The organism is Cellulomonas sp. FA1, from assembly GCF_000986825.1.
Taxonomy (GTDB): Bacteria; Actinomycetota; Actinomycetes; order Actinomycetales; family Cellulomonadaceae; genus Cellulomonas; species Cellulomonas iranensis.
In genome coordinates, this window is sequence record NZ_LBMY01000001.1 from 862,270 (window position 1) to 919,940 (window position 57,671).

Below are 57,671 nucleotides of genomic sequence, written 5' to 3' on the forward strand. Positions count from 1 at the left end.
GCCGGCACGAGCTGCGGGTCCTGCCTGCCGCTGGTCAAGAAGCTCGTGACCACCGAGCTCGCCGCCCTCGGCGTGAGCGTCAGCACCGCGCTGTGCGAGCACTTCGCGCTGTCGCGGGCCCAGCTCTACGACGCCGTGCGGATCGCCGGCCTGCGGACCTTCACCGAGGTCGTCGAGCGGTTCGGCACGCACGGGCGCGGCTGCGACCTCTGCCGCCCCGCGGTCGCGTCGATCCTCGCGACCACGGCCCCCGCGCACGTCCTCGACGGCGAGCGCGCGGCCCTGCAGGACACCAACGACCACGTCATGGCGAACCTCCAGAAGGACGGGTCGTACTCGGTGGTGCCGCGCATGCCCGGCGGCGAGGTCACGCCCGAGGGGCTCATCGCGGTGGGCGAGGTCGCGCGCGACTTCGGGCTGTACACCAAGGTCACGGGCGGGCAGCGCATCGACATGTTCGGCGCGCGCATCGACCAGCTCCCGCTGATCTGGCGCCGCCTGGTCGACGCGGGCTTCGAGTCCGGGCACGCGTACGGCAAGTCGCTGCGCACCGTGAAGTCGTGCGTCGGGTCGACGTGGTGCCGGTTCGGCGTGCAGGACTCCGCGGCGCTCGCGGTCATGCTCGAGCTGCGCTACCGCGGCCTGCGCTCGCCGCACAAGATCAAGCTCGGCGTCTCGGGCTGCGCACGCGAGTGCGCCGAGGCCCGCGGCAAGGACGTCGGCGTGATCGCGACCGACAAGGGCTGGAACGTGTACGTCGGCGGCAACGGCGGCTTCACGCCCCGTCACGCGCGCCTGCTCGCCGAGGACCTCGACACCGAGACGCTCGTGCGGACCATCGACCGCTTCCTGCTCTACTACGTGCGCACGGCCGACCGCCTGCAGCGCACCGCGCCCTGGATCGAGGAGGTCGAGGGCGGCCTCGAGGGCGTGCGTGCCGTCGTCGTGGACGACGCGCTGGGCATCGGCGCCGACCTCGACGCGCAGATGGACGAGCACGTCGCGCAGTACGAGGACGAGTGGCGCGCGACGCTCGAGGACCCCGACAAGCTCCGGCGGTTCGCGTCGTTCGTCAACGCGCCCGACGTGGCCGACCCGTCCCTGGCGTACGTGCCCGAGCGCGGCCAGGTCCGTCCCGCCACCGCCGACGAGCGCGCCGTGCTCGTCGCCGGCACCACCCTGGAGGTCCGCTCGTGACCACGCTCGACGCGCCCACCACCACGTGGCTGACCGTGTGCCGGCTCGCGGACCTCGCGCCCGAGCGCGGCGCCGCGGCGCTCGTGCCCGACCGCGTGGCCGGCGCACCGACGCTCACGCAGGTCGCGGTGTTCCGGCTGCTCGACGACACGGTGCACGCCGTGCAGCAGCACGACCCGTTCAGCGACGCGCACGTCCTGGCCCGCGGGATCGTCGGGACGCGCCGCGTCGACGGCACCGACGTGCCGACCGTCGCGTCGCCCATGTACAAGCAGGTGTTCGACCTGCGCACGGGTGCGTGCCTCGACGTCGCGGGCAAGACGCCGGTCGCGGGGCACGGCGCGGACCTGCGGACGTGGGGCGTGCGCGTCGTCGACGGCGACGTGCAGCTCGCGGTGCTCGGCGGTGCGGGGTGACCGCGCTGCTGGGCGTCGAGCTCGCGGGCCGGGCGGTCCTCGTCGTCGGCGGGGGACCGGTCGCGGCACGACGCGCGCAGGCGCTCGCCGACGAGGGCGCGCTCGTGCGCGTCGTCGCGCCGCACGTGTGCGAGCCGCTCGCCGACCTCGTCGTCGCCGGCGGTGCGCGCTGGTCCGACCGCGAGGTCGCCGAGACCGACCTCGACGACGTGTGGCTCGTGCACACCGCCACGGGAGACCGCGCGACCGACGCCGCGGTCGTCGCGTGGGCCACCGCCCGGCGCGTGTTCTGCGTCGACGCCGGCGGCCCCCGCCGCCCGGCGGCGGGAACGGCGCGCACGCCCGCGACGACCCAGGCGGGCGACGTGCTCGTCGGCGTCGTGTCCGCCGCCGGCGCGGACCCGCGGCGCAGCGTCGAGGTGCGGGACCGGCTCGCGGCCCACCTGCGGGCCGGCGACGTCGACCTGCGTCGCCGCCGCGCGACGGCGGGGCAGGGCCGGGTCGTGCTCGTCGGCGGCGGCCCGGGCGACGTCGACCTGCTGACCGTCGCCGGGCGTCGCGCGCTCGCCGAGGCGGACGTCGTGGTCGCCGACCGCCTCGGCCCCGTCGACGTGCTCGACCAGCTGCCCGCCGACGTCGAGGTCGTCGACGTCGGCAAGTCGCCCGGCCACCACCCCGTGCCGCAGGACGAGATCAACCGGCTCCTCGTCGAGCAGGCGCAGCGCGGCCGCGTCGTCGTGCGGCTCAAGGGCGGCGACCCCTTCGTGTACGGCCGCGGCGGCGAGGAGGTGCTCGCGTGCCGCGCCGCGGGCGTGCCGGTGAGCGTCGTGCCGGGCGTCAGCAGCGCGTTCGCCGCCGCGGCGGCCGCCGGCGTGCCGCTCACGCACCGCGGCGTCGTCGGCGCGGTGCACGTCATGAACGGCACCGACGGCTGGTCGGCCGCTGCGCTCACGGGGCTGCGCGACCGCTCGTGCACGGTCGTCGTGCTCATGGGCGTCGCGGCGCTGCCCGGGCTCGTGCGCGACGCGCTGGCCGGCGGCGTGGACCCCGACGTGCCCGTGGCGGTGGTCGAGCGCGCGACGCTGCCCGACCAGCGCGTGACGCGCGCGCCGCTGCACGAGGTCGCGGCGGTCGCGGCCGCGCGTGGTGTGCGGGCGCCCGCGGTCGTGGTCGTGGGCGACGTCGCGGCACCGCGCCTGCTGGAGCCGGCGGCGTCCGGCGGGCCGGGGGAGCCCGTGGACGAGGTGGACGTCACGCCCCCGGCGCCGGTGACAATGGACGCGTGAGCACGCAGATGATCGACCAGACCCTGGCCGGTTGCGTCGTGCTCGTCACGGCCGACCGCCGTTCCTCCGAGCTGCGCGCCGCGCTCGAGCGGCGCGGCGCGAGCGTGCGGCACGCGGCCGCGCTCGGCATGGTGCCGCACACCGACGACGCGCTGCTGCTCGAGCGCACGCGCAGCGTGCTCGCCGAGCCGCCCGACACCGTGGTCGTCACGACGGGCATCGGCTTCCGCGGCTGGGTCGAGGCGGCGGACGCCGCCGGTCTCGCCGACCGGCTGCTCGAGGTGCTCGCGGGCACCCGGATCGTCGCGCGCGGCCCCAAGGCGCGCGGCGCGATCCAGGCCGCCGGGCTGAGCGCCGACTGGGTCGCGGAGTCCGAGACGAGCGCCGAGATCGCCGAGACGCTCCTCGACGAGGGCGTCGCAGGGCGCGACATCGTCATCCAGCACCACGGCGCCGGCGCCGACGGCCTCGACGAGGCGTTCGCGCTGGCCGGGGCGCGCGTGCGCAGCCTCGTCGTGTACCGGTGGGGGCCGCCGCCCGACCCCGCGCTCGTCCGGGACTCGACGCGCGCGGTCGCCGACGGCGACGTCGACGCCGTCGTGTTCACGTCGGCCCCGGGTGCCGCGGCGTGGCTCGACGCCGCGCGCGAGGCCGGCGCGCTCGACGGCCTGCTCGCGCGCCACCGCGCGGGTGCCGTCGTGTTCGCGGCCGTCGGTCCCGTCACCGCGAAGCCGCTGCTGGAGGTGGGCATCGAGCCGCTCGTGCCCGACCGCGGCCGTCTCGGCTCGCTCGTGCGCGCGGTCGTCACGCACTACGGCGGCATCGAGGCCCTCGACACGGTCGCCGGCCCGCTGCGCGTGCACCGCGCGGCCGCCGTGCTCGACGGGCGCGTCCTGCCGCTGTCGCGCACGGGCCTGGAGGTGCTGCGGCTGCTCGCGCACGCGCGCGGCTCGGTCGTCCCGCGCGAGCAGGTGCTCGCGGCGCTGCCGGGCGACTCGTCCGACCCGCACGCGGCCGAGGTCGCGATCGCGCGGCTGCGCGACGCGAGCGGCAGCCGCGCCCTCGTCCGCACCGTCGTCAAGCGCGGCTACCGACTCGAGCTCCAGGAGCAGTCATGACCACCACCCCCGCGCCCGTGCTCGTCGGCTGCTCGCACGGCACCGACAGCCACGCGGGCCGCGCCGCGATCGCCTCGATCCTCGTCGACCTGGCGGACCTGCGGCCGGACCTCGACGTGCGCGAGGCGTTCGTCGACGTGCAGCAGCCCGAGCTGCCGGACGTCGTCGCGGGGGCCGTCGTCGACGCCCCGACGGTCGTCGTGCCGCTGCTGCTGTCGACGGGCTTCCACGTGAAGACCGACGTCGCCGAGGCCGTCGACCGTCCCGGGGCCGCCGCGGGCCGACCGATGGGTCCGGACCCGCGGCTGGTCGAGATCCTCGCCGACCGGCTCGCGGACGCGGGCCTCCGCGACGACGACGCGGTCGTCGTCGCGGCGGCCGGGTCGAGCGACCCCGAGGCCGCGACCGCGGTGCGCGAGGTCGTCGCGGGCCTGGCCGAGCGGCTGGGCCGGCCCGTGACCGTCGGGTACGGCGCGGGCGCGCACCCGCGCGTACCCGTCGCGATCGCCGACGCGCGCACCACCCTGGCCCCGGGCGGGCGCGTCGTGGTCGCGTCCTACCTGCTGGCTCCCGGCTTCTTCCTCGACCGCGTGCACGAGGCCGGGGCCGACGTCGTGGCCGCACCCCTGGCACCGGACGTGCGGCTCGCGCAGATCGCGCTCGACCGGTTCGACGAGGTCAGCGCGCAGGCGTCGGCGACGTGGGCGCCGAGCGCGTCGCACGCGGGAGCGTGAGCAGCGCCGACGCGGCGAGGTCCTGCACCTCCTCGTCCGTGAGGCCCGCCGCACGAGCGGTCTCGACGAACGCGACGGCGGCGTCGGCGGCGCCCGCCCGTGCTCGCACGTCGTCGCGCGTCCCGCGGTTCGCGCCCGCCGGATCCGGGGAACCGGCGTGCACGCCGCACCGCCCGGTGTGACGGTGGACGGCATGAGCGAGCAGACCACGGGCTACGACCCGTCGCAGGACCCGGACGCCGACCCCGCCAACCTCAACCCGCGCACGGGTGCGCAGGCCGCCGGCGGCGACGAGCAGGACGTCGACACCGACGCCGAGCCCGCCAACCTCAACCCGCGCGGCACCGAGGACGACGGCTGAACGGTTCGGCGCCGCGTCCGACGCCTGTCGTCTCGGTCGTCGTCCCCGTGCGGGACGACGCCGCGCACCTGGACGCGTGCCTGCGCCTGCTCGCCGCGCAGACCCGCCCGCCCGACGAGGTGGTCGTGGTCGACAACGCGTCGAGCGACGCGAGCGCGCGGGTCGCGCGCGGGCACGGGGCGCGCGTGGTCGTCGAGCCGCGCGTCGGCATCCCTGCAGCCGCGGCCGCTGGGTACGACGCGGCGCGCGGCGACGTGCTGCTGCGGCTCGACGCCGACTCCCGGCCGGCACCCGACTGGGTGGAGCGCGCGCTCGCGACGCTCGCCGACCCCGGCGTCGACGCGGTGACCGGCCACGGGGTGTTCGACCTGCCGGGGCGGCGCGGCGTGCGTCTCGCGCGTGCCTACCTGGGTGCGTACTACGCGCTGGGCCACCTCGCGGCCGGCCACCCGGTGCTGTGGGGGTCGTCGATGGCGTTCCGCGCGTCGGTGTGGCGCGCGGCGCGCCCCCGCGTGACCCGCACGGGCGACGTGCACGACGACCTCGACCTCGCGCTCGCGATCGGCCCGGGTGCGCGCGTCGTCGTCGACCCGGGATGGTCGGTCGGCATGTCGGCGCGCGCCGTGCGCCCGGGGCGGCAGTGGGTGCCGCGCGTGCGGCGCGCGCTCACGACGCTCGCGCGGCACTGGCGGCACGCCCCGCCGTGGGAGCGCTGGCTGCGCCACCGGCGGCCGACGTCGGCCTGAGCTGCACCGAGTGGGCGTCCGGTGCGCAGCCGGTTCTCCCCGGGAACCACGAAGGCCCCAGGTCGATGACCTGGGGCCTTGCTGGTGGGCGATACTGGGATCGAACCAGTGACCTCTTCCGTGTCAGGGAAGCGCGCTACCGCTGCGCCAATCGCCCGCGTGGGGTGTGCTACGAGGTGGAGACGGGATTCGAACCCGTGTATACGGCTTTGCAGGCCGCTGCCTCGCCTCTCGGCCACTCCACCGCTGAGACCGCAGTCCACGACGGCGGTGACGCCGAAGGGGATAGCCTCCGAGCGGACGACGGGATTCGAACCCGCGACCCTCACCTTGGCAAGGTGATGCTCTACCACTGAGCCACGTCCGCACGCCTGGTCTCGCCGTTTCACCGGCGTTTCCTGGTGCGTCGAAGACTCTAGACGACAAACTCGGGGAGAGTCCAACCGGCTCGCTGAGCGCGTCGTCACACCGGCCCTCCGGCGTGTCCGCGTGACGGGCGCGGGAGAGTGTGCTGACGGTCCAGCCGCAGGTCACCGGGCGGTCGCGCCCCGTTCGTCCGGGCGTCGCGGGAGGGTGCCGCGACGTGGTCGTGCCGCGGGTCCGGTGGGTCGCGTCGGTAGGTTGGGGCCGTGCCCGCGCCCGCCATCCCGCCCGCCCCCGTGGCGCCCGGCGTCGCGTGGTTCGGCGGTCGTCGCGCGATCGGCGTCGTCGAGCACGCGGACCTGCGCGCCCGCCCCGACGCGCTCGCGACACCCGGCTGGTGGGCGCTCGTGGGGGAGTTCGAGGGCCGCGTCGACGCGTGGCGGTTCGCACGCGTCGGGCCCGACCGGGCCACCGCCGACCCGGCGACGTGGCGCGGCCCGGCCCCCGGTGCGTGGACCACGTCGCTCGACCGTGACGCCTACGTCGCCGCGGTCGACCGCGTGCGCGGTCACGTGCGCGACGGGCTCGTCTACCAGGCCAACCTCTGCCGCGTGCTGTCCGCGCCGCTGCCCGCCGCCGGCGGTGACGAGCCGGACGCACGCGCGCTCGGGGCGCGCCTCGCGGCCGGGAACCCCGCGCCGTACGCGGGCGGCGTGCACGTGCCGTCCGGCGGCGCCGTGCCCGGCGCGTGGGTCGTGACGGCGTCGCCCGAGCTGTTCCTGCGCGTGCGCGACGGCGTCGTGACGTCCGGGCCCATCAAGGGCACGGCGGCCACGCCCGACGGCCTCACGGCCAAGGACCGCGCCGAGAACGTCATGATCACCGACCTCGTGCGCAACGACCTGCAACGCGTGTGCCGCCCCGGCACGGTCGCGGTGACCGACCTGCTCGCGACCGAGGCCCACCCCGGGCTCGTGCACCTCGTCTCGACGGTCACCGGCGAGCTCGCGCCCGACGTCGCGCACGCACCCGACCTCGTCGCGCGGCTCCTGGACGCGACCTACCCGCCCGGCTCGGTGTCCGGTGCGCCCAAGAGCTCGGCGCTGCGCGTCATCGCCGAGCTCGAGCGCGCGCCGCGCGGACCGTACTGCGGCCTCGTCGGCTGGGTGTGCGTCGGCGACGACGGCACCGTCGAGGCCGAGCTCGCCGTCGGCATCCGCACGTTCTGGTGGCGCGACGGCACGCTGCGGTTCGGCACGGGCGCCGGGATCACGTGGGCGAGCGACGCCGCCGCGGAGTGGGACGAGACGGAGCTCAAGGCGGCGCGGCTCGTCGCGCTCGCGTCCGGCGCCTGACCCCGCCCGGCGCGGCCCCGGTGGCAGGATGGCCGGGTGGACCTCGCGATCTGGGCCGGCGGCCGGCTGCACACCCTCGACGAGCCCGTGCTGACGGCCGTCGACCACGGCCTGACGGTCGGCGACGGCGTCTTCGAGACGTGCGGCGTGCACCGCGGCACCGCGTTCGCCCTCACGCGGCACCTCGAGCGCCTGCAGCGCTCCGCCGACGGCCTGGGGCTGCCCCCGCTGCCGCTCGACGAGGTGCGCGAGGGCGTCCGCGCGGTCCTGGCAGCCGCGGGCGACCGTGCCGGCCGGCTGCGCATCACGGTGACGGGCGGCCCCGGCCCCATGGGGTCGCAGCGCCTCGCGCCCGCCGAGCAGCGGCCGACCGTGGTCGTCGTGGCGGCGCCCGGGGGAGCGGGCGACGTCGCGCGCGCCGTGCGCGTGCCCTGGGTGCGCAACGAGCGGTCGCCGATCGCCGGGCTGAAGACGACGTCGTACGCCGAGAACGTGGTCGCGCTCGCGCGGGCGCGCGAGGCCGGCGCGGACGAGGCGCTGCTCGCGGACACGCGGGGCCGCCTCAGCGAGGGTACGGGGTCCAACGTCTTCGTCGAGGTGGGCGGTGAGCTGCTGACACCCTCGCTCGAGACGGGCTGCCTCGCCGGCATCACGCGCGACCTGCTGCTGCTGTGGGGCCGTGAGGCGGGGCTCCCGGTCCGCGAGGCGGCACCCGACGAGCTGCCGTGGGGCGTGCTCGACGAGGTCGTCGCGGGTCGGGCCCACCTCGTGCTCACGGGGTCGGTGCGCAACGTCACCCCCGTGGTGCGGCTCGACGAGGTCGACGTCGCGGCGGGCCCGCTCGCGGCCGAGGCGCGGCGCGTGTTCCTCGCGCGGATGGCGGACGACCTCGACCCCTGACGCACGACGGCCGGCCCCGCACGAGGCGGGGCCGGCCGGGTGTCGTGGTGCGCCGCGTCGCGGCGCGTGGGGTCAGGCGGTCAGCAGCGCCGCGATGAGCGCCGTGATCTCGCCCTCCATCTTGTCGGACTCGTTGCCCACGGGCACGAGAGCCTGCGTCGCGGCGAGGAAGCGCAGCAGCGGCTCGGTCGGTGCCGCGAGCAGCGCGCTGCCCTCGACCCCGGACAGCGAGACGAGCGTGTAGTCGGGGTCGTCGTCGCGCCACACCTGCACGTCGCCGGTCCCCGCGGGGGCGTCGGCCACGGCGTGCACGCCCTGGACCAGCAGCTCGCGGCCGAGCAGCCACGTCGACATCGTGTGCGCGCCCGTGAACACGGCGCGGACGGTGTAGGGGTCGCTCGTGCGGAAGGACAGCTCGGCGGACACCGGGATCACCGTGGCGTCCGACCCGATCAGCTGCATGGCGACGACCTCGACGACGTCGTACGACGAATCCGCCATCGGGGTCCTCCTGTCGGGGGTGCGGCCCACCGCGGGCCGTGGGAACACATCATGGCAGGACGGATGTCCCATTGGACCGGTGCGTGCCCACAGTTCACCCGCCCGGACCCTTCCTGACCAGTAGGAAAGCGTTCGCCAGGCCGCTGCGGGTGAACGGTAAGCGCCTTCTGCGGTGCTTTGCACGACTTCTGGGGCTCGCGACGGCCCCGGTTCGGAGATCCGGCCGACGTCCGCTAGCATCGTCTCCCGTGCCGCCCACGGGTGGTGCACGTCGTTCGACACGACGGGCGATTGGCTCAGTGGTAGAGCGCCTCGTTCACACCGAGGAGGTCACTGGTTCGAACCCAGTATCGCCCACCCGCACAGCACGCCCCCGGCTCCGGCCGGGGGCGTGCTGCGTTCCCGGAGGTCCCCGGTGACGTCGCCCGGGTCGGGCTCGCGCACGCGTACGAACCGCGTCGCCGCAGGTGGCGCGACAGCCCGCGTGCCAGACTCGCGACGTGGACTTCCTCTCCGCCTACGCCCACGGGTTCGCCCGCGTCGCGGCCTGCACCGTGCCCGTCACGGTGGCCGACCCGGCGCGCAACGCCGCCGCCGTCGTCGCCGCGGCCCGCGCCGCGCACGACGACGCGGTCGCCGTGGCCGTGCTCCCCGAGCTCTGCCTGTCCGGCTACGCCATCGACGACCTCTTCCTGCAGGACGCGCTCCTGGACGCCGTGCGCGACGCGCTCGACGAGGTCGTGGCCGCGTCGAGGGACCTTCGGCCCGTGCTCGTCGTGGGCGCGCCCCTCGCGCACGGCACCCGTGTCCTCAACGCCGCCGTCGTGGTGCACCGCGGACGCGTGCTGGGCGTCGCGCCCAAGTCGTACCTGCCGACCTACCGCGAGTTCTACGAGCGGCGCTGGTTCGCGCCCGGCGACGACGTGCGCGGCACCACCACGGTCGCGGGGCAGGAGGTGCCGATCGGGCCCGACCTGCTGTTCGCCGCGTCCGACGTGCCCGGACTCGTGCTGCACGTCGAGGTGTGCGAGGACATGTGGGTGCCCGTGCCGCCGAGCGCGACGGCGGCGCTCGCCGGGGCCACCGTCCTGGTCAACCTCTCGAGCAGCCCCATCACGGTCGCGCGCGCCGAGGACCGCCGGCTCCTGGTCCGCTCGGCGTCCGCGCGCTGCCAGGCCGCCTACGTGTACGCCGCCGCGGGCCAGGGGGAGTCGACGACCGACCTGTCGTGGGACGGCCAGACCATGCTCTACGAGCTGGGCGAGCTGCTGGCCGAGGGCGAGCGCTTCGCCGACGGCGTCGTGCTGACGACCGCCGACGTCGACCTCGACCGCATCCGCCAGGAGCGGCTGCGCGCGGGCACGTTCGACGACAACCGCCGCGGTCTCGGCCTGCCGCCCGCCGGCGCCTCGCACCGCACGGTGACGTTCACGCTCGACCCGCCCGCCGGCGACGTCGGGCTGCGGCGGCCCGTCGACCGGTTCCCGTTCGTGCCCGACGACCCGGCACGCCTCGCGCTCGACTGCTACGAGGCCTACAACATCCAGGTCTCCGGCCTCGAGCAGCGTCTGCGCGCCGTCGGCGGCGCGAAGGTCGTCATCGGCGTCTCCGGCGGCCTGGACTCGACGCACGCGCTCATCGTCGCCGCCAACGCCATGGACCGGCTCGGCCGCCCCCGCAGCGACATCCTCGCGTTCACCATGCCCGGCTTCGCGACGAGCAGCACGACGCTCGCGTCCGCCCTCGCGCTCATGGAGGCGCTCGGCACGACCGCCGAGACGATCGACATCCGTCCCGCCGCCCGCCAGATGCTCGCCGACCTCGGCCACCCCGCCGGCGCGGGCGAGGAGGTCTACGACGTCACGTTCGAGAACGTGCAGGCCGGCCTGCGCACCGACTACCTGTTCCGCGCCGCCAACCAGCGCGGCGGGATCGTGCTCGGCACGGGCGACCTCTCGGAGCTCGCGCTGGGCTGGTGCACGTACGGCGTCGGCGACCAGATGTCGCACTACGCCGTGAACGCGGGCGTCCCCAAGACCCTCATCCAGCACCTGATCCGGTGGGTCGTGGGGGAGCGGCACTTCGACGACGCGACCAACGCGGTGCTGCTGCGCGTCCTGGACCAGGAGATCTCGCCCGAGCTCGTGCCCGTGCGCGACGGCGAGCCGCTGCAGTCCACCGAGGACACGATCGGCCCCTACGCGCTGCACGACTTCACCCTGTACCAGGTGCTGCGGCACGGCACGCGGCCCAGCAAGGTCGCGTTCCTCGCGTGGCACGCGTGGCACGACGCCGCGGCCGGCGCCTGGCCCGCCGGGTGGCCGCAGGACCGCCGCACGTCCTACGACCTGCCGACCGTGCGGCGCTGGCTCGAGGTCTTCCTGCGCCGGTTCTTCGCGTCGCAGTTCAAGCGCTCGGCGCTGCCCAACGGCCCCAAGGTCAGCGCGGGCGGCACGATGTCGCCGCGCGGCGACTGGCGCATGCCGTCCGACGCGTCGGCCGCCGCGTGGCTCGCCGAGCTCGACGCGCGCGTCCCGCACGACGTGCCGCACGCCTGACCACGGCCTGACCTTGTCGGTCGCGGCGCACCGCGTCGGTGGTCGGGCGCCGCGGTCGGTAGCATCGACCACGCCCTGGTCGGCGAGCGCCGACGTGCCGTGACGCGGCGGGCGTGCACCCGAGGAGCCCTGATCGTGCCCGAGCAGATCACCCTGACCGTCGACGGCGTCGAGACCCCGGTCGCGCAGGGCACGACGGGCACGGACCTGTTCGGCGACCGCCGCGACGTCGTCGTCGTGCGCGTCGACGGCGAGCTCAAGGACCTCGCGCTGCCGCTGCCCGCCGGCGCGGTCGTCGAGGCCGTCACCATCGACTCGCCCGACGGGCTGTCGGTGCTGCGGCACTCGGCGGCGCACGTGCTCGCGCAGGCGGTGCAGGAGGTCAACCCGCAGGCGCGCCTGGGCATCGGCCCGCCCATCACCGACGGGTTCTACTACGACTTCGACGTCGAGACCCCGTTCACGCCCGAGGACCTCAAGGCGATCGAGAAGGTCATGAACCGGATCGTCAAGGAGGGGCAGACCTTCCGACGGTGGGACGTGACCGAGGCCCAGGCGCGCGAGGAGCTCGCGGCCGAGCCGTACAAGCTCGAGCTCATCGGGCTCAAGGGCGAGGCCGGCGACGCTGCCGACGGCGCGTCGGTCGAGGTCGGCCTCGGCGGCCTGTCGATCTACCAGAACGTGCGGGGTGCGGGCCGCGAGTCCGAGACCGTCGTGTGGCAGGACCTGTGCCGCGGGCCGCACCTGCCCAGCACCCGCCTCATCGGCAACGGCTTCCAGCTCACCCGGTCCGCCGCGGCGTACTGGCGCGGGTCCGAGAAGAACCCGCAGCTGCAGCGCGTGTACGGCACCGCGTGGCCCACCAAGGACGAGCTCAAGGCCCACCTCGAGCGCCTCGCCGAGGCCGAGCGCCGCGACCACCGCCGCCTGGGCAACGAGCTCGACCTGTTCTCGTTCCCCGAGGAGATCGGCTCCGGCCTGTCGGTGTTCCACCCCAAGGGCGGCATCATCCGCATGGAGATGGAGCACTACTCCCGCAGGCGCCACGTGGAGTCCGGCTACTCGTTCGTCAACACGCCGCACATCACCAAGGAGCAGCTCTTCCAGATCTCGGGCCACCTCGACTGGTACGCCGACGGCATGTACCCGCCGATGCAGCTCGACGAGGAGCGCGACGCCGACGGCAACGTGCGGCGCGCGGGGCAGAACTACTACCTCAAGCCCATGAACTGCCCCATGCACAACCTCATCTTCAAGTCGCGCGGGCGGTCGTACCGCGAGCTGCCGCTGCGGCTGTTCGAGTTCGGCACCGTCTACCGGTACGAGAAGTCGGGCGTCGTGCACGGCATGACCCGTGGCCGCGGCTTCACGCAGGACGACGCGCACATCTACTGCACCCGCGAGCAGATGCGCGCCGAGCTCACGAGCCTGCTCACCTTCGTGCTCGAGCTGCTCAAGGACTACGGGCTCGACGACTTCTACCTCGAGCTGTCCACCCGCAACCCCGAGAAGTCGGTCGGCTCGGACGAGGTGTGGGAGGAGGCCACCGAGACGCTGCGCGCGGTGGCCGAGGCCTCGGGCCTCGACCTCGTGCCCGACCCGGGCGGCGCCGCGTTCTACGGCCCCAAGATCTCCGTCCAGGCCAAGGACGCGATCGGCCGCACGTGGCAGATGTCGACCATCCAGCTCGACTTCAACCTGCCCGAGCGGTTCGAGCTCGAGTACACCGCGCCCGACGGCAGCCGGCAGCGGCCCGTGATGATCCACCGCGCGCTGTTCGGCTCGATCGAGCGGTTCTTCGCGGTCCTCACCGAGCACTACGCAGGCGCCTTCCCGGCGTGGCTCGCGCCCGTGCAGGTGCTGGCCGTGCCCGTCGCCGAGCCGTTCGAGCCGTACCTCGACGAGGTCGTGTCGCGCCTGCGGGCGCAGGGGGTGCGCGCCGAGGTCGACCGCTCGGACGACCGGTTCGGCAAGAAGATCCGCAACGCCTCGACGCAGAAGATCCCGTTCGTGCTGATCGCCGGCGGCGAGGACGCCGAGGCCGGTGCGGTGTCGTTCCGCTACCGCGACGGCCGCCAGGACAACGGCGTGCCGGTCGACGAGGCGATCGAGCGGATCGTCACGGCCGTGCGCGACCGCGTGCAGGTCTGAGCCGTGACCTCCTCCGACGAGGTCGAGGTCGAGCCCGCCGGTGCCTTCGCGGGCGACCCCGACGGGCTCGACCGGCTCTGGACGCCGCACCGCATGGTGTACATCGGCGGGCAGGACAAGCCCGCCGACGACGCGCCCGGCGACGGCTGCCCGTTCTGCCGCATCCCGGCGCTGCCCGACGAGCAGGGGCTCGTCGTGCACCGCGGCGCGGTCGCGTACGTCGTCATGAACCTCTACCCGTACAACTCGGGGCACCTGCTGGTGTGCCCGTACCGGCACGTCGCCGACTACACGGACCTCACCGAGGCCGAGGTCGCCGAGGTCGCCGCGCTCACCCGCACCGCCATGCGGGTCGTGCGTGACGTCATGGCGCCCCAGGGGTTCAACCTCGGGATGAACCAGGGGCAGGTCGCCGGCGCCGGCATCCAGGCGCACCTGCACCAGCACGTCGTCCCCCGCTGGGGCGGCGACGCGAACTTCCTGCCCGTCGTCGCCCGCACGCGTGCGCTGCCCGCCCTGCTCGGCGACACGCGCGCCGCGCTCGCGGCCGCCTGGCCGGCCACCCCGGAGGTCTGACGCGTGCTCAGCCGCCTGCGCGGTCTCATGACGCGCCTGTGGACCCCGCTCGCCGACGTGCTCCTGCGCGCCGGCGTCTCGCCCGACGCCGTGACGATCACCGGCACGCTCGTCGTGGTCGCCACCGCGCTGTGGGCCTTCCCCACCGGGCACCTGCTGCTCGGCGCCCTGCTCATCGCGCTGTTCACGCTCACCGACTCGATCGACGGCGTCATGGCGCGCCGCGCGGGCCGCAGCGGCCCCTGGGGTGCGTTCCTCGACTCGACGCTCGACCGGTTCGGCGACGGCGCGATCTTCGCGGGCCTCGTGCTCTGGTACACCGGCGCGGGCGACCACCGGCCCACCGCCGTGCTGGCCCTCGCGTGCCTCGTGCTCGGCTCGATCGTGCCCTACGCGCGGGCCCGCGCCGAGGGTCTCGGCATGACCGCCTCGGGCGGCATCGCGGAGCGCGCCGACCGGCTCTTCGCCGTGCTGCTGGCCGCGTTCCTCGTCGGCCTCGGGCTGCCCGTCGTCGTCATGACCGTGGTGCTCGCGCTGCTCGCGCTCGCGTCCGCCGTCACCGTCGTCCAGCGCATGGCCGCCGTGCGCCGCCAGGTCCGGGAGGCGGCCTCGTGAGGTTCGACGTCGCGCGCGCCTACCACCTGGCCTGGCGCGTCGGTCACCGCGTCCCGGGGCCCGTCGTGCGCGCGCTGACCACGCTCGGGGCCGACGTCGCGTGGTGGCGCCGCGGGTCCGGCGTGCGCCGCCTCGAGGCGAACCTCGCGCGCGTGCGCCCCGAGCTCGATCCCGCGGCGCTGCGACGGCTGTCGCGCGCCGGCATGCGCTCGTACATGCGCTACTTCGGCGAGACGCTCACGCTGCGCGGCAGCAGCCCCGACCGCATCGCCGCGCGCGTGCGCGCGGTCGGTGACGCGCCCGTGCGCGCGCTGCTCGCCGACGGGCACGAGGTCGTCCTCGCGCTCGGCCACATGGGCAACTGGGACCTCGCCGGCGCGTGGGCGACCGCGCACCTCGGCCACGTGACGACCGTCGCCGAGCGGCTCGAGCCCGAGGAGCTCTTCCAGGAGTTCCTGGCCTTCCGCGAGTCCATCGGTCTGACGATCATCCCGCTCACCGGCGGTGGTGACGTGTTCCGCCAGCTCGTGCGCGTCGCCCGGGGCGGCCCGGGGGTCCTGCCGCTGCTGGCCGACCGCGACCTCACGGCCAGGGGCGTCGAGGTCGACCTGTTCGGGCGCCGCGCGCGCGTGGCCGCCGGCCCCGCCGCGCTGGCGGTCTCGACCGGCGCGCCCCTGGTGCCCGCCGCCATCACCTACGAGCGTCTGCACGGCGCCCGTCGCCGCGCGGCCGGCACGCCGTGGGGCATCGTCATCACGTTCCTGCCGCGCGTCGACGTCCCCGCGGACCTGCCGCGGGCGCAGCAGCTGCAGACCGTCACGCAGGGCTGGGTCGACGCCCTCGCGGGGGTGATCCACGCGCGGCCGCAGGACTGGCACATGCTGCAGCGCGTGTTCGTCGAGGACCTCGACCCGGCGCGCGACGCCGCCCGGCGCGCGGCCGCGCCGCCGGACCTCGGCGCCGGTGGCGAGGAGGGCGCGTCATGAGCGAACGACCGCTGCGCGTCGGGATCGTCTGCCCGTACTCGTTCGACGTGCCCGGGGGCGTGCAGTTCCACGTGCGCGACCTCGCGGAGTCGCTCCTGCAGCGCGGGCACGACGTGTCCGTGCTCGCGCCCGCGGCCGAGGACACGCCCGTCCCGTCGTACCTGGTCCCCGCGGGCCGTGCCGTGCCGGTCCACTACAACGGGTCGGTCGCACGCCTGACGTTCGGGCCCGTGACCGCCGGTCGCGTGCGCCGCTGGCTCGCCGCCGGCCGTTTCGACGTGCTGCACCTGCACGAGCCCGTGACGCCCAGCCTGGGCATGCTGGCGCTGTGGATCGCGGACGGCCCGGTCGTCGCCACGTTCCACACGTCCATCACGCGCTCGCGCTCGCTGCAGGTCGCGTACCCGCTCGTCCGGCAGTCGCTCGAGAAGATCTCGCTGCGCATCGCCGTCTCCGAGGACGCACGGCGCACGCTCGTCGAGCACCTCGGCGGCGACGCGGTCGTCATCCCGAACGGCGTCCAGGTCGACGCGTTCGAGGGCGTCGGCACCGACCCCCGCTGGACCGGCACGCCCGACGCCCCCACGCTCGCGTTCCTCGGCCGGCTCGACGAGCCCCGCAAGGGCCTCGCGGTGCTGCTGAAGGCCATGCCCGCCGTCCTCGACGCCTACCCGGGCGCACGGCTGCTGGTCGCGGGCCGCGGCGACACGGGAGCCGATCAGGCGCGCGACGCGCTCGGCGACCGGGCGGGCGCGGTCGAGCTGCTCGGCGGCGTGAGCGAGGAGGACAAGGCGCGCCTGCTCGCGTCGGTCGACGCGTACGTCGCGCCGCAGACCGGCGGCGAGAGCTTCGGGATCGTGCTGGTCGAGGCGATGAGCGCCGGCAGCGCGGTCGTCGCGAGCGACCTCGGCGCCTTCTCGCGCGTGCTCGACGGCGGCGAGGCGGGCGTGCTGTTCCGCACGGGCGACCCGGCCGACCTCGGCGCGACGCTGGTCCGCGTGCTCGGCGACCCCGAGCTGCGCGCCCGGGTGACCGCGCGCGCGTCGCAGGTCGTGCGCCGGTACGACTGGTCGGCCGTCACGGACCAGGTGCTCGCGGTGTACGAGATGGCCGTCGCCGGGCGTGACGCCCCCGTCGGCGAGGACCCCTCGTCGCTGCGCGGCGCGCGCCTGCTCGAGCTGCGCAGGGGCAGGTCGTCGTGACGGCCGAGATGTGGGCCGACGGCACGGTCGTGCTCGTCGTCGTGGGCGTCGTGCTGCTGCTCGCGTGGCTCGTGTGGGTGCAGGCCTCGCGGCTGGACCGGCTGCACCGCAAGGTCGGCGCGTCGCGTGCGGTCGTCGAGGCGCAGCTCGTGCGCCGCGCCGGCGTGGCGGCCGAGCTCGCGACGAGCGGGCAGCTCGACCCCGCCAGCTCGGTGCTCGTGGGCGAGGCCGCGTGGGCCGCGCTCACGGCCGGCGGGGCCGGCGGCGACGTGCCGTCCTCGGGTCTGCTCCCGCCGGACCTGCGCGCGTTCCTCGGCACGTCGGCGGCCGCGCGGGGCCTCGACCGCGGGCAGGTCGAGAGCGAGCTCAGCGCGACGCTCGACGAGGTGCTCGACGAGCCCGAGGAGGTCGCCGCGCTCACGGCCGACCCCGTGGGCGAGCGGCTGCTCGGCGAGCTCGCGGCGGCCTGGTACCGCGTGCAGCTCGCGCGCCGCTTCCACAACGAGGCCGTCGCGCAGACGCAGCGCGTGCGCCGCGGCGCGCTCGTGCGGCTGCTGCGGCTCGCGGGGCACGCGCCCGAGCCGCGCACGCTCGAGCTCGACGACGCGTGGCCGCGCGGCCTGCCGCTGCCCGGCGAGGCCGCGTCGGCGCGTCAGCCGCGCCCCGGGACCGCGGGCTGACGCACCGGACGACGCACCCGCCGGTCGGCCGGCGTCCGCGTGCCGGTCACCCGGCGGCCGCGCGCGGGCCGCGACCTAGGATGGGCGCGCCCCGACCACGGCGGCCGGTGTCACGCCCGTCCCCGGGGTCCGCCGGGGAGCCGCGCGTCCCGAACCCACGGATCGAAGAGGTCTGACGTGACCGAGAACTCCCAGCCCGCGGCCGCGGGCGAGGTCGGCACCGCCCGCGTCAAGCGCGGCATGGCCGAGATGCTCAAGGGCGGCGTCATCATGGACGTCGTCACGCCCGAGCAGGCGAAGATCGCCGAGGACGCCGGGGCCGTCGCGGTCATGGCGCTCGAGCGCGTGCCGGCCGACATCCGCGCGCAGGGCGGGGTCGCGCGCATGAGCGACCCCGACCTCATCGACGGGATCATCTCGACGGTGTCGATCCCCGTGATGGCCAAGGCCCGCATCGGGCACTTCGTCGAGGCGCAGGTGCTCCAGTCGCTCGGCGTCGACTACGTCGACGAGTCGGAGGTGCTCACGCCCGCCGACTACGCGCACCACATCGACAAGTGGGCGTTCACGGTGCCGTTCGTGTGCGGTGCGACCAACCTGGGCGAGGCGCTGCGCCGCATCACCGAGGGCGCGGCGATGATCCGCTCGAAGGGCGAGGCCGGCACGGGCGACGTGTCGAACGCGACGACGCACATGCGCACGCTGCGCGACGAGATCCGCCGCCTCACGTCGCTGCCCGAGGACGAGCTGTTCCTCGCCGCGAAGGAGCTGCAGGCGCCGTACGACCTCGTCAAGGAGGTCGCGACCACCGGCAAGCTGCCCGTCGTGCTGTTCACGGCGGGCGGGATCGCGACCCCGGCCGACGCCGCGATGATGATGCAGCTGGGCGCCGAGGGCGTGTTCGTCGGCTCGGGCATCTTCAAGTCCGGCAACCCGGCGCAGCGCGCGGCGGCCATCGTCAAGGCCACGACGTTCTACGACGACCCCGACGTGGTCGCGCAGACGTCGCGCGGCCTCGGCGAGGCGATGGTCGGCATCAACGTCGACGACGTGCCGGTGCCGCACCGCCTGGCCGAGCGGGGCTGGTGACCACGGACGAGCAGCGGCCCACCGGGACCGTCCCCGCCGCCGGTGCGGACGGGGGCGGTCCCGGGGGCGCCTTCGGGCCCGAGTGGGTCCCGGGGCCGGACGGCCTGCTGGAGCGCTCCGCCGCGCGCGTGATCCTGCTCGACGAGCACGACCGCGTGCTCCTCGTGCGCGGGCACGACGTCGACCTGCCCGACCGCTCGTGGTGGTTCACGGTCGGCGGCGGCATCGACGCGGGGGAGGACGAGCGCGCGGCCGCGGTGCGCGAGGTCCGCGAGGAGACCGGCATCGTGGTCGACGCCGACGACCTCGTCGGCCCGGTCTACACGCGCTCGGCCGTGTTCGACTTCGCCGCGCGCACGTGCCGGCAGCACGAGGTGCTGTTCCTCGCGCGGGTGAGCAGCGCGGACCTGGCGCTCAGCCGCGACGGCTGGACCGACGTCGAGCTCGACGTGATCGACGAGCTGCGCTGGTGGGACCTCGACGCGCTCGCGCAGGTCACGATCGAGGTGTTCCCGGCGGGCCTCGCCGACCTCGTGCGGGACGTCCTGGTGTGGGACGGCACGACGCGGCACCTGGGGCTCGCGCGCGAGTGAGCCGCGCCCGAGCCGCGCGGACCCCTGCGCGTACCGGTCGGTAACGTCGCCGTCACGCGACGGCGCTAGCGTCCCGCCATGCCCCGCCCCGCCGCCGCCTCGCCCGTCACCCGCATCCCCCGCTCGGGGATCCGCACGCTCATGGAGCTCGCGCTGCGCGACCCGGACGCGATCCACCTCGAGATCGGCGAGCCGGACGTCGCACCGCCCGCGCACGTCGTCGACGCCGTCGCCGCGGCGGCCCGCGACGGGCGGACCGGCTACACCTCGAGCCTCGGCCTCGACGCGCTGCGTGCGGCGGCCGCCGACCGCGTGACCCGCACGCACGCCCGGGTCACGACGGCCGACGAGGTCGTCGTCACGCACGGCGCGATGCACGGCCTCGCGATGGCGATGGCGACGCTCCTCGCACCGGGCGACGAGATCCTCTTCCCCGACCCCGGGTTCCCCAACTGGGAGATGGCGGCGGTCGCGGCGTCGGCGGTCGCGCGGCGGTACCCGACGCACGCCGCCGCGGGCTTCGTGCCCGACCCGGACGAGGTCGAGGCGTGCGTCACGCCGCGCACGCGTGCGATCGTCGTGTGCTCGCCCAACAACCCGACCGGCGCGGTCTACCCCGACGCCGTGGTCGCCGCGCTCGTGGACGTCGCGCGCCGCCACGACCTGTGGCTGCTCTCGGACGAGTGCTACGAGGCCATCACGTTCGACGCACCCCACGCGAGCCCGCTCGCGCACGACACCGACGGGCGCGTGCTGGGGTTCTTCTCGCTGTCGAAGACGTACGCGATGACCGGGTGGCGCGCCGGGTACGTCGTGGTGCCCGACCCGCACGTGGTCGACGCGCTCGGCCACCTCGCCGAGGCGACGGTCGCGTGCCCGTCGACCACGGGCCAGGTCGGCGCGCTCGCGGCCCTCACGGGCCCGCAGGACGCCGTCGCGGACGCCGTCGCGTCGTACCGCGAGCGACGCGACGCGGCCTGCGCGCTGCTGCGGCGCCGTGGCGTGCGGCACGTCGAGCCAGACGGCGCGTTCTACCTCATGGTCGACGTGGGCGAGGCCGACACCGACGCGTTCGCGCGCCGGCTGCTCGCCCGTCGCGGCGTCGCGGTCGCGCCCGGCTCGACGTTCGGCGAGCACGCCGCGGGGCTCGTGCGCGTCTCGCTCGCGGCGCCGCGCGACCTGCTGCTGACGGGCCTCGAGCGGCTCGCCGACGAGGTCGTGGGCGCGGGTGGCGCCGGGGTCGTGGGGCGCGCCGTCGCCGCCGCGCGGTGACGGCGTCGCCAGGCGCGACGTCGTCGTCCGCGTCGGCCTGGCCGGCCGGGTCCTGGCCCGCTCGCGGCCACGCAGGGCGCGGCGCCTAGGATCGGCTGCCGTGCCCCCCACGAGCCCCACGATCGGTGTCCTCGCCCTGCAGGGCGACGTCCGCGAGCACGTCGCCGCGCTGACCTCGCTCGGCGTGGCGGCGGTCGGCGTGCGTCGCCGGTCCGAGCTCGACGCGGTCGACGCGCTCGTCCTGCCGGGCGGCGAGTCCACGACGATCGACAAGCTGCTGCGCGCGTTCGAGCTCGACGGCCCCGTGCGCGAGCGGCTCGCGGCGGGCATGCCGGCGTACGGGTCGTGCGCGGGGATGATCCTGCTCGCGGACCGGATCATCGGCGGCATCGACGGGCAGCGCACGCTCGGCGGCGTCGACATCACGGTGCGCCGCAACGCGTTCGGGCGGCAGGTCGACTCGTTCGAGACCGACCTCGTGATCGACGGCGTCGCCGACAGCGCGACGGACCCCGTGCACGCGGTCTTCATCCGCGCGCCGTGGGTCGAGGAGGTCGGACCGGCCGCCACGGTCCTCGGTCGCGTGGAGGACGGCCCCGCCGCCGGTAGGATCGTCGCGGTGCGCCAGGGCCCGTTGCTGGTCACGTCCTTCCACCCGGAGGTGACGGGCGACACGCGGGTGCACCGACTGTTCGTGCAGATCGTCCGCGACAGCCTGTGACGTCGCGGCGTCCTGCGGCCCGTCCCTCACGGACGGCGCCGCCGGGGCGCGACGCGGGCGGAACCAGCGGAGACGAAGGGGTAACGAGGCATGTCGGGTCACTCCAAGTGGGCCACCACGAAGCACAAGAAGGCCGTCATCGACGCGAAGCGCGGCAAGCTCTTCGCCAAGCTCATCAAGAACATCGAGGTGGCCGCCCGCACGGGCGGCGGTGACCCCGCCGGCAACCCCACGCTCTTCGACGCCATCCAGAAGGCGAAGAAGTCCTCGGTGCCGAACGACAACATCGACCGCGCCGTCAAGCGCGGGTCGGGTGCCGAGGCCGGCGGCGCCGACTACCAGTCGATCACGTACGAGGGCTACGGCCCCGGCGGCATCGCGGTGCTCGTCGAGTGCCTCACCGACAACCGCAACCGCGCCGCGTCCGACGTGCGGGTCGCGTTCACGCGCAACGGTGGCCAGATGGCCGACCCGGGCTCGGTGGCGTACATCTTCAGCCGCAAGGGCGTCGTCATCGTCCCCAAGGAGGGCACCGACGAGGACGCCGTCATGGAGGCCGTGCTCGAGGCCGGCGGCGAGGAGGTCAACGACCTCGGCGAGCAGTTCGAGGTGCTGAGCGAGGCCACCGACCTGGTGCCCGTGCGGTCCTCGCTGCAGGCCGCGGGCATCGACTACGACTCGGCCGACGTCGTGTGGTGGCCGTCGACGCAGATCGAGGTCGACGCCGAGGGGGCGCGCAAGATCCTGCGGCTCATCGACGCGCTCGAGGACTCCGACGACGTGCAGAACGTCTACGCCAACTTCGACGCGTCCGACGAGGTCATGGCCGAGCTCGACGCCGAGTGAGTCGTCCGCCACGGGCCCCGTCACGGTGTGGCGGGGCCCGTGGTGTGCCCGGGCCTGCGACGATGGCGCCGTGCGCGTGCTCGGAGTGGACCCCGGCCTGACCCGCTGCGGCCTCGGCGTCGTCGACGCGCTGCCCGGGCGGCGCGCGCGGCTCGTGCACGTCGACGTCGCGCGGTCCGACCCGACGCTCGACGTCGACCAGCGGCTGCTCGTCATCGAGCGGTCCATCGAGGAGTGCCTCGAGGAGCACGCGCCCGACACGGTCGCCGTCGAGCGGGTCTTCGCCCAGCACAACGTCAGCACGGTCATGGGGACCGCGCAGGTCGCGGGCCTCGCGATGGTCGCGGCCGCGCGGCGTCGCATCCCCGTCGCGCTGCACACCCCGAGCGAGGTCAAGGCCGCCGTCACGGGGTCGGGGCGCGCCGACAAGGCCCAGGTCCAGACGATGGTCGCGCGCCTGCTCGGGCTCGCGGAGGTCCCGCGGCCGGCCGACGCGGCCGACGCGCTCGCGCTCGCGATCTGCCACCTGTGGCGGCCCGCGGGCACGCTCGGCGCGCCGCAGCGCGAGCCCGGTGCCCTCACGGCGGCGCAACGGCAGTGGGCGGCCGCCGAGCAGGCGGCGCGCCGGCGCGCCTGACGCGCGCGTGTCGTTCGTACACGTGTTCGCACGTGTGGCACAGTGGTGGCCGGTCCACGAGGGAGGAGCGCCAGGGTGATCGCATCGGTGCACGGCACGGTGCTGGCGGTGCGGCTCGACGCCGCGGTCGTCGAGGTGGGCGGCGTCGGCATGCTCGTCCAGGCGACGCCGGCGACGCTCGCGGGCCTGCGGCTCGGGCAGCCGGCGCGGCTGTTCACGTCGCTCGTCGTGCGCGAGGACTCCCTCACGCTGTTCGGCTTCGCGGACGACGACGAGCGGGACGTGTTCGAGACCGTGCAGACCGTCTCCGGGGTGGGCCCGCGCCTCGCGCTCGCGATGCTCGCCGTGCACACGCCCGACGGCCTGCGGCGCGCCGTCGCCGACGAGGACCTCGCGGCGCTCGTGCGCGTGCCCGGCATCGGGCGCAAGGGCGCGCAGCGCATCGTGCTCGAGCTCAAGGACCGTCTCGGGGCGCCGTCGCCGGCCGGGGGAGCGGGCGCCGTCCCGCTGCCGTCCGACCACCGCGAGCAGGTCGTCGAGGCGCTCGTGGGGCTCGGGTGGCCCGCGCGGGCGGCGCAGGACGCGGTCGCGGCCGTGCTCGACGGCACGAGCGACCCGGTGGGTGCGGACGAGGTCCCCGGCGTGCTGCGTGCCGCGCTGCGGTCGCTGGGCAGCGCCCGTGCGTGACGTGGGCGCGTTCGACGCGCTCCCCGAGGACCTCACGGACGCCGGCGGCGGGGCGGACTCGCTCGTGCGCGCGACCGCGGACGAGCCCGAGCGCGCGGCCGAGGCGGCGCTGCGCCCGCGGCGGCTCGACGAGTTCGTCGGCCAGCGCGTGGTGCGCGACCAGCTCTCGCTCGTGCTCGAGGCCGCACTCGGACGCGGACGCGCGCCCGACCACGTGCTGCTCTCGGGCCCGCCAGGGCTGGGCAAGACCACGCTCGCGATGATCATCGCGGCCGAGCTCGGCACGTCGCTGCGCGTCACGAGCGGCCCCGCGATCCAGCACGCGGGCGACCTCGCGGCCGTGCTGTCCTCGCTCGAGGAGGGCGAGGTGCTGTTCATCGACGAGATCCACCGCCTCGCGCGTCCGGCCGAGGAGCTGCTGTACGTGGCGATGGAGGACTTCCGCGTCGACGTCGTGGTGGGCAAGGGCGCGGGTGCGAGCGCGATCCCGCTGTCGCTGCCGCCGTTCACGGTCGTCGGCGCGACGACCCGCGCCGGTCTGCTGCCCGCGCCGCTGCGCGACCGCTTCGGGTTCACGGGGCACCTCGACTTCTACGCCGACGACGAGCTCGAACGCGTCCTGGTCCGGTCGGCGGGCCTGCTCGACGTGCCGCTCGACGCGGACGCCGCCGCGGAGATCGCGTCGCGCTCGCGCGGCACGCCGCGCATCGCCAACCGGCTGCTGCGGCGCGTGCGGGACTGGGCGCAGGTCCGTGGTGACGGGCACCTGCACCTGCCGGCGGCCCGTGCGGCGCTCGAGGTGTACGAGGTCGACCAGCGCGGGCTCGACCGTCTGGACCGTGCCGTGCTCGACGCGCTGTGCCGCCGGTTCGGCGGCGGGCCGGTCGGGCTGACGACGCTGGCCGTCGCGGTGGGCGAGGAGCCCGAGACGGTCGAGACGGTCGCCGAGCCGTTCCTCGTGCGCGAGGGCCTCGTGGGCCGTACGCCGCGCGGCCGCGTCGCGCTCGCGCCCGCGTGGGAGCACCTCGGGCTCGAGGTGCCCGTGCCCGGCGGCACGCTGTTCGACTGACGCGGGCCGTGTCGCGGCGACGCGGCGCAGCACGGGAGGCGGTCCGCGCACGTCGGGGAACCGACGAGCGCCCGCGCGCGTTGGAGCGGCGGGCCGCGGCGCCTAGACTGCGGCGGACGTCTGACACGAATGCGGGGACACGCGACCTCATGGACTACTCCTTCGTCATCCTTCTGGTGGTGGCCTTCGGCGGGCTGCTCTTCATGTCCAACCGCTCCCGCAAGCAGCAGCGCGAGGCGCAGGACTTCCGCGCCAACCTGGTCATCGGCGACGAGGTCATGACGGGCTCGGGGCTGTTCGGCACGGTCACCGCGATCGAGGACGACGTCATCACGCTCGAGTCGACCCCGGGCACGCGGACCCGCTGGCTGCGCGCCGCGATCGCCCGCAAGGTCGAGCCGCCCGTCGTGGCGGAGGACGTGGACGACGAGCCCGACGACGACGCAGTGGTCGTCGACGACGCCGTCGTCGACGTGCCGGACGACCTGTCCTCCCTGCCGCCCGAGCCGCCGTCGGCCCGCGAGGGCGACCGCGACAGCAAGTGACTCCGGCCCGGGTGACGACGCCCGGGCCCCAACCCGCCGGGTGCGACCGCGCCCGGTGCGCGCACGAGAGAAGAACTCCGTTGGCACCTCCTCCCCGCCGCCGTGAACGGCCGGTCCGCACGCTCGTCACCCTCGCGGTCGTGGTCGTCGCGCTCTTCGCGACGCTCCTCGCCGGCACGCGCTGGGGCGACGCCGCGCTGACGCCCAACCTCGCGCTCGACCTCGAGGGGGGCACGCAGGTCATCCTCGAGCCCGTGCCCGAGGTCGCGGGTCAGGTGACGTCCGACACGATCAACCAGGCCATCGCGGTCATCCGGCAGCGCGTCGACGCCTCGGGCGTGGCGGAGGCCGAGATCACGAGCCAGGGCGGCGACAAGATCGTGGTCGCGCTTCCGGGCCGTCCGAGCGAGGCCACGCTCGACCTCGTGCGCACGTCGGCGCAGATGGAGTTCCGTCCCGTGCTCGTCGAGGGCTCGCCGACGCCCGCGTCGGCGGGCACGGACCCGTCGGCCGAGCCGACACCCCCGGCCGACGACACGACCGCGGCGCCCGCCGACGGCGCGACGGGCGACCCGGCGGCGCCCGCGGACGACGCGACCGACGCGGCCGCCGACCCGGCCGCGACGCCCGAGCCCGCCGCGACCGACGGGGCCGCGGACGCGGCGCCGTCGGACGAGCCGGGCAAGGCCGCGCCCGACAGCCCGAGCGACGTCGCGTACTACGTGACGCCCGCCGTGCAGGCCGAGTTCGACGCGCTGGACTGCACGCTCCCGGAGAACCGGACGGGTGGTGCGCCCGGCGACCCCGACAAGGCGTTCGTGGCGTGCGAGCAGGAGGGCCTGGCCAAGTACATCCTGGGCCCGGTCGAGATCCCCGGGGCCGACATCAAGAGCGCGACGTCCGGCCTCGGTGTCAGCTCGTCCGGCGTCCAGACCGGCGAGTGGGTCGTGAACCTCGAGTTCACGTCGGCCGGCACGCCGAAGTTCACGGAGGTCACGACCCGGCTCTCGGGGCAGCAGCGCCCGCTCAACCAGTTCGCGGTCGTGCTCGACGCGCTCGTCATCTCGGCGCCGTCGGTCAACGCGGTGATCCCGAACGGCCAGGCCGAGATCTCGGGCACGTTCACGCGGCAGACCGCGGCGAACCTCGCCAACCAGCTGAACTTCGGGTCCCTGCCGGTCAGCTTCGAGGTGCAGAGCGAGCAGCAGATCTCCGCGACGCTCGGCTCCGAGCAGCTCCAGAAGGGCCTGCTGGCCGGCATCTTCGGCCTGCTGCTCGTCGTCGTGTACTCGCTCTTCCAGTACCGCACGCTCGGCCTCGTGACGGTGGCGTCGCTGCTCGTGGCGGCCGTCGTCACCTACGGCGTCATCGCGCTGCTGTCCTGGCTGCAGGGCTACCGGCTCTCGCTCCCCGGCGTGGCGGGCCTCATCGTCGCGATCGGCATCACCGCGGACTCGTTCATCGTGTACTTCGAACGCATCCGCGACGAGCTGCGCGACGGCAGGTCGCTGGGCGCCGCGGTCGACAAGGGCTGGGAGCGCGCGCGCCGCACGATCCTCGCGTCCGACGCGGTCAACTTCACGGCCGCGATCGTGCTCTACCTGCTGGCGGTCGGCGGCGTGCGCGGGTTCGCGTTCACGCTCGGGCTGACGACGATCGTCGACCTCGTGGTCGTGTTCCTGTTCACCCACCCGCTCATGACGCTCCTGGCCCGCACGCGGTTCTTCGCCGACGGGCACCCGGCCTCGGGCCTGGACCCGCGCCGGCTCGGCGTGGACACCGCGCGCTACGTGGGACGCGGCCGGGTCACGACGCCCGGTCAGCGGTCGAAGGTCACGTCCGACGCGCCCACGACCCGCGAGCCCGTCACGGTCGGGGCGGCCGGCATGACGATCGCCGAGCGTCGCGCCGCCGCGCGCGCCGCCGAGGCGAGCGCGACGCCGCCGCAGGACGACCCACCGACGACCGGAACGACCGACGCGCCCGCCGACGGCCGTCCCGAGGGGAGCGACCGCTGATGGCCTCCGGATTCGCCCAGTGGGGCAACGACCTGTACACCGGTCGCCGCTCGTACGACATCGTCGGACGGCGACGCACCTGGTACGTGATCTCCGCCGTCCTCGTGCTGATCTCCGCGGTGCTGCTCGTGCGGCCCGGCCTGAACCCCGGCATCGAGTTCCGCGGCGGGTCGGAATTCGTGGTGTCGGGCGTCGCGACGACCGACCAGCAGCTCGCGATCGACACGGTCCAGGCGGTCGCGCCGAGCGAGAGCCCGCGCGTCACGACCGTCGGCGGCTCGTCGTTGCGCATCCAGACCGCCGAGCTCACGAACGACGAGGTCGAGCAGGTCAAGAACGGCCTCATGGCCGCGTTCGACGTCACGCAGGACGAGGTGACGAGCGCGTTCGTCGGCCCCTCGTGGGGCAAGGACGTGTCGCAGAAGGCCATCACCGGCCTGGTCGCGTTCCTCGTGTTCGTCTCGCTCGTCATGACCGTGTACTTCCGCAACTGGCGGATGGCCGCGGCCGCGCTCATCGCGCTGTTCCACGACCTGCTCATCACGGTCGGGATCTACGCGGCGGTCGGCTGGGAGGTCACGCCCGCCACCGTGATCGGCTTCCTCACGATCCTGGGGTACTCGATCTACGACACGGTCGTCGTGTTCGACAAGGTGCGGGAGAACACCGCCGACACGCTCGACCAGACCCGCTTCACGTACGCCGAGAAGGCGAACCTCGCGGTCAACCAGACGCTCGTCCGCTCGATCAACACGTCGGTCGTGGCGCTGCTGCCGGTCGGCTCGATCCTCGTGGTCGGGGCGTTCATCCTCGGGGCGGGCACGCTGCGGGACATCGCGCTCGCGCTGTTCGTGGGCATGCTCGTCGGCGCCTACTCCTCGATCTTCCTGGCGACGCCGCTCGAGGTGACGCTGCGCGAGCGCGAGAAGCCCGTGCGCGACCACACGGCGAAGGTCCTCGCGGCCCGCGCGGGTGCGGTGCACGCCGAGGACGGCGACGGCGCTCCGGTCGCCGTCGGCGCCGCGACGCCGCGCGCGACGGCCGCGCTGCGCCCCGGGGGCCACCTCGGGCAGTCCTCGCAGCCCAAGCGGAAGAAGCGATGAGCGCCGTGGTCGAGGGGACGGACGCCCGGGCCGCGCTGGCACGACGCGTCGACGCGCTCATGCGCACGGTGCCGGACTTCCCGGAGCCGGGCATCCAGTTCCGCGACATCATGCCGCTGCTGGCGGACGCCGACGCGTTCGCCGCGGTCGTCGACGCGTTCGCGGCCGCGGTGCCGGGGCCGGTCGACCTCGTCGCCGGCATGGAGGCGCGCGGCTTCCTGCTCGCCGCGCCGGTCGCGACCGCGCTGGGCGCGGGCGTCGTGCCGGTGCGCAAGGCCGGCAAGCTGCCCGGACCCGTCGCGTCGCAGTCGTACGCGCTCGAGTACGGGACGGCGGCCGTCGAGGTGCAGCCGTTCACGATCCCGGACGGTGCGCGGGTGCTCGTCATCGACGACGTGCTCGCGACCGGGGGCACCGCGGCGGCGACCGTGCGCCTGCTGGAGGAGTGCGGCGCCGACGTCGTGGGCCTGAGCTTCCTCGTGGAGCTCGAGGCCCTCGCCGGGCGCGCGCTGCTCGAGGGGCACCGCGTCGACGCGCTCCTCGCGCTCTGACGTCGCCCGTCCGGCGCACGGGGCAGGGCGCCCCGGGTGCCGGACGGCCGTCCGACGGTGCGGGCGGTCGTAGACTCGTCGGACCAGGGGAGGGGTGCGAGATGGCGGACAGCACGGGCACGGGGACGGACGCGACGACCGCGTCCGTGGCCGGCGCGCCCGCGACGCCGCCGCGCGGTGCGCACGGCGCCCCGGCCACACCCTCCACGGGCACGGCGCGGCAGGGAGAGCCGGAGCCCGCGACGGGGTCGACGAGCCGCGTGCGGGCCCGTCTCGCGCGGCTGTCGGGCCGGTCCGGTCCGGCGTACCCCGCCCTCGAGCCGGTGCTGCAGGCCGTCCGCACCAACCACCCGAAGGCCGACCTCTCCGGCATCGAGCAGGCCTACGTCGTCGCCGAGCAGGCGCACCGTGGGCAGCTGCGCAAGAGCGGCGACCCGTACATCACGCACCCGGTCGCGGTCGCGACGATCCTGGCCGAGCTCGGCATGACTCCCTCGACGCTCGTCGCCGCGCTGCTGCACGACACCGTCGAGGACACCGACTACTCGCTCGACCAGCTGCGCCGCGAGTTCGGTCCCGAGGTCGCGATGCTGGTCGACGGCGTCACGAAGCTCGACAAGGTCGCGTACGGCGACGCGGCGCAGGCCGAGACGGTGCGCAAGATGGTCGTCGCGATGTCGCGTGACATCCGCGTGCTCGTCATCAAGCTCGCGGACCGCCTGCACAACGCGCGGACGTGGAAGTTCGTGTCGTCGGCGTCCGCCGAGAAGAAGGCCCGCGAGACCCTCGAGATCTACGCGCCGCTCGCGCACCGGCTCGGCATGAACACGATCAAGTGGGAGCTCGAGGACCTGTCGTTCGCGACGCTGTACCCCAAGGTCTACGACGAGATCGTGCACCTCGTCGCCGAGCGGGCCCCCGCGCGCGAGGAGTACCTCGCGACCGTGCGGGAGCAGGTCGGGACGGACCTGCGCGCCGCGAAGATCAAGGCGACGGTCACGGGCCGCCCGAAGCACTACTACTCGATCTACCAGAAGATGATCGTGCGCGGCCGCGACTTCGCGGACATCTACGACCTCGTGGGCGTGCGCGTCCTGGTCGACACGGTGCGCGACTGCTACGCGGCGCTCGGTGCGCTGCACGCGCGGTGGAACCCGGTCCCCGGCCGGTTCAAGGACTACATCGCGATGCCCAAGTTCAACCTCTACCAGTCGCTGCACACGACCGTGATCGGGCCGGGCGGCAAGCCCGTCGAGATCCAGATCCGCACGCACGACATGCACCGCCGGGCGGAGTACGGCGTCGCGGCGCACTGGAAGTACAAGGAGACGGCCAAGAGCGGCCAGCCGGACACGGCGGGCAACGACATGACGTGGCTGCGTCAGCTCGTCGACTGGCAGCGCGAGACCGCCGACCCCACCGAGTTCCTCGACCTGCTGCGCGACGAGATCGCCGGGGCCGAGGTCTACGTCTTCACGCCCAAGGGCGACGTGCAGGCGCTGCCGTCCGGCGCCACACCGGTCGACTTCGCGTACGCCGTCCACACCGACGTCGGTCACCGCACCATGGGTGCGCGCGTCAACGGTCGCCTCGTGCCGCTGGACTCGGTCCTCGAGAACGGCGACGTCGTCGAGGTCTTCACCTCGCGCTCCGAGACCGCCGGCCCCAGCCGCGACTGGCTCGCGTTCGTCAAGAGCCCCCGCGCGCGCAACAAGATCCGCCAGTGGTTCACCAAGGAGCGGCGCGAGGAGGCGATCGAGCACGGCAAGGACGCCATCGCCAAGGCGATGCGCAAGCAGAACCTGCCGATCCAGCGCCTCATGTCGCACGAGGCCCTCGTCGCGCTCGCGCACGAGATGCGGTACGCCGACGTCTCCGCGCTGTACGCGGCCGTGGGCGAGGGGCAGGCGTCGGCCGCGTCGGTCGTGCAGCGGCTCGTGCACTCGCTCGGCGGCGAGCCCGCCGCCGAGGAGGACATCGCCGAGACCGCGCGTCCGGGCGCGACCGCGCGGCGCGTGCGCACCGGCGACCCGGGCGTGGTCGTCAAGGGCGTCGGCGACGTGTGGGTCAAGCTCGCGAAGTGCTGCACGCCCGTGCCGGGCGACGACATCGTCGGCTTCGTGACGCGCGGTGCCGGCGTCTCGGTCCACCGGTCCGACTGCCTCAACGTCGAGGCGCTGCGGAACCAGCCCGAGCGCATCGTCGAGGTGTCCTGGTCGCACACGAGCTCGCAGCTGTTCCTCGTGCAGATCCAGGTCGAGGCGCTCGACCGCTCGCGGCTGCTGTCCGACGTGACGCGCGTGCTGTCCGACCACCACGTCAACATCCTGTCGGCGTCGGTGTCGACGTCCCGCGACCGCGTCGCGCTGTCCCGCTTCGTCTTCGAGATGGCCGAGCCGTCGCACCTCGCGTCGGTGCTGTCCGCCGTGCGTCGCATCGAGGGCGTGTTCGACGTCTACCGGATCACCGGGTCGCGCGGGGCCGAGGAGCCCGCGATCCGCGCCTGAGCGCCACCGGGCGCACGCCCGCCCCCGGCGGTGGTGCGCTCGTCGGCGACCTGCGCGAGGACGTGACGCGCGCGGCGGACGCCGCGGCCGCCGTGCAGGGACGCCGCGGCCCGCGCCGCGCGACCGGTGTCGAGCCCCACGTCGCGCAGCGCCCGCAGCAGCGGCAGCGACTGCGCCGGGGGCAGCCAGCGGGCGACGTCCAGCGCCGTGCGCAGCACCGTGGTCACGCGCACGCCGCCGATCGTCAGGACGTCCGCGTCCGACAGCTCCGCCTCGTGGGTGCGCCGGTCCGGGTGGGGGTCGGGACGTCGCGCACGCGTGCGCACCAGCACGTCCGCCCGCGCGGGGGACGGACCCCCGACGTGCACCCAGACGGCCGTCGCACGGCCGACCACGCCGCGCTCCGGCACGAGCGCGGCCAGCGCGGCGACCCGCACCGCGGGGTCCTCGGTGCACGCCGCCACGCGCGCCGCACCGCCCCACACCGGGGTGATCAGGCCGTCACGGAGCAGCCCGGCCCACTCGAGCGACGACACGTCGGCGCGGTGCACCACCGAGCGGCCGGGGCGCGGCCCCGGACGCAGCTGCCGCAGCGCGCGGGGGACGGCGGGGACGGGCGGGGCGGGTGTGCTCACGTACGCAGGATGCCCGCCCGCCTCCCCGGGCGGGGGAGCGGACGGGCATCCTGTGGACGGCGGATCAGCCGCGGGCGTCGTCCGCGGCGCGCTGCACCTGCTCGAGCCACGCGCGACGCGCGTCGAGCGCGGCCTGCGCGTCGGCGATCTTCCGCTGGTCGCCGGCGGCACGGGCCTTCTCGAGGTCGGCCTCGAGCCCGGCGATGGCCTGCTCGAGCTGTGCCGCCGCTCCCTCGGCGCGGGCACGCGTCTCGGGGTTGGTCCGGCGCCACTGCGCGGAGTCGGCGTCGCGGATCGCGTTCTCGACCGCGCGCATGCGGCCCTCGACGCGCTGCAGGTCGGCGCGCGGGACCTTGCCCGCCGCGTCCCAGCGGTCCTGGAGCGAGCGGAGCGCGGCCTTCGCGGCGGCGAGGTCGCGCACGGGCAGGAGCGCCTCGGCCTCGACCAGCAGCGCCTCCTTGACCTCGAGGTTGGCGCGGAACTCCTCGTCGACGGCCTGGTTCGCGGCGTCGCGGGCCGCGAAGAACGCGTCCTGCGCCGTGCGGAACCGGGCCCACAGCGCGTCGTCGACCTGGCGGCTGGCGCGGCCCGCGGCCTTCCAGCGCGTCATGAGGTCGCGGTACGCCGCCGACGTGGCACCCCACTCGGTGCTCGTGGACAGCGCCTCGGCCTCCGCGACGAGCTGCTCCTTGGCGGCCTTCGCGTCGGCGTTGCGCGACTCGAGCTCGGCGAAGAAGTGCCGCCGCTCGCGGTCGAACGTGGTGCGCGCGTGGCTGAACCGCTTCCAGAGGGACTCCTCGGTGGGGCGGTCGATGCGCGGGCCCGAGCGCTGCGCGTCCTTCCACTGGTCGAGGAGCGAGCGCAGCTGCTCGCCCGCCGGACGCCACTGGATGCGCGACGGGTCGGTCGCGGCGATCTTCTCGGCCTGCTCGACGATCTGCGTCCGGGCGGCGATCGCGGCCTCGCGGGCCGCGGCGCGCTCGGCCTCGGCCTGGGCGCGTCGCTCGCGCGCACGCTCGCGCAGGCCCTCGAGCCGCGTACGCAGCCCGTCGAGGTCGCCGACCGCAGCGGGCTCGGCGAGCTCCTCGGTGAGACGCGTGAGGGTCTGGTCGATCTCCTTGACCGAGAGGTCGGTCGCGGACAGCCGGGCCTCGAACAGCGCGACCTTGGCCTGCAGGTCGAGGAAGCGCCGCACGTACAGCGCGAGCGCCTCGGGCGCGCTCGCGCCCGGGAACTGGCCCACGACACGCTCGCCCGCGGCCTCGACGACGTGCACCGTGCCGTCCTCGTCGACGCGACCGAACGTGGCGGCTCGCGCCGCCTCGGCCTCCTCGTCGGGCGTGGGCACCGGCACCGCGGGCGTCGCGGGTGCCGCGGCGCCCGCCGCGCGCGGACCGGGTCGCAGCGAGGCCGGGGTGGGGCGCGGACCGCCCGGGCGGGGACGCGGGCGCGGGGCGCCCGCGGCGACGGGCGCGGGTGCCGCGGCCGCCTCCGGAGCGGCGGCGGTCGTCTCCGCCGCCTCCGGCTCGGCCGCGGGCTCCGCCTCGGTGGCCGGTGCCGCAGTCGCCGCCGTCTCCGGTGCCTGCGCGGCGTCCGGTGCGTCGGTGCCCGCAGGCGTCTCGGTGACGTCGGCCGGGGCCTGCGCGGCGTCGCCGTCCGTGCCCTCGACGGGCGTGCCGTCAGCGGGCGTGCTCTCGTCTGGCGTGCTCTCGCCAGGCGCGCCGTCGCCGGGCGCGGCGTCGTCGGACGTCGTCGCGCCCGGCGGCTCGGGAGCGGCGGCGGGCTCGACGGCCTCGGGCGCGTCCTGCACCACCTCGGGCGCGTCCTGCACCACGTCGGGTGCGGCCTCGGCCTCGGGTGCCGGCGCGTCACCCGCGAGGGGGGGAGCCTGCTCGGCGTCGTCCACGGACGGCGTCGTCGGGTGCTCGGTCACTGGATCTCCACTCCCTCGATGGTGACGTCGGTGACCGGACGTTCGCTGCCGTCCTGGGTCCCCGCGTCAGCGATGGCCTGCACGACGTCCAGACCGGACGTGATGCGGCCGAACACGGTGTAACCACCCGCCGCGTCGGACGGGATCTGCGAGTCCTCGTAGACGAGGAAGAACTGGGAGCCCATCGAGGCACCGTCGCCGCTGACGCGCGCCATGGCGATGGTGCCCGCCGGGTAGACGTCGTCGGCCGGGGCGTTCTCGACCGGGCCCCACGCGTAGCCCGGGCCGCCCTGCCCGGTCGCCGTCGGGTCGCCGCACTGCAGCACGTGGATGCCGGTCGTGACGAGGCGGTGGCACAGGGTGTCGTCGAAGTAGCCCTCGTCCGCCAGGGTCACGAAGTTCGCGACCGCCTGCGGCGCGGCCGCGCCGTCGAGCTCGACGCCGATCTCACCGGCGGACGTGCGCAGCGTCCCGGTCCACGTGCGGCCCTCGGCGAGCGCCGGGTCGGGCACGGCGCCGCCGTTGCCGGTCCGTGCGGGCAGGGCCGCGGGTGCCGTGGCCGCGCCGGTCGGTGCGGCCTCGACGGGCTCGCCGCCGCGCGTGAGGCCCGCGACCGCGGCGACGCCGATGCCGAGCGCGAGCACCCCGACGACGCCGACGGCGACCGTGCGCGTGCGCCGCTGCCGCGCGCGCTGCGCCTCGACCTGACGCGCCTGCCACTTCTCGTGCCGGCGGTGCGCGTTCTCGCGCTCGCGCTTCGAAGACACCGCTCTCCTCGACTCGTCGTGCCGGCGGGGTGCGCCGTGCCTTCTGCGGCCCGGGCCGTGCGGCCCGGCTCCGGCGGACCTGGTGCCGGACCCCGACAGTCTAGGCAAGGCGGGGCCGTCGCCGTGCACCCGTGCCACGACGCGCGCGCCGGTGCGTCGCGGCCCTCGTCTAGCGTGGCCGCATGCAGATCCTCACGCTCGTCGCACCGGTCTTCGCGGCACGCTGCTCGGTGGTCGTCGCGGACGACGGCACGTGCGTGGTCGTCGACCCGGGGGCCGGTGCGGGGGAGCAGGTGCGCCGCGTCGTCGCCGAGCGTGGCCTGCACCCGCGCGCGGTGCTCGTCACGCACGGGCACGCCGACCACACGTGGGACGCCCCGGCGCTCGTCGACGCGTTCGGCGTGCCGGTGCTGCTGCACGCGGGCGACGCGTACCGGCTCGACGACCCGTTCGGGAGCCTGGGCGTGCTCGACCCGCGGCACGACCCGACCGGTCCGCTCGCGCAGGCGCTGGCCGCCGCGGGCGTCGACCTCGGCTCGTGGCACGCGCCCGCGCACGTCGAGACGTTCGGCACGGCGGACGGCGACCGCTCGCCGGACACGGTGCTCGACCTCGGCGGCGTGCGGCTCACGGCCCGGCACGCGCCGGGCCACACCGAGGGCTCGACGCTCTACGTCCTGGGCGACGACGCCCCCGAGCCGGTCGTGCTCAGCGGCGACGTGCTGTTCGCCGGGAGCGTCGGGCGCACCGACCTGCCCGGCGGCGACCCGGCCGCGATGGCGACCACGCTGCGCGACGTCGTCGGCGCCCTGCCGCGCGCCGCGCGCGTGCTGCCCGGGCACGGCCCCGCGACCGACGTGGCGACCGAGCTCGCCACCAACCCGTACCTGCGCGCCGTGCGCTGACGACCGGCCTGCGGACCGTGCACGAGGCGCTCCGCACGTCTGGGATCATCGGAGCCATGGCGCGACCCACACCCCTGTCCGGATTCCCCGAGTGGCTGCCCGAGGGGCGCATCGTCGAGCAGCACGTGCTCGACGTGCTGCGCCGCACGTTCGAGCTCCACGGGTTCGCGGGCATCGAGACGCGGGCCGTCGAGCCGCTCGACCAGCTGCTGCGCAAGGGCGAGACCTCCAAGGAGGTCTACGTGCTGCGCCGGCTCCAGGAGGACCCGGACGCACCCGCCGAGCGCGCCGGGCAGCTCGGCCTGCACTTCGACCTCACCGTGCCGTTCGCGCGGTACGTGCTCGAGAACGCCGGGCACCTCGCGTTCCCGTTCCGGCGCTACCAGATCCAGAAGGTCTGGCGCGGCGAGCGCCCGCAGGACGGCCGGTTCCGGGAGTTCGTGCAGGCGGACATCGACGTCGTGGGCGCGGGCGCGCTGCCGTACCACTACGAGGTCGAGCTCCCGCTCGTCATGGCCGACGCGCTCGGCGCGCTGCGCGACCTCGGGGTGCCGCCCGTGCGGATCCTCGTGAACAACCGCAAGGTCGCCGAGGGGTTCTACCGCGGCCTCGGGCTCGACGACGTCGAGGCCGTCCTGCGCGGCATCGACAAGCTCGACAAGATCGGCCCCGAGGCCGTCGCCGAGCTGCTCGTGGCCGAGGCCGGCGCGTCCGCCGCGCAGGCCGCCGCGTGCCTCGAGCTCGCGGGCGTCCGCGGCGAGGACGCCACGGTCGTCGACCGCGTCCGCGAGATCGCGGCACGGCACGACGCGTCCACCGACCTGCTCGAGGAGGGGCTCGCCGAGCTCGGTGCGCTCGTCGCCGCGGCGGCCGAGCGGGCGCCGGGCGTGGTGGTCGCCGACCTGCGCATCGCGCGCGGCCTCGACTACTACACCGGGTCGGTCTACGAGACCGTGCTCGTCGGCCACGAGGACCTCGGCTCGATCTGCTCGGGCGGGCGCTACGACACGCTCGCGTCCGACGGCGCGACGACCTACCCCGGCGTCGGCCTGTCGATCGGCGTCTCGCGGCTCGTGTCGCGCCTGCTCTCGGCCGGCCTCGTGCGCGCGACCCGCTCGGTGCCGACCGCCGTGCTCGTCGCCGTCACGAGCGAGGAGCGGCGCGCGCAGTCCGACGCCGTCGCGGCCGCGCTGCGCGCGCGGGGCGTGCCGACGGAGGTCGCGCCCAGCGCCGCGAAGTTCGGCAAGCAGATCCGCCACGCCGACCGGCGCGGCATCCCGTTCGTGTGGTTCGTCGGCGACGCGACCGACGACGGCGCGCCGCGGCAGGACGAGGTGAAGGACATCCGCTCGGGAGAGCAGGTCGTCGCCGACGCCGCGTCGTGGACGCCGCCCGCCGAGGACCTCCTGCCGCGCGTCGTCGCGGGCTGACCGGGCGCGCCGGCCTCGACCGCCGACCGGCGCGGGCACGCGTCGGGATCGGCCGTCGACGGACAGGCGTGCGGTACGGGGGGCCCGGCGCGCACGTGTCCGCCGGGCCGTCCCGCCGTCCGTCGGCGGTGCCCGGCGCGCGCCGGGGACGCGGCGTGCCTAGCGTGTGCGCGTGACCCCGCGCGAGCACGTCCCCGCCACCGGTCCGCTCACGCTGCGCGGCCACATCGCCGGCGTCGGCACGGCCGAGGGCACGCGACTCGTGGTCGGGCGCTGGCTGCGGTCACCGCTCGGCGCGTTCGCCGACGTCATGGTCGAACGACCCGACGGCACGCGTGTGCTGCTCGCGCCACGGCCCGACGTCGCGGCGCTCGTCGAGCGGCTGTACACGTTCGACGCGGTCCACCTCGTCGACGTGCGCGTCGTCCCCGACGCGGACGCCCGCACGTGGACCGTCGTCGCGGGGCCGCTCGACGCGCGTCTGACGGTGGGCGCCCGCACGGCCGTCGGGGTCGCGCTGCGCGCGCTGCCGCCCCGCCTGGTCGACCTGCCGCTGACGGCCCCGGTGGTGGACGCCGTCGCGGGCCTGGTCGTGCCCGGCGTCCGCACGCGCGGCACGGGGCGCGACGGCTCGCCCGAGACCTACGCCGCGCGCGACCAGCACGCGGTGGTCGCGCTCGAGGCCACGTGGGGCGGCCGCGCGCTCGGGCCGCTGCGCCGCGTCGAGCCGGCCGTGCGGTTCGGCTTCTCGTCGGCGCCTGCGGCGCCGACGGTCACGGCGGTCGCCGTCCGCATCGCGACACCTCGTTGACATCGGTTCGAACACGTGTTCGACTCGTGCGGTGCGATGGGACGCCCAGAAGACCCAGGAGGTCGACGCCGGTGCGCTGCCGGGCCTCGAGCTGCGGGCCCTGCCCGGCCTGGTGCGCAGCGTCCGCACGCCCGACTTCGCGGGCGTGACGTTCCACGAGGTGCTGTGCCGCAGCGCGCTCAACCGCGTCCCTGACGCCTCGGCCGTGCCGTTCCGGTGGACCGTCAACCCGATGCGCGGGTGCCTGCACGCGTGCGCCTACTGCTTCGCCCGGCCCACGCACGAGTACCTCGACCTGGACGCCGGCCGCGACTTCGAGACGCAGATCGTCGTCAAGACCAACGTCGTCGAGGTGCTGCGCGCCGAGGTCACCCGGGCGTCCTGGCGGCGCGAGCACGTCGCCCTCGGCACCAACACCGACCCCTACCAGCGCGCCGAGGGGCGCTACCGCCTCATGCCCGGGATCATCGACGCGCTCGCGGGCTCCGGCACGCCGCTGTCGGTCCTCACCAAGGGCACGCTGCTGCGGCGCGACCTGCCGCAGCTGGGCGACGTGGTGGCCGCCGGTGGCGCCGTCGCGGTCAGCGTGTCCCTCGCGACGATCGACGAGGAGCTCCAGGCCGCGCTCGAGCCCGGCACGCCCACGCCGCGCGCGCGGCTCGAGCTGGTGCGGGCGGCACGCGACGCGGGACTCGCGTGCGGCGTGCTCGTCGCGCCCGTGCTGCCGTGGCTGACCGACGACGACGAGCACCTCGACGCGCTGCTGCGCGCCGTCCGTGACGCCGGCGCGACGTCGGTGACCGTCCTCGCGCTGCACCTGCGCGGTGCGGTGAAGGCCGTGATGGGGGACTGGCTGCGCACCCACCGGCCCGCGCTGCTGCCGCGGTACCGGCGCCTGTACGGCGACGGCGCGTACGTCCCGCGCGACTACCAGCGCTGGCTCGACGCGCGCGTCGCACCCGCGCTCGCGCGGCACGGCTACGGCGCGGGCGAGGACCGTCGGGCGTGGCGCGCGCGGGCGGGCGGGGCCGGGGAGGCCGATCGGGTCGAGGCGGCGGCGCCCGTGCCGACCCTCTTCTGACGCCGGCCGGGCGCGGCGGCGCGGCCCGGTGCCCGGGGAGTGCGTGCGGCCCGCGACCCTGCGGCGCGACTAGGATCGTCCGGACGCCCGACCGGGCGTCGTGCACCCGACCCGAAGGACCTCCTCCCGTGCTGCGCACCCACACCGCCGGCTCGCTGCGAGCCGAGCACATCGGCACCACCGTCACCCTCACGGGCTGGGTGGACCGGCGGCGCGATCACGGCGGCGTGGCGTTCGTCGACCTGCGGGACGCGTCGGGCATCGCCCAGGTCGTCATCCGCGACGAGGCCGTCGCGCACGGCCTGCGGGCCGAGTACGTGCTGCAGGTCACCGGCGAGGTCGGGCGACGCCCCGAGGGCAACGAGAACGCGAACCTCGCGACGGGCGAGGTCGAGGTCGTCGCGCACGAGGTCGTCGTGCTCAACGAGTCCGCGCCGCTGCCCTTCCAGGTGTCCGCGTCGGTCGACGAGCCGGTCGGCGAGGAGGCGCGTCTGCGCTACCGCTACCTCGACTTGCGCCGCCAGGGCCCCGCGCACGCGCTGCGCCTGCGCGCCCAGGTGAGCCAGGCCGCGCGCCGCGTGCTCGACGACCGCGGCTTCGTCGAGGTCGAGACCCCGACGCTCACGCGCTCGACCCCCGAGGGCGCGCGCGACTTCGTCGTGCCCGCGCGCCTCGCGCCGGGCTCCTGGTACGCGCTCCCGCAGTCGCCGCAGCTGTTCAAGCAGCTGCTCATGGTCGCGGGCCTCGAGCGCTACTACCAGATCGCGCGCTGCTACCGCGACGAGGACTTCCGCGCCGACCGGCAGCCCGAGTTCACGCAGCTCGACGTCGAGGCCAGCTTCGTCGACCAGGACGACGTCATCGAGCTCGCCGAGGCCGTCCTCACTGCGCTGTGGCGGCTCATCGGCAACGAGATCACCACGCCGATCCCGCGCATGACCTACGCCGACGCGATGGAGCGCTACGGCACCGACAAGCCCGACCTGCGGTTCGGGCTCGAGCTGACGGACCTCACGTCGTACTTCGCGGAGACGCCGTTCCGCGTGTTCCAGGCGCCGTACGTGGGCGCGGTCGTCCAGCCGGGCGGGGCGAGCACGCCGCGCCGCGGGTTCGACGCGTGGCAGGAGTGGGCCAAGCAGCGCGGCGCCAAGGGCCTGGCCTACGTCACCGTGGGCGAGGACGGCGAGCTCGGCGGCCCCGTCGCCAAGAACATCACCGACGCCGAGCGGGCCGGTCTCGCCGCCGCGGTCGGCGCGCAGCCCGGCGACGCGGTGTTCTTCGCCGCCGGCAAGCCGACGGAGGCTCGCGCCCTGCTGGGCGCCGCTCGACTGGAGATCGGCCGCCGCGGCGGGCTGATCGACGAGGACGCGTGGTCGTTCGTGTGGGTCGTCGACGCGCCGCTGTTCAAGCCGACGGGCGAGGACGACGACGTGGCCGTCGGCGGCGGCGCGTGGACCGCCGTGCACCACGCGTTCACGTCGCCGACCCCCGAGTGGGTCGACCGCTTCGAGGAGGACCCGGGCGCGGCGCTCGCGTACGCGTACGACATCGTCTGCAACGGCAACGAGATCGGCGGCGGCTCGATCCGTATCCACCGCCGTGACGTGCAGCAGCGCGTGTTCGAGGTCATGGGCATCGGCCCGGAGGAGGCCCAGGAGAAGTTCGGCTTCCTGCTCGACGCGTTCCAGTTCGGTGCGCCGCCGCACGGCGGGATCGCGTTCGGCTGGGACCGCATCACGGCGCTGCTGACGCGCTCGGAGTCGATCCGCGAGGTCATCGCGTTCCCGAAGTCGGGTGGCGGCTACGACCCGCTCACCGGTGCGCCCGCGCCCATCTCGGTCGAGCAGCGGCGCGAGACCGGCGTCGACGCGAAGCCGAAGCAGCCGAAGGCGGCGGACGCGGCGCCCGAGGCACCCGCCTCGGCGTGACCGACGGGCTCCTGGCCCGACTGCCCGCGGCCCTGCGCTCCCGGCGCGACGTCCTGTCCGACCGGGAGCGCTGGGCCGCGGCGCGCGTCGTGGCGTCCGACGACCACGCGGCCGTGCTCGTGCGCGACGCCGGCGGGCCCGCCGTGTGGGCGGTCGGCGACTCGGGGTCGCTCGCGACGCTGCTCCCGCCGGCGCTGGTCGCGCACGCGGCGGGGGCGCGGTGGGTCACCGCACCGCGCGACGTACCGGTCCCGCCCGAGGCGCTCGCGGCCGCGGGCGTCGTGCCCCGCACGTCCTGGGACCGGTTGACGACCGCGGCGGCGCCGCGGCGGGTGGCGGGCGAGGACGCCGTCCGTGCGCTCGACCCGGACCGCGACACCGCGGCGATCGCCGCGTGCCTGGACGCCGCGAACCCCGCGACGCACGCGCGGCCCGGCGCCGACGACGACGCGGCCTGGTGGGGCGTCGAGGGTGAGCACGACGACCTGCTCGGCGTGATCGGCGTGGCGTGGCGCGGCGGCGTGGCCGGCGACCGCTCCGTGCACCTGCACGGCCTCGGCGTCGTGCCTGCGGCACGCGGACGCGGTCTCGGGACCGCTCTCACCGCCGTCGCGACGCGACGCGCTCTCGAGGGCGGGGCGCCGTGGGCGTCGCTCGGGATGTACGCGGACAACGCGGCCGCGCGGCACGTGTACCTGTCGCTCGGGTTCGCGGTCGACGCCGAGAACGTCGGCTACGGGCCGCCCGGAGCCGAGCGCCCCTGAGCCCGTCGCGCCGTCACCACCGGCGCGGGGCCTCCTCGCCGGCCCCGAGCGTGAGGTGCGGACGGGGAGCCTCGTCGAGCTCCGGGACGCCGATCCAGGTGCCGTCGCCGTCGTCCACCGACAGCTGCTGCGGCCGGGCGCGGAACGACCGCCGCCACTGGAACCACAGCACGGGCACGAGCAGGATCACGAGCAGGCTCCCGTCGAGGAAGACCAGGGCGGCGGACTTCTGCGTCATCTCGTCGGTCGAGCTCGTCAGGACGAGGATGTGCGTCGTGACCGCGACGACGACGGCCGCGACCGCGAGGGTCCACGCGCGGGAGCGCCACCGCAGCCGGCGGTAGGCGTCGGGGTCGGTCGGTGCCAGTCGGGAGATCGGGATCCGGGCCACCCCGCCTGCCTACCGCACGGGCGCGGCGTGTCGCGTGGGCCGCCCGGGTGACGCGTCAGTGCAGGATCGCGAACCGCTCGTAGAGGCGGCGCAGGGGGCGCGGGGCCCACCAGTTCGCGCGGTCGAGCACCGTCATGGTCGCGGGCACCAGCAGCAGGCGGACGATCGTCGCGTCGATGAGCACGGCGACCGCCAGCGCGAACCCGACCTCCTTGATGACCACGAGGTCGCCCGCGACGAAGCCCGCGAACACCACGACGATGATCGCGGCGGCCGACGTGATGATGCGGCCCGAGCGCTGCAGGCCCAGGCGGACCGCGGCGTCGGTCGCCATGCCCTCGTCGTGCAGCTCCTTCACGCGCGACAGCAGGAAGACCTCGTAGTCCATGGCGAGCCCGAACGCGAACGCGACGACGAGCGCGAGCACGTACGTCTCGATGCCGCCGGGCGACTCGAATCCGAGCAGGCCCTCGAGGTGGCCGTCCTGGAAGCCCCACACCATGACGCCCAGGGCCGCGAGGATCGACAGCGCGTTGGTGAGCAGCGCCTTGACGGGGATCACGACCGACCCGGTCATGAGGAACAGCAGCACGAGGGTCGCGACGCCCACGATGCCCAGCGCGAGCGGTGCGCGCGCGACGAGCGAGGCGGTGAAGTCGATCTGCGACGCCGCCTGCCCGACGACCCAGCGGTCGAACGGCACGTCGGACGCGCGGACCTCGCGGACCACGTCGGCGGCGACGGGGCCCCCCGGGTCGTCGGTCGCCGCGCGGACGCCGATGACGACGTACGAGCCGAGCGGCGCAGGCGCGTCGACGGACGCGACGTCGGGCAGCTCGGTGAGCTCCGCGGCCCACGCGGTCGCGTCCTCGAGCGACGCCGCTGCCACGACCGTGACGGCCGCGGACGACGCGCCGGGGTAGTTCTCCTCGAGGTCCGCGACGTACTCGCGCTGCGCGGTACCGGCGGGCAGCAGCTCGAGCCCGCTGATGCGCAGCTGGGTGCCGAGCGCCGGGGACGCCAGCACGGCGAGCAGGGCGACGGAGCCGAGCATGACCCACCACGGGTGGCGCTGGACGCGGGCCGCTAGCGTCGAGAACGCGCCGTCCTCGCGCTGCACGTCCGACGCGCGGCGCAGCACGGGCAGCCGGGACAGCAGCCCGGGGCGCGCGAGGCGCCGCCCCGCGAGCGTGAGCAGCGCGGGGACGAGCGTCACGGCGGTCGCGACCGCGACCAGCACGACGACGACGCCACCGGCGCCGACGGCCCGCAGGATGTCGGGGCGGAACACCAGGAGGCCGGCGATCGACACGGCGACCGTGACGGCCGAGAACACGACCGTGCGTCCGGCGGTGGCCATGGTCCGCTCGATCGCCGTGACGACCGGTCCGTCGCCGCGGCGCCGTCGGCTGGCCGCTCCGCCGTCGACGTCGACGAGCCGGTGCAGCTCCTCACGGAACCGGGACACGACGAGCAGCCCGTAGTCGATCGACAGGCCCAGGCCGAGCACGGTGACGACGTTGACGACGGACGCGTCGACGTCCATGACGTACGTCATCGCCAGCAGGCCGCCGAGGCCGCCCGCGATGGAGGCGAGCGCACCCGCCATGGGCATGGCGGCGGCCAGGAAGCCGCCGAAGACGACGACCATGACGAGCAGCGCGACCGGCAGCGCGACCAGCTCGCCCGTCCGCAGGTCCTGCTCGACCTGGTCGGTGATCTCCTCGACGATGAGGTGCTCGGCACCCACGACGCCGTGCACGTCGGGCGCGACGGCACGCAGGTCGCCGGGCACGTCCCGCAGGCGCTGCTCGACGTCCGCCAGCGCGGCCGACTGCGCGTCGGGACCGAGGTCGGGCACCAGCTCGACGACCACGAGGAACCCGCGCCCGTCCTGCGCGAGCAGCGGTGCCGCGGCGGGGCTCGTCACGCCGCCGGGCAGGACGAACGGGTCGATGACCGACGCGACGTGGTCGAGCGCCGCCAGCTCCGTGCGCGCGGGCTCGAGGGCGGCGGCGACCTCGGGGGCGGCCGGGTCGACGCCCGAGACCACGAGCGTGACGCCCGGGCCCGTCGTGCGCTCGGCGGCGAGGATCTCCTGCCCGCGGGTCGACTCCGCGCCCGGCACGCCGGGCGCGCCGGTGCTCATGCGGTCGAACAGGCTCTCGCCGTGCAGGCCCTGGACGGCGAGGCCGTAGCCGACGACCGTGAGGACCAGCCAGACGACGACCGTCAGGCGCGGGTGGTGGGCGACCGAGCGGCCCAGGCGTGCGAACACGCGGGTCATGGTCGCAGGTCTGCGGCGCCCCGCGCACGTCCCGGCGTCGTGTGGCAGGTCGCGCCGGTGCGCGGCCCCGCGGGGCCGGACGTCGGCGGCGGTGCGTACGCTCGCGGCATGGACCTGTTCGACGCGGTCACGTCGACCGCGCAGGGGCTGCCCGCGCCGTCGGCCGGCGCCCCCCTCGCGGTGCGGATGCGTCCGCGCACGCTCGCGGAGGTGGCCGGTCAGGCGCACCTGCTCGTGGCGGGCTCGCCGCTGCGCCGGCTCGTCGAGCCCGCCGACGAGGCCGCGCGCCGCGCCGCGCCGTCGTCCGTGATCCTGTGGGGCCCGCCCGGGACCGGGAAGACGACGCTCGCCTACCTCGTGGCCGCGACGTCGGGCCGGCGGTTCGTGGAGCTGTCGGCCGTGACGGCCGGCGTCAAGGACGTGCGCGCGGTGGTCGAGGACGCGCGCCGGCGGCTCGCGGCGGACGGGTCCGAGACGGTGCTGTTCATCGACGAGGTGCACCGCTTCACCAAGGCCCAGCAGGACGCGCTGCTGCCGAGCGTCGAGAACCGGTGGGTCACGCTCGTCGCGGCGACGACCGAGAACCCGTCGTTCTCGGTGAACTCGCCGCTGCTGTCCCGGTCGCTGCTGCTCACGCTGCAGCCGCTCACGACCGACGACGTGCGGTCCCTGGTGCTGCGCGCGGTCGAGGACGAGCGAGGGCTGGACGCGTCGGTCGTGCTGACCGACGACGCGGCCGACCACCTGCTGCGGCTCGCGGGCGGCGACGCGCGCAAGGCGCTGACGATCCTCGAGGCGGCGGCGGGCGCCGCGCTGGGGGACCGCGACCCGGACTCCGACCCGGGCGAGCCCGCCGTGGTCGACCTCGCGACCATGGAGCGCGCGATCGACGTGGCCGCGGTCCGCTACGACCGCGACGGCGACCAGCACTACGACGTCGTGAGCGCGTTCATCAAGTCGATGCGCGGGTCCGACGTCGACGCGGCGCTGCACTACCTCGCGCGCATGGTCGCCGCGGGGGAGGACCCGCGGTTCATCGCCCGGCGCGTCGTGATCGCCGCGTCGGAGGAGGTCGGCATGGCCGACCCGAGCGCGTTGCAGACCGCCGTCGCGGCGGCGCAGGCGGTCGCGCTCATCGGCATGCCGGAGGCGCGGATCATCCTCGCGCAGGCCGTGGTGCACGTCGCGACCGCCCCCAAGTCGAACGCGTCGTACGCGGGCATCAACCGCGCCCTGGAGGACGTGCGTGCGGGCCGCATGGGGACGGTCCCGCCGCACCTGCGGGACGCGCACTACGCCGGAGCGCAGGGGCTCGGGCACGGCAAGGGGTACGTGTACGCGCACGACGAGCCGCACGCCGTGGCGGCGCAGCAGTACCTGCCCGACGAGCTGGTCGGCACCCGGTACTACGAGCCGTCCGACCGGGGGTTCGAGCGGTCGGTGGCCGAGCGGGTGGCGCGCATCCGGGCGATCCTGGGCGACGGCTGACGACGCGAACGGTGCGGGCGCGCCCGTTCGTCTCGAGGGCTCGACACCTGGCGTGAGGCCGTCGCACGACGGGGCCGCGGGCCGGGATTTCCGGTCGCGGCCCCGCGGCGGGTAGCATTGCGGGGTTGCCCGGCGTACGACGCACGGGCGACGTCCCTGGGGCCTCAGCCCGTACCCGTGTTCCGTGCCGGGTGCACCGTGGTCGGCCCCGCACCCGTCGGACGTCCTGTCCGTCCGGACCTCGTCCGGTGCACGGGTGTGATCGTCACGAGACACGACAGGAAGTACAGCTGTGAGCAACGTGACCCGCTCGCGTCGCCAGGTCCGCCTGAGCCGCGCGCTCGGCCTGGCCCTGACGCCCAAGGCCGTCAAGCACTTCGAGAAGCGCCCCTACCCCCCGGGCGAGCACGGCCGTGCGCGCCGCCGCACCGAGTCGGACTACGCCGTCCGGCTGCGCGAGAAGCAGCGGCTGCGCGCGCAGTACGCGCTGCGCGAGAAGCAGCTCGCCAAGGCGTACGAGAACGCCCGCAAGGCCCCGGGCCTGACCGGTGAGGCGCTGGTCGAGGACCTCGAGACGCGTCTCGACGCGCTCGTGCTCCGTGCCGGCTTCGCCCGCACGATCCTGCAGGCGCGCCAGACCGTCACGCACCGTCACGTGCTCGTCGACGGCAAGATCGTGGACCGCCCGTCCTTCCGCGTGAAGGAGGGCCAGACCATCCAGATCAAGCCCAAGTCGCAGGCCACCGTGCCGTTCCAGGTCGCCGCCGCCGGCGCGCACCGCGACGTGCTGCCCGCCGTGCCCGGCTACCTCGAGGTCCAGCTCGAGAAGCTCAGCGCGACGCTCGTGCGCCGCCCGAAGCGCGCCGAGGTCCCCGTGACCTGCGAGGTCCAGCTGGTCGTCGAGTTCTACGCCCGCTGACCCTGCACCGACGGACGCCCCGCCGCGCACCAGCGCCGCGGGGCGTCCGCGTCCCTGCCGCCGGCCGGGGCGCGGCCACGACCGGACCGACGGGTAGGGTGGCGCAGGTCGCGCGGCGCGGGTCGCCGCGCTCCGACGATGTGCGGCGACCGTCGCAGGTGCCGCACGACAGGAGGGGTCGCATCCATGCTCGGTGACGTCGCGGGACTCATCGCCGCGATCGCGTTCGTGCTGCTCGTCGGCCTGCTCGCGGTGCCGCTGCTCAAGCTCGGCAACGTCCTCGACGAGGCGCGCACCTCGGTGCGGGAGCTCACCGACCACTCGCTGCCCGTGCTCGACGAGACCGCCAAGGTCGTGGCGTCGTCCGCCACCCAGATGGACAAGGTCGACACCGTGACGACCGCGGCCGCCCAGGTCGGCGAGAACGTCTCGGCGCTCACGTCGCTCGTCACCGCGACCGTCGGTGCGCCGCTGCTCAAGGTCGCGGCGTTCTCCTACGGCGTGCGCCGCGCCCTGGCCGGCCTGCGTGCGGGCGGCCGCCGATGAGGCGCCTGTTCTGGGTCGGCGTGGGTGTCGCGCTGACCGTCGTCGTGGTCCGCCGCGGCCGGCAGCTCGTGGACGCGTACGCACCGGCCGGCTCGGCCGACGCCGTGGACGGCGCGCTGCGGGTCACGCGCGCGCTGCGCGCGGCGCGCGACGACTTCCGGGCCGGGGTCGCCGAGCGCGAGGCCGAGCTGCTCGACGCGCTCGTCGGCGACGTCGACCTCGACGAGCTGCGCGCCACCGCGCCGCGTCGCCGCGCCGAGCTGCGTGACTCCTTCGGGGGGCGCCCGCCGCGCGACGACCTCGCCCGCGACCTCGCCGCGCGCGGCTGGGCCGGCGAGCCGACGCAGGACCCGGACGACGACGAGCACGCCCCCTTCTTCTGACCGGGCCCGCCCCGGTCCCGCGGCCAGCGCGCCGCCCACCACCGAACCTCCCGCCGCCGCCCGGCGACGGCCCCCACCTGACGAGGACGACATGCGCACCGCCGAGATCCGCCAGCGCTGGCTCGACTACTTCGCGAGCAAGGACCACGCCATCGTGCCGTCCGTGCCGCTCATCTCCCCGGACCCGTCGATCCTCTTCACGATCGCCGGCATGGTGCCGTTCATCCCGTACATCCTCGGCACGCAGGACGCCCCCTGGCCCCGGGTCGCCAACGCGCAGAAGTGCATCCGCACCAACGACATCGAGAACGTCGGTCGCACGACGCGGCACGGCACGTTCTTCCAGATGCTCGGCAACTTCTCGTTCGGCGACTACTTCAAGCAGGGCGCGATCGAGCTCGCGTGGGAGTTCCTCACGGGCGACCAGGCGTCGGGCGGCCTGGGCCTGGACGGCGACCGGCTCTGGGTGACGATCTGGAACGAGGACGCGGAGTCCGCCGACACGCTGCGCCGGGTCGGCGTCGACCCGCGCCACATCGTGCGGCTCACGCGCGAGGAGATCTTCTGGGACACGGGCCAGCCCGGCCCGGCGGGCCCGTGCGCGGAGTGGCACTACGACCGCGGTCCCGAGTTCGGCCCCGACGCGGAGGGCGGCACGGTCGACCCCGGCGGCGACCGCTACCTCGAGATCTGGAACCTCGTGTTCGACCAGTTCGTGCGCGGCGAGGGGCGCGGCAAGGACTACCCGCTGCTCGGCGAGCTCGAGCGCAAGGCCATCGACACCGGCGCCGGGCTCGAGCGCATCGCGTACCTGCTGCAGGGCAAGAACAACCTGTACGAGACCGACGAGGTCTTCCCCGTCATCGAGCGTGCCGCCGAGCTCACCGGGCGCCGCTACGGCGCGGGCGGCGAGGACGACGTCCGGCTGCGCGTCGTGGGCGACCACGTGCGCTCGTCGCTCATGCTCATCGGCGACGGCGTGACGCCGTCGAACGAGGGCCGCGGGTACGTGCTGCGTCGCCTCGTGCGGCGCACGGTGCGGTCGATGCGCCTGCTCGGTGTCGAGGAGGCCGCGCTGCCGGAGCTGCTGCCCGTCAGCCGTGACCTCATGAGCGTGTCGTACCCCGAGGTCGCGCGCGACTTCGACCGCATCGCGCAGGTTGCGTACGGCGAGGAGGACGCGTTCCTGCGGACGCTCACGGCCGGCACGACCATCTTCGAGGGCGCGGTCACCAAGGCGAAGGCCTCGGCGGGCGACGCGGGCGTGGTGCTCACGGGCGACCAGGCGTTCGCGCTGCACGACACCTACGGGTTCCCGATCGACCTCACGCTCGAGATGGCCGCCGAGCACGGCGTCACGGTCGACGAGCAGGCGTTCCGCACGCTCATGCAGGCGCAGCGCGACCGTGCGCGTGCCGACGCGCTCGCCAAGAAGACCGGCCACGCCGACACGAGCGCCTACCAGCAGCTGCACCAGACCCTCAGCGCCGACCACGGCGCCCCGGTGCGGTTCGTCGGCTACACCGACACGACCGCGAGCTCGACGGTCGTCGGGCTGCTCGTCGACGGCGTGCCCGCGCCGTCCGCGACCGCGCCCGCGCACGTCCAGGTCGTGCTCGACGTCACCCCGTTCTACGCCGAGGCGGGCGGCCAGCTCGCCGACACCGGCACGATCAGCCTCGAGAACGGCGGCATCGTCGAGGTCGACGACGTGCAGGCGCCCATCAAGGGGCTGTCGGTGCACCACGGCCGGCTCGTCGACGGCACGATCACGATCGGCGACGCGGGCGTCTCGACGATCGACACCGCGCGCCGTCGCGCGATCGCCCGGGCGCACACCGCGACGCACATGGTGCACAAGGCGCTGCGCGAGGAGCTCGGCGACAACGCCACGCAGGCGGGGTCGGAGAACGCGCCGAGCCGCCTGCGGTTCGACTTCCGCTCGGGTGCGGCCGTGCCGGCGTCCTCGCTGTCGCAGATCGAGGGGCGCGTGAACGAGCGCCTGCAGGACGACCTCGAGGTCACGGACGCGGTCATGGCGATCGACGAGGCCCGTGCGCTCGGCGCGATGGCGCTCTTCGGGGAGAAGTACGGCAACGAGGTGCGCGTCGTGTCCATCGGCGGCGACTGGTCGCGCGAGCTGTGCGCCGGCACGCACGTGCGGCGCTCGGGCGAGCTCGGGCTCGTCACGCTGCTCGGCGAGGCGTCGATCGGCTCGGGCGTGCGACGCGTCGACGCGCTCGTCGGCGACTCGGCGTACGGCTACCAGGCCAAGGAACGCGCGCTCGTGAGCCAGCTCTCGGGCCTGCTGGGCGCGCGCCCCGACGAGCTCGGGGACCGCGTCTCGTCGCTGCTCACGCGGCTCAAGGAGTCGGAGAAGCAGCTCGCGGCGCTCCAGCAGGCGCAGGTGCTGGCCGCGGCCGGGTCGCTCGCGGCCGGTGCGCAGCAGGTCGGTGCGACGCGCGTCGTCGCGCACGACGCGGGCGAGCTCGCGTCGGGCGACGACCTGCGGACGCTCGCGCTGGACGTCCGCGGGCGGCTGGGGGAGTCCTCCCCGGTGGTCGTCGCGGTCGGCGGCGTCGTCAAGGGCCGCCCCGCGGTGGTCGTCGCGACCAACGCCGCCGCGCGCGAGGCCGGGCACCGCGCCGGACAGCTCGTGCGCACGGCGTCGGGCGTGCTCGGCGGCGGCGGCGGCGGCAAGGACGACGTCGCGCAGGGCGGCGGCACCGACGCCGCGCGCCTCGGCGAGGCCCTCGAGGGCGTCGTCGCGGCGGTCCGTGGCTGACGGCGGCGACGCCGTCGTCCGTGGCGTGCGCCTCGCGGTCGACGTCGGGACGGTGCGCGTCGGGGTCGCGTCGAGCGACCCCGACGGCCTGCTCGCGACGCCGGTCGAGACCGTCGCGCGGGCGTCCGGCAAGCCGCGGCCGGGTGCCGCGGACGTCGCGCGGATCGCGCACGAGGCGCGCGAACGGGGTGCGGATGTCGTGTACGTCGGACTTCCCCGCCATCTCTCGGGCGCGGAAGGGTCGTCGGCGGGGCTCGCGCGCGCGTACGCTGTCGCACTGGCGCGCGCGGTCGGACCCGTCCAGGTCCGGCTGGTCGACGAGCGGATGAGCACGGTGTCCGCCCATCACGCGCTCCAGGCGTCCGGCCGATCCGGGCGCCGCCACCGGCAGGTCGTCGACCAGGCGGCCGCGGTGGTGATCCTGCAGCAGGCGTTGGACGCGGAGCGGTCCACGGGGCGACGTCCCGGGGAACGGGTCGAGGTCGACCCTGGCCGTGACGCGGCAGCACCAGGGGGCGGTGCGGGCGACGGCACGACGACGGTGGAGTGACGCACACGTGAGCAACCAGACGGAATGGTGGGCCCCCGTGAGGTCGGAAGACGGTTCGCCCGATCTGTTCGGCGGTGACCGCGCGACCCCCGACGGCGGTGCGCAGCCTCCGCGTCGCCGCTCGCGCGCCGCGGGGCGCAAGCGTGAGGAGCGGCTGCGCAAGCAGCGCCGTCGCCGCTCGATCGGCGTCCTGCTCGTCGCGCTCGTGCTGGTGGCCGGGGCCGGGTACGTCGTGTACTCGCTCGTCGGCGGGTCGCTGTTCGGCGACGGCACGAGCACGGCGCGCGGCGTCGACGACTACCCCGGCCCGGGCCGCCCCGGCGCTCCCACCATCACCGTGAACGCCGGTGACTCGGGTGCCGTCATGGGCAAGACCCTCGAGGAGGCGGGGATCGTCGCGACTGCGAAGGCGTTCACGACCGCCTTCAACGCGAACCCCGACGCCTCGAGCATCCAGCCGGGCACCTACCAGCTCCTGCTGGAGATGAAGGCCCAGGACGCGGTGCTCGCGCTCCTCGACCCCAAGAGCCGCGTCTCGACGCGGGTGACCATCCCCGAGAGCTGGACCGCCGAGCAGATCCTCGAGAAGGTCAGCCAGGTCACGACCGTCCCGCTCGACGAGCTGCGTGCCGCGGCCGCGGACCCGGCGGCGATCGGGCTGCCGGCGGAGGCGAACGGCAACGTCGAGGGCTGGCTGTTCCCGTCGACGTACCAGTACGAGCCGGGCACGACGCCGGCGCAGATGGTCGGCCAGATGGTCACCAAGACGATCGAGGTCCTCACGTCCAAGGGCGTCCCGCAGGACCAGTGGGAGACCGTGCTCATCAAGGCGTCGCTCATCGAGCGGGAGGCGGCGCTCGACGACGACCGGCCCAAGATGGCGCGCGCGATCGAGAACCGTCTCGAGAAGGGCATGCGCCTGCAGATCGACGCGTCGCTCGCGTACGGTCTCGGCATCCCGGGCACGCAGCTGACGCTGGACATGCTCCAGACGTCGGACAGCCCGTACAACCTCAACCGGGTCAACGGCCTGCCCCCGACGCCGATCGCCGCACCGGGCGAGCCCTCGATCGACGCGGTGCTCAACCCGGCGGACGGTCCGTGGCTGTTCTGGATGACGGTCAACCTCGACACGGGCGAGACGCGGTTCGCGACGACGAACGACGAGCACGAGCAGAACCGCGCGCTCTACCGGCAGTGGCAGGCCGAGAAGGCGGCCCAGGAGGCGCAGGGCGACGAGGAGCAGGACGGGTGACGACCGCGGTGCACCGGGCCGCCGTGCTCGGGCACCCGGTTGCGCACTCGCTGTCGCCCGTGCTGCACGCGGCCGCGTACGCCGCGCTCGGGCTCGACGGCTGGCGGTACGACGCGGTCGACGTCACGGAGGACGCGCTCGCGACGTTCCTGCGCGACCTGGACCCGACGTGGGCCGGGCTGAGCCTGACGATGCCGCTCAAGCAGACGGTGCTGCCGCTGCTCGACCACGTGGAGCCGTTGGCGGAGGTCGTGGGTGCCGTGAACACCGTGCTCGTGCACGGCGCGGGTGCGGGTCGCACCCTCACGGGTGCGAACACCGACGTGCACGGTCTGGTGCGGGCGCTGTGGGAGGCGGGCGTCGTCGACGGCGTGCGCACCGGCGCCGTGCTCGGTGCAGGGGCGACCGCCGCGTCGACGCTCGCCGCGCTCGCGCAGCTGGGGTGCACGTCGCCGCGCGTGTACGTGCGCACGCAGGCGCGCGCGGGTGGTCTGCTGCGCGCCGCGCACCGCATGGGCGTCGAGCCCCGGCTGTGCCGGCTCGACGACGCCGCCGCGGAGATCGCGCGCGCCGACGTCGTCGTCAGCACGCTCCCCGCGCACGCGGCGGACGGCGTGGCGGCCGCGCTGCCCGCGTCGGTGCGGGGTGCGCTCCTCGACGTCTGCTACGACCCGAGCCCCACGGCCCTCGGCGCGGCCTGGGCCGCGCGGGGCGGCGCCGCCGTCGGCGGCGAGCGGATGCTGCTGCACCAGGCGGCGGAGCAGGTCCGCCTCATGACCGGTCGTGTCGCGCCGCTCGACGCGATGGACGTGGCGCTGCGCGGCGCGCTCGCCGCCGCCTGACCGCCGCGCCGCCGCGGCGTGACGCCGGTGTGATCCGGCCGACGCGTCCTTCAGGCGCGGCCCGCACGTGCCGATGACCTCGGGGGCGCCAGCTCGCGGCGCCGCGGAACGAGGAGGCGCGCGTGAAGCAGCTGGGTGAGGTCCTGCTCGACGAGGGGCTCGTGACGGAGGCGCAGCTGCTCGCGGCCCTCGACGTGCAGACGTCCATGGGGACGTCGCTCGGGCGCACGCTCGTGGAGCAGGGCGTCCTCTCCGAGGCGCAGCTCGTGCGCGCGCTGGCGGCGCAGGTCGGCATGGAGTTCGTCGACCTCGACGAGTACGCGGTCGACCGCGCGGCCGTCAGCATGGTCCCGGGCGCGCTGTGCCGGCGCTACGCCGTGCTGCCGATCGGCCTGCGCGACGGTGCGCTCGTGCTCGCGACCGCCGACCCCGGCAACGTCGTCGCGGTCGACGACGTGCGCACGGTGTCCGGCATGGGCGTCATCCCCGTCGTCGCGACCTACGACAACGTGCACCGCGCGATCGACCGGTTCTGCCGGGCGGACGACGAGATGGAGGACCTCTCCAGCGCGTTCGAGGAGGAGCACGCCGAGCCTGAGGCGGACCTGTCGCGCCTCGGGGACTTCGTCGACGACGACGCGCCGATCGTGCGGTACGTCAACCTGCTCGTGACGCAGGCGATCACCGACCGCGCGTCCGACATCCACATCGAGCCCACCGAGCACGACCTGCGGGTGCGGTACCGCATCGACGGCGTGCTGCACGAGACGCAGCGCTCGCCCAAGAACATCCAGGGCGGCGTCATCAGCCGCGTGAAGATCATGAGCGACATCGACATCGCGGAGAAGCGCAAGCCGCAGGACGGCCGCATGTCGGTGAACCACAACGGACGCAAGATCGACCTGCGCGTGGCGACGCTGCCGACCGTGTGGGGCGAGAAGATCGTCATGCGCATCCTCGACAACTCCACGGCGAGCCTCGACCTGCGCGACCTGTCCTTCCTGGACCACAACTACGAGACGTACCGCGAGTCGTACACCAAGCCCTACGGGATGATCCTCGTGACGGGGCCGACGGGCTCGGGCAAGTCGACCACGCTGTACGCGACGCTCAACGCGGTGTCCCGGCCGGAGATCAACGTCATCACGGTCGAGGACCCCGTCGAGTACCGGCTCCCCGGGATCAACCAGGTGCAGGTCAACCCCAAGGCGGGCCTGACGTTCGCCGCGGCCCTGCGCTCGATCCTGCGCTCGGACCCGGACGTCGTGCTGCTCGGCGAGATCCGTGACCACGAGACCGCGCAGATCGCGATCGAGGCCGCCCTCACGGGGCACCTCGTGCTGTCGACGCTGCACACCAACGACGCGCCGTCGGCCGTGACGCGTCTGACGGAGATGGGCATCGAGCCGTTCCTCGTGGGCTCGGCGCTCGACTGCGTGGTCGCGCAGCGCCTCGCGCGGCGGTTGTGCCCGAAGTGCAAGGAGCCCTACCAGCCCTCGCCCGACGAGCTCGAGGCGGCACGGTTCCCGTGGATGCCGGGGGAGCCGCTGCCGCAGCTGTTCCGGCCCGCGGGCTGCAGCGCGTGCTCGCGCACCGGGTACAAGGGCCGCCTCGCGCTGCACGAGGTGATGCGCGTGACCGAGGACATCGAGCGTCACGCCGTCGCGCACTCGTCGTCCGCCGACATCGCGGCCACCGCCGAGAAGCAGGGCATGGTCTCGCTGCGCCACGACGGCTGGCACAAGGTCGCGCTGGGGCAGACGTCGATCGAGGAGATCCTGCGCGTCGTCGCCTGACGCGCTCCCGTCGGCCGCGGCGCGGGCTCAAGTCGCCCCGTGCCGCGGCCGATGACAACCACGGGCACCCGTGTGCCACGCCCGCAGCCGCGGGCACGACGTCGTGACGACGGAGGAAGACGTGACCGACTCGTACCAAGGGCGTCCCGGCGAGCCGAGCAGGGGCCTGCCGCCGTACCGTCCGGCCGGGCCGCAGGCGACCACGGCGCCCGCCGCGACGACGCCGGTGCCCGGGGTCCCGACCCAGGGCGCCCCCGCCCCGTGGCAGGTCGACGCGCGCCCCGTCGCGCCCCCCACGACGCCCGGGGGAGGGCACGCGTACCCGCCGGCGCCGGCTCCCGCGCCCGCACCTGCCGCGGGGCAGGGGTACGGCGGCCAGTGGTCCCAGCCCGGGCAGCCGGGTGCGGCGGCGCCCGCGTACGCGCCGGCGCCCGCCGTGGCCGCGCCTCCCGCGGCGGCACCCCGCCCCGCACCGGCCGCGCACCGCCCCGTCACGCGGGCCGGCGTCGGGCAGGAGCGGCACGAGGGCGACATCGAGATCGACGACGTCCTGCGCGAGCTCGTGCGGCTCGGCGGCTCCGACGTGCACCTCACGTCGGGCGCGCCGCCCATGGTGCGCATGAGCGGCTCGCTGCGTCCCATGGAGCAGTTCGCCACGATGGCGCCCGACACGCTGCGCCGCTCGCTCTACTCGATCCTCTCGCAGAAGCAGCGCGAGCAGTTCGAGGAGGTGCTCGAGCTCGACTTCTCCTACGCCGTGCGCAACGTCGCGCGGTTCCGGGTGAACGTCTACCAGCAGCGCGAGTCGGTCGGCGCGGCCTTCCGCGTGATCCCGTACGAGATCAAGCCCCTCGAGGCGCTGGGCGTGCCCCCGGTCGTCGGGACGTTCGCGGGCCTGCCGCGCGGGCTCGTGCTGGTGACGGGGCCGACCGGCTCCGGCAAGTCGACGACCCTCGCGGCGATCATCGACCTCGCCAACCGCACGCGCGAGGACCACATCATGACGGTCGAGGACCCGATCGAGTTCCTGCACCGCCACAAGAAGTCGCTCATCAACCAGCGCGAGGTCGGTGCCGACACGCACTCGTTCGCCAACGCGCTCAAGCACGTGCTGCGCCAGGACCCCGACATCATCCTCGTCGGCGAGATGCGCGACCTCGAGACGATCTCGGTCGCGCTGACCGCCGCCGAGACCGGCCACCTGGTGTTCGCGACGCTGCACACGCAGGACGCCGCTCAGACCATCGACCGCGTCATCGACGTGTTCCCGTCGGGGCAGCAGGCGCAGGTGCGCACGCAGCTGGCCGGGGCCATCCAGGGCGTCGTGTGCCAGACGCTCTGCAAGCGGGCCGACGGCCCCGGGCGGGCCGTCGCCACCGAGGTGATGGTGGCCACCCCCGCGATCCGCAACCTCATCCGCGAGGGCAAGACGCACCAGATCTACTCGGCCATGCAGGCCGGCGCCCAGCAGGGCATGCACACGATGGACCAGCACCTCGCCGAGCTCGTCAAGACCGGGAAGATCTCGTACGAGGTCGGGCTCGAGAAGTGCCACCACGTCGAGGACTTCAACCGGCTGGCCGGCCGCATCGGCGGCCAGACGCAGGGCGCGGCCGGCCTGGTCGCCGCGGGCGGAGGCTACTGATGGCGAGCAAGACGTTCGAGTACGCGGTCCGCGACCGCAGCGGCAAGATCGTCAAGGGGCGCGTCGAGGCGTCGAACCAGGCGGCGGTCGCCAACCGGCTGCGCGAGATGGGCATGGCGGCCGTCTCGATCAACGAGGTCAGCACCGGCGGCCTCAACGCCGAGATCAAGATCCCCGGCATGAGCGACAAGGTCTCGCTCAAGGACATCGCCGTGATGTCGCGCCAGCTCGCGACGATGATCAGCTCCGGCCTGTCGCTGCTGCGCGCGCTGTCGATCCTCGCCGAGCAGACCGAGTCCAAGCCGCTGCAGCGGATCGTCGCGCAGGTCCGCAACGACGTCGAGACCGGTGTCGCGCTCTCGACGTCCCTCGGCCGGCACCCGCAGGTCTTCCCGCCGCTCATGATCAACATGGTCAAGGCCGGCGAGGTCGGCGGCTTCCTCGACCAGGTGCTCGTGTCGGTCGCGGCGAACTTCGAGTCCGAGCTCAAGCTGCGCGGCAAGGTCAAGAGCGCGATGACGTACCCCGTCGTGGTGTTCGTCGTCGCGATCCTCGCGGTGATCGGGATGCTCCTGTTCATCGTCCCGATCTTCGAGTCGATGTTCACCTCCCTCGGTGGCGACCTGCCCGCGCCGACGCAGTTCCTCGTGCATCTCTCGGCCTTCCTCAAGGTCGCGATCTTCCCGCTCGTGGCGCTGCTCGTGGTGTTCGCGATCTGGTGGTCGCGGCACAAGAACGACCGCGGCGTGCGCGAGCGCGTCGACCCCCTCAAGCTGCGACTGCCGGTGTTCGGCAAGCTGTTCCGCAAGATCGCCATCTCGCGCTTCACCCGGAACTTCGGCGCCATGCTGCACGCGGGTGTCCCGCTGCTGCAGGCGCTCGAGATCGTCGGCGAGACGAGCGGCAACGTCGTCATCGAGCACGCGACCAAGGCCGTCCAGGACTCGGTGCGCTCCGGACAGTCGCTCGCCGGTCCGCTCGCCGAGCACGCGATCTTCCCGCCCATGGTCGTGCAGATGATGGCGGTCGGCGAGGACACCGGTGCGCTCGACTCGATGCTCGGGAAGGTCTCGGACTTCTACGACCAGGAGGTCGAGGCGACGACCGAGCAGCTGACCAGCCTCATCGAGCCGCTCATGATCGTCGT

52 protein-coding genes and 4 tRNA genes (2 of these 56 only partly in view) are annotated in these 57,671 nt (G+C 75.0%); 47 read left to right on the forward strand and 9 right to left on the reverse strand.

The window, feature by feature from the left end; genetic code table 11:
* The 7 genes from nirB to GY42_RS03810 all read left to right on the forward strand — a co-directional run.
* On the forward strand, positions 1 to 1,197 hold the final stretch of the coding sequence (nirB, locus tag GY42_RS03785) for a nitrite reductase large subunit NirB (protein WP_046528314.1). It extends 1,362 nt beyond the left edge of the window; 1,197 of the gene's 2,559 nt are visible here — the last part of the coding sequence; its start codon lies off the left edge, out of view; the stop codon is at positions 1,195 to 1,197.
* Complete coding sequence (nirD, locus tag GY42_RS03790) at positions 1,194 to 1,613, forward strand: nitrite reductase small subunit NirD (protein ID WP_046528315.1); 420 nt, start codon at positions 1,194 to 1,196, stop codon at positions 1,611 to 1,613. Before nirB ends, nirD begins: the two co-directional genes overlap by 4 nt.
* Positions 1,610 to 2,899: a uroporphyrinogen-III C-methyltransferase gene (gene cobA, locus GY42_RS03795; protein ID WP_046528316.1), complete on the forward strand. Its 1,290-nt coding sequence runs from the start codon at positions 1,610 to 1,612 to the stop codon at positions 2,897 to 2,899. The genes nirD and cobA overlap by 4 nt, the downstream gene beginning before the upstream one ends.
* An 8-nt stretch (positions 2,900 to 2,907) precedes the next feature.
* The gene (locus GY42_RS03800) at positions 2,908 to 4,017 is read left to right on the forward strand and encodes a uroporphyrinogen-III synthase (RefSeq protein ID WP_046530511.1); all 1,110 of its coding nucleotides are present in this window, start codon (positions 2,908 to 2,910) and stop codon (positions 4,015 to 4,017) included.
* Complete coding sequence (locus GY42_RS03805; protein ID WP_046528317.1) at positions 4,014 to 4,751, forward strand: sirohydrochlorin chelatase; 738 nt, start codon at positions 4,014 to 4,016, stop codon at positions 4,749 to 4,751. The genes GY42_RS03800 and GY42_RS03805 overlap by 4 nt, the downstream gene beginning before the upstream one ends.
* Before the next feature lie 193 nt (positions 4,752 to 4,944).
* A complete protein-coding gene (locus GY42_RS19585) occupies positions 4,945 to 5,112 on the forward strand; it encodes a hypothetical protein (RefSeq protein WP_163275800.1) in 168 nt (55 codons plus the stop codon).
* Entirely contained in the window at positions 5,109 to 5,858 is a 750-nt protein-coding gene (locus GY42_RS03810) for a glycosyltransferase family 2 protein (RefSeq protein WP_046530512.1), read from the forward strand. Before GY42_RS19585 ends, GY42_RS03810 begins: the two co-directional genes overlap by 4 nt.
* Positions 5,859 to 5,940: 82 nt before the next feature.
* Here the strand turns inward: GY42_RS03810 and GY42_RS03815 are convergent.
* The 3 genes from GY42_RS03815 to GY42_RS03825 form a co-directional block, all read right to left on the reverse strand.
* Positions 5,941 to 6,015: transfer RNA gene (locus GY42_RS03815), tRNA-Val, on the reverse strand.
* A 17-nt stretch (positions 6,016 to 6,032) separates the two neighbouring features.
* Positions 6,033 to 6,103: transfer RNA gene (locus GY42_RS03820), tRNA-Cys, on the reverse strand.
* Between the two features lie 50 nt (positions 6,104 to 6,153).
* Positions 6,154 to 6,225, reverse strand: a tRNA-Gly gene (locus GY42_RS03825).
* Between the two features lie 262 nt (positions 6,226 to 6,487).
* Here GY42_RS03825 and GY42_RS03830 point away from each other — a divergent pair.
* A complete protein-coding gene (locus GY42_RS03830) occupies positions 6,488 to 7,576 on the forward strand; it encodes a chorismate-binding protein (protein ID WP_236686707.1) in 1,089 nt (362 codons plus the stop codon).
* Between the two features lie 36 nt (positions 7,577 to 7,612).
* A complete protein-coding gene (locus GY42_RS03835) occupies positions 7,613 to 8,476 on the forward strand; it encodes an aminotransferase class IV (protein ID WP_046528319.1) in 864 nt (287 codons plus the stop codon).
* A 72-nt stretch (positions 8,477 to 8,548) separates the two neighbouring features.
* On the opposite strand, the gene GY42_RS03840 is transcribed toward GY42_RS03835, so the two are convergent.
* Positions 8,549 to 8,977, reverse strand: coding sequence for an SsgA family sporulation/cell division regulator (locus tag GY42_RS03840; RefSeq protein WP_052748194.1), 429 nt, complete (start codon positions 8,975 to 8,977; stop codon positions 8,549 to 8,551).
* Positions 8,978 to 9,262: 285 nt separating this feature from the next.
* Between GY42_RS03840 and GY42_RS03845 the strand changes: the two genes are divergently transcribed.
* The 21 genes from GY42_RS03845 to GY42_RS03945 all read left to right on the forward strand — a co-directional run bounded on the left by GY42_RS03845 (position 9,263) and on the right by GY42_RS03945 (position 31,383).
* Positions 9,263 to 9,334 (forward strand) — tRNA-Val (locus GY42_RS03845).
* A 143-nt stretch (positions 9,335 to 9,477) separates the two neighbouring features.
* A complete protein-coding gene (locus GY42_RS03850) occupies positions 9,478 to 11,535 on the forward strand; it encodes an NAD(+) synthase (protein ID WP_046528320.1) in 2,058 nt (685 codons plus the stop codon).
* Between the two features lie 135 nt (positions 11,536 to 11,670).
* Positions 11,671 to 13,686 carry a threonine--tRNA ligase gene (gene thrS / locus GY42_RS03855; RefSeq protein WP_046528321.1) on the forward strand — a complete coding sequence of 672 codons (2,016 nt, stop codon included), beginning with the start codon at positions 11,671 to 11,673 and terminating at the stop codon, positions 13,684 to 13,686.
* 3 nt (positions 13,687 to 13,689) lie between these two features.
* Positions 13,690 to 14,262 (forward strand): HIT family protein, encoded by a 573-nt coding sequence (locus tag GY42_RS03860; protein WP_046528322.1) that lies wholly within the window; start codon positions 13,690 to 13,692, stop codon positions 14,260 to 14,262.
* 3 nt (positions 14,263 to 14,265) lie between these two features.
* Positions 14,266 to 14,877, forward strand: a complete 612-nt coding sequence (pgsA, locus tag GY42_RS03865) for a phosphatidylinositol phosphate synthase (protein WP_046528323.1) — start codon at positions 14,266 to 14,268, stop codon at positions 14,875 to 14,877.
* The gene (locus GY42_RS03870) at positions 14,874 to 15,863 is read left to right on the forward strand and encodes a phosphatidylinositol mannoside acyltransferase (protein WP_046528324.1); all 990 of its coding nucleotides are present in this window, start codon (positions 14,874 to 14,876) and stop codon (positions 15,861 to 15,863) included. The genes pgsA and GY42_RS03870 overlap by 4 nt, the downstream gene beginning before the upstream one ends.
* Positions 15,864 to 15,874: 11 nt before the next feature.
* Positions 15,875 to 17,065, forward strand: coding sequence for a glycosyltransferase family 4 protein (locus tag GY42_RS03875; protein ID WP_082131684.1), 1,191 nt, complete (start codon positions 15,875 to 15,877; stop codon positions 17,063 to 17,065).
* A gap of 8 nt (positions 17,066 to 17,073) precedes the next feature.
* A complete protein-coding gene (locus GY42_RS03880; protein WP_046530514.1) occupies positions 17,074 to 17,745 on the forward strand; it encodes a hypothetical protein in 672 nt (223 codons plus the stop codon).
* 177 nt (positions 17,746 to 17,922) lie between these two features.
* The gene (gene pdxS / locus GY42_RS03885) at positions 17,923 to 18,834 is read left to right on the forward strand and encodes a pyridoxal 5'-phosphate synthase lyase subunit PdxS (RefSeq protein WP_046528326.1); all 912 of its coding nucleotides are present in this window, start codon (positions 17,923 to 17,925) and stop codon (positions 18,832 to 18,834) included.
* A complete protein-coding gene (locus GY42_RS03890; RefSeq protein ID WP_046528327.1) occupies positions 18,831 to 19,427 on the forward strand; it encodes an NUDIX hydrolase in 597 nt (198 codons plus the stop codon). The genes pdxS and GY42_RS03890 overlap by 4 nt, the downstream gene beginning before the upstream one ends.
* Positions 19,428 to 19,505: 78 nt before the next feature.
* Complete coding sequence (locus GY42_RS03895) at positions 19,506 to 20,699, forward strand: pyridoxal phosphate-dependent aminotransferase (protein WP_046528328.1); 1,194 nt, start codon at positions 19,506 to 19,508, stop codon at positions 20,697 to 20,699.
* Between the two features lie 100 nt (positions 20,700 to 20,799).
* Complete coding sequence (gene pdxT / locus GY42_RS03900) at positions 20,800 to 21,420, forward strand: pyridoxal 5'-phosphate synthase glutaminase subunit PdxT (protein WP_046530515.1); 621 nt, start codon at positions 20,800 to 20,802, stop codon at positions 21,418 to 21,420.
* 90 nt (positions 21,421 to 21,510) lie between these two features.
* Positions 21,511 to 22,266, forward strand: coding sequence for a YebC/PmpR family DNA-binding transcriptional regulator (locus GY42_RS03905; RefSeq protein WP_046528329.1), 756 nt, complete (start codon positions 21,511 to 21,513; stop codon positions 22,264 to 22,266).
* A gap of 70 nt (positions 22,267 to 22,336) precedes the next feature.
* Positions 22,337 to 22,903 carry a crossover junction endodeoxyribonuclease RuvC gene (gene ruvC, locus GY42_RS03910; RefSeq protein WP_046528330.1) on the forward strand — a complete coding sequence of 189 codons (567 nt, stop codon included), beginning with the start codon at positions 22,337 to 22,339 and terminating at the stop codon, positions 22,901 to 22,903.
* A gap of 75 nt (positions 22,904 to 22,978) precedes the next feature.
* Positions 22,979 to 23,590, forward strand: a complete 612-nt coding sequence (gene ruvA, locus GY42_RS03915) for a Holliday junction branch migration protein RuvA (protein ID WP_046528331.1) — start codon at positions 22,979 to 22,981, stop codon at positions 23,588 to 23,590.
* A gap of 1 nt (position 23,591) precedes the next feature.
* The gene (gene ruvB / locus GY42_RS03920; protein WP_046530516.1) at positions 23,592 to 24,659 is read left to right on the forward strand and encodes a Holliday junction branch migration DNA helicase RuvB; all 1,068 of its coding nucleotides are present in this window, start codon (positions 23,592 to 23,594) and stop codon (positions 24,657 to 24,659) included.
* Positions 24,660 to 24,808: 149 nt separating this feature from the next.
* Positions 24,809 to 25,204, forward strand: a complete 396-nt coding sequence (gene yajC, locus GY42_RS03925) for a preprotein translocase subunit YajC (RefSeq protein WP_046528332.1) — start codon at positions 24,809 to 24,811, stop codon at positions 25,202 to 25,204.
* Positions 25,205 to 25,284: 80 nt separating this feature from the next.
* Positions 25,285 to 27,222, forward strand: coding sequence for a protein translocase subunit SecD (secD, locus tag GY42_RS03930; RefSeq protein ID WP_046528333.1), 1,938 nt, complete (start codon positions 25,285 to 25,287; stop codon positions 27,220 to 27,222).
* A complete protein-coding gene (secF, locus tag GY42_RS03935; RefSeq protein WP_046528334.1) occupies positions 27,222 to 28,325 on the forward strand; it encodes a protein translocase subunit SecF in 1,104 nt (367 codons plus the stop codon). The genes secD and secF overlap by 1 nt, the downstream gene beginning before the upstream one ends.
* Positions 28,322 to 28,876, forward strand: coding sequence for an adenine phosphoribosyltransferase (locus GY42_RS03940; RefSeq protein ID WP_046528335.1), 555 nt, complete (start codon positions 28,322 to 28,324; stop codon positions 28,874 to 28,876). The genes secF and GY42_RS03940 overlap by 4 nt, the downstream gene beginning before the upstream one ends.
* A gap of 101 nt (positions 28,877 to 28,977) precedes the next feature.
* Positions 28,978 to 31,383 carry a RelA/SpoT family protein gene (locus GY42_RS03945; protein WP_046528336.1) on the forward strand — a complete coding sequence of 802 codons (2,406 nt, stop codon included), beginning with the start codon at positions 28,978 to 28,980 and terminating at the stop codon, positions 31,381 to 31,383.
* Here the strand turns inward: GY42_RS03945 and GY42_RS18050 are convergent.
* From GY42_RS18050 to GY42_RS03960, 3 genes are all read right to left on the reverse strand, one after another.
* Positions 31,332 to 32,018, reverse strand: coding sequence for a hypothetical protein (locus GY42_RS18050; RefSeq protein WP_052748195.1), 687 nt, complete (start codon positions 32,016 to 32,018; stop codon positions 31,332 to 31,334). The two genes, GY42_RS03945 and GY42_RS18050, sit on opposite strands and share 52 nt — an antisense overlap.
* A gap of 64 nt (positions 32,019 to 32,082) precedes the next feature.
* Positions 32,083 to 33,951, reverse strand: a complete 1,869-nt coding sequence (locus GY42_RS03955; RefSeq protein WP_046528337.1) for a DUF349 domain-containing protein — start codon at positions 33,949 to 33,951, stop codon at positions 32,083 to 32,085.
* Positions 33,948 to 34,718: a peptidylprolyl isomerase gene (locus GY42_RS03960; RefSeq protein WP_046528338.1), complete on the reverse strand. Its 771-nt coding sequence runs from the start codon at positions 34,716 to 34,718 to the stop codon at positions 33,948 to 33,950. Before GY42_RS03960 ends, GY42_RS03955 begins: the two co-directional genes overlap by 4 nt.
* Before the next feature lie 182 nt (positions 34,719 to 34,900).
* Here GY42_RS03960 and GY42_RS03965 point away from each other — a divergent pair, with 182 nt between their 5' ends.
* The 6 genes from GY42_RS03965 to GY42_RS18055 all read left to right on the forward strand — a co-directional run bounded on the left by GY42_RS03965 (position 34,901) and on the right by GY42_RS18055 (position 41,637).
* Positions 34,901 to 35,623 carry an MBL fold metallo-hydrolase gene (locus GY42_RS03965; RefSeq protein ID WP_046528339.1) on the forward strand — a complete coding sequence of 241 codons (723 nt, stop codon included), beginning with the start codon at positions 34,901 to 34,903 and terminating at the stop codon, positions 35,621 to 35,623.
* A 56-nt stretch (positions 35,624 to 35,679) separates the two neighbouring features.
* On the forward strand, positions 35,680 to 37,053 hold the full coding sequence (hisS, locus tag GY42_RS03970; RefSeq protein WP_046528340.1) for a histidine--tRNA ligase: 1,374 nt from the start codon (positions 35,680 to 35,682) through the stop codon (positions 37,051 to 37,053).
* 172 nt (positions 37,054 to 37,225) lie between these two features.
* Positions 37,226 to 37,864 carry a hypothetical protein gene (locus tag GY42_RS03975; RefSeq protein ID WP_046530518.1) on the forward strand — a complete coding sequence of 213 codons (639 nt, stop codon included), beginning with the start codon at positions 37,226 to 37,228 and terminating at the stop codon, positions 37,862 to 37,864.
* 31 nt (positions 37,865 to 37,895) lie between these two features.
* Positions 37,896 to 38,945, forward strand: a complete 1,050-nt coding sequence (locus GY42_RS03980) for an Rv2578c family radical SAM protein (RefSeq protein WP_046528341.1) — start codon at positions 37,896 to 37,898, stop codon at positions 38,943 to 38,945.
* Positions 38,946 to 39,073: 128 nt separating this feature from the next.
* Positions 39,074 to 40,873: an aspartate--tRNA ligase gene (aspS, locus tag GY42_RS03985; RefSeq protein ID WP_046528342.1), complete on the forward strand. Its 1,800-nt coding sequence runs from the start codon at positions 39,074 to 39,076 to the stop codon at positions 40,871 to 40,873.
* The gene (locus tag GY42_RS18055; protein ID WP_052748196.1) at positions 40,870 to 41,637 is read left to right on the forward strand and encodes a GNAT family N-acetyltransferase; all 768 of its coding nucleotides are present in this window, start codon (positions 40,870 to 40,872) and stop codon (positions 41,635 to 41,637) included. Before aspS ends, GY42_RS18055 begins: the two co-directional genes overlap by 4 nt.
* Before the next feature lie 13 nt (positions 41,638 to 41,650).
* Here GY42_RS18055 and GY42_RS03995 read toward each other — a convergent pair whose 3' ends face one another.
* Together GY42_RS03995 and GY42_RS04000 are read right to left on the reverse strand one after the other, a co-directional pair.
* Positions 41,651 to 42,028 carry a hypothetical protein gene (locus tag GY42_RS03995; RefSeq protein ID WP_046528343.1) on the reverse strand — a complete coding sequence of 126 codons (378 nt, stop codon included), beginning with the start codon at positions 42,026 to 42,028 and terminating at the stop codon, positions 41,651 to 41,653.
* Positions 42,029 to 42,083: 55 nt separating this feature from the next.
* Entirely contained in the window at positions 42,084 to 44,315 is a 2,232-nt protein-coding gene (locus tag GY42_RS04000; protein WP_046528344.1) for an MMPL family transporter, read from the reverse strand.
* 108 nt (positions 44,316 to 44,423) lie between these two features.
* On the opposite strand from GY42_RS04000, the gene GY42_RS04005 reads away from it, so the two are divergent.
* From GY42_RS04005 to GY42_RS04055, 11 genes are all read left to right on the forward strand, one after another.
* Positions 44,424 to 45,803: a replication-associated recombination protein A gene (locus GY42_RS04005; RefSeq protein WP_046530520.1), complete on the forward strand. Its 1,380-nt coding sequence runs from the start codon at positions 44,424 to 44,426 to the stop codon at positions 45,801 to 45,803.
* Positions 45,804 to 46,095: 292 nt separating this feature from the next.
* A complete protein-coding gene (gene rpsD / locus GY42_RS04010; protein WP_052748197.1) occupies positions 46,096 to 46,722 on the forward strand; it encodes a 30S ribosomal protein S4 in 627 nt (208 codons plus the stop codon).
* A gap of 186 nt (positions 46,723 to 46,908) precedes the next feature.
* Positions 46,909 to 47,268 carry a DUF948 domain-containing protein gene (locus GY42_RS04015; RefSeq protein ID WP_046528345.1) on the forward strand — a complete coding sequence of 120 codons (360 nt, stop codon included), beginning with the start codon at positions 46,909 to 46,911 and terminating at the stop codon, positions 47,266 to 47,268.
* The gene (locus GY42_RS04020) at positions 47,265 to 47,651 is read left to right on the forward strand and encodes a hypothetical protein (RefSeq protein WP_046528346.1); all 387 of its coding nucleotides are present in this window, start codon (positions 47,265 to 47,267) and stop codon (positions 47,649 to 47,651) included. Before GY42_RS04015 ends, GY42_RS04020 begins: the two co-directional genes overlap by 4 nt.
* Positions 47,652 to 47,742: 91 nt before the next feature.
* Positions 47,743 to 50,436 carry an alanine--tRNA ligase gene (gene alaS, locus GY42_RS04025; RefSeq protein ID WP_046528347.1) on the forward strand — a complete coding sequence of 898 codons (2,694 nt, stop codon included), beginning with the start codon at positions 47,743 to 47,745 and terminating at the stop codon, positions 50,434 to 50,436.
* Positions 50,429 to 50,986 carry a Holliday junction resolvase RuvX gene (ruvX, locus tag GY42_RS04030; RefSeq protein WP_046528348.1) on the forward strand — a complete coding sequence of 186 codons (558 nt, stop codon included), beginning with the start codon at positions 50,429 to 50,431 and terminating at the stop codon, positions 50,984 to 50,986. The genes alaS and ruvX overlap by 8 nt, the downstream gene beginning before the upstream one ends.
* A gap of 37 nt (positions 50,987 to 51,023) precedes the next feature.
* On the forward strand, positions 51,024 to 52,241 hold the full coding sequence (mltG, locus tag GY42_RS04035) for an endolytic transglycosylase MltG (protein WP_236686708.1): 1,218 nt from the start codon (positions 51,024 to 51,026) through the stop codon (positions 52,239 to 52,241).
* Positions 52,238 to 53,083 (forward strand): shikimate dehydrogenase, encoded by an 846-nt coding sequence (locus tag GY42_RS04040; RefSeq protein WP_046528349.1) that lies wholly within the window; start codon positions 52,238 to 52,240, stop codon positions 53,081 to 53,083. The genes mltG and GY42_RS04040 overlap by 4 nt, the downstream gene beginning before the upstream one ends.
* Before the next feature lie 122 nt (positions 53,084 to 53,205).
* Entirely contained in the window at positions 53,206 to 54,879 is a 1,674-nt protein-coding gene (locus GY42_RS04045) for a GspE/PulE family protein (RefSeq protein WP_046528350.1), read from the forward strand.
* A 121-nt stretch (positions 54,880 to 55,000) separates the two neighbouring features.
* Positions 55,001 to 56,524, forward strand: a complete 1,524-nt coding sequence (locus tag GY42_RS04050) for a type IV pilus twitching motility protein PilT (protein WP_046528351.1) — start codon at positions 55,001 to 55,003, stop codon at positions 56,522 to 56,524.
* A protein-coding gene (locus tag GY42_RS04055; RefSeq protein ID WP_046528352.1) for a type II secretion system F family protein crosses the window boundary here: on the forward strand, positions 56,524 to 57,671 show its 5' portion. Its footprint extends 76 nt past the window's final position; the window shows 1,148 of its 1,224 coding nt (coding positions 1-1,148); it begins with the start codon at positions 56,524 to 56,526; the stop codon falls past the right edge of the window. Before GY42_RS04050 ends, GY42_RS04055 begins: the two co-directional genes overlap by 1 nt.

Excerpts from the sequence above, each read along its gene's own strand:
- GY42_RS03800 (WP_046530511.1), top strand. The coding sequence starts at position 2,908 with ATGATCGACCAGACCCTGGCCGGTTGCGTCGTGCTCGTCACGGCCGAC.
- GY42_RS03805 (WP_046528317.1), top strand. The coding sequence starts at position 4,014 with ATGACCACCACCCCCGCGCCCGTGCTCGTCGGCTGCTCGCACGGCACC.
- GY42_RS19585 (WP_163275800.1), top strand. The coding sequence starts at position 4,945 with ATGAGCGAGCAGACCACGGGCTACGACCCGTCGCAGGACCCGGACGCC.
- GY42_RS03840 (WP_052748194.1), bottom strand. The coding sequence starts at position 8,977 with ATGGCGGATTCGTCGTACGACGTCGTCGAGGTCGTCGCCATGCAGCTG.
- GY42_RS03880 (WP_046530514.1), top strand. The coding sequence starts at position 17,074 with ATGTGGGCCGACGGCACGGTCGTGCTCGTCGTCGTGGGCGTCGTGCTG.
- GY42_RS03895 (WP_046528328.1), top strand. The coding sequence starts at position 19,506 with ATGCCCCGCCCCGCCGCCGCCTCGCCCGTCACCCGCATCCCCCGCTCG.
- GY42_RS03905 (WP_046528329.1), top strand. The coding sequence starts at position 21,511 with ATGTCGGGTCACTCCAAGTGGGCCACCACGAAGCACAAGAAGGCCGTC.
- yajC (WP_046528332.1), top strand. The coding sequence starts at position 24,809 with ATGGACTACTCCTTCGTCATCCTTCTGGTGGTGGCCTTCGGCGGGCTG.
- secF (WP_046528334.1), top strand. The coding sequence starts at position 27,222 with ATGGCCTCCGGATTCGCCCAGTGGGGCAACGACCTGTACACCGGTCGC.
- GY42_RS03940 (WP_046528335.1), top strand. The coding sequence starts at position 28,322 with ATGAGCGCCGTGGTCGAGGGGACGGACGCCCGGGCCGCGCTGGCACGA.
- GY42_RS03945 (WP_046528336.1), top strand. The coding sequence starts at position 28,978 with ATGGCGGACAGCACGGGCACGGGGACGGACGCGACGACCGCGTCCGTG.
- GY42_RS03965 (WP_046528339.1), top strand. The coding sequence starts at position 34,901 with ATGCAGATCCTCACGCTCGTCGCACCGGTCTTCGCGGCACGCTGCTCG.
- hisS (WP_046528340.1), top strand. The coding sequence starts at position 35,680 with ATGGCGCGACCCACACCCCTGTCCGGATTCCCCGAGTGGCTGCCCGAG.
- GY42_RS04000 (WP_046528344.1), bottom strand. The coding sequence starts at position 44,315 with ATGACCCGCGTGTTCGCACGCCTGGGCCGCTCGGTCGCCCACCACCCG.
- GY42_RS04005 (WP_046530520.1), top strand. The coding sequence starts at position 44,424 with ATGGACCTGTTCGACGCGGTCACGTCGACCGCGCAGGGGCTGCCCGCG.
- GY42_RS04015 (WP_046528345.1), top strand. The coding sequence starts at position 46,909 with ATGCTCGGTGACGTCGCGGGACTCATCGCCGCGATCGCGTTCGTGCTG.
- GY42_RS04020 (WP_046528346.1), top strand. The coding sequence starts at position 47,265 with ATGAGGCGCCTGTTCTGGGTCGGCGTGGGTGTCGCGCTGACCGTCGTC.
- alaS (WP_046528347.1), top strand. The coding sequence starts at position 47,743 with ATGCGCACCGCCGAGATCCGCCAGCGCTGGCTCGACTACTTCGCGAGC.